Consider the following 55,488-nt stretch of genomic DNA (forward strand, 5'->3'; position numbering starts at 1 on the left):
GATCCACGGCATGTTGGCTTCGTCGATGGTGTCGAACAGGCGCACCATCAGGCTGTCGATGGCGACCACTTCAATGCGCAGCTTCATGCCCGCTCCAGCGCATCGAGGGCTTGGCGGATCTGCCGCACCGCCGCCACTGAACTGTCGTTGTCGCCGTGCACGCACAGGGTGCTGGCCTGCAGGTGCAGCGCACTGCCATCGTCCGCCACCAGCGCTTCGCCACGGGCCAGGCGCAGCGCCTGCTCGACCACCAGCGCCGGGTCGTGATGCACGGCGCCAGGCAGGCGCCGCGACACCAGGTGGCCGCTGGCGGTGTAGGCCCGGTCGGCAAAGGCCTCGAACCACAGCGGCACGCCAATTTCGTCGCCCAGGGCCTGGGCTGCACGGTTATCGGCGGTGGCCATGAGCATCAGCGGCAGGCTGCTGTCGTAGGCCGCCACGGCTTCGAGCACGGCGCGCAGCTTGAGCGGGTCGGCCATCATGTCGTTGTACAGCGCACCATGGGGTTTGACGTAGGCCACCCGGCCGCCGAGCACCTTGCAGATGCCGTCCAGCGCACCGATCTGGTAGTGCAACAGGTCGCGGATTTCGTCCTGGCTACAGGCCATGGCGCGGCGGCCGAAGCCAACCAGGTCCGGGTAGGCCGGATGCGCGCCGATGGTCACCCCATGCGCCAGGGCCATTTCCACCGTGCGGCGCATGATGCCGGGGTCACCGGCATGGTAGCCGCAGGCGATGTTGGCGCAATCGATATACGGCATCACCTCGGCGTCCAGGCCCATGCGCCAACTGCCGAAACTTTCGCCCATGTCGCAATTGAGAAGCAGGCGTTCCACCACACGGACTCCCTTGTCGATGTTCATAGGCCTACCTTACCGTGACTGGAGTTGTTTGCCGCGTGTTTCCGGCAGGCTGAGCGCTGCCAGAATGACCACGCCATACGACACCGCAGAGAACACGCCAATACCCAGCCCCAGCGGCACCTTCTCGCCGAGCATGCCGATCAGCAACGGGAACAGCGCAGCGATGACCTTGCCGATGTTGTAGCAAAAGCCCTGCCCCGAGCCGCGGATGCGCGTGGGGAACAATTCGGTCAGGAAGGCCCCCATGCCGCTGAAAATGCCCGAGGCAAAGAAACCCAGCGGGAAGCCCAGCCACAGCATCACGCCATCGCTGACCGGCATCTGCGTGTACAGCAGCACGATGACGAACGAGCCCACGGCGAACAGGATGAAGTTTTTCTTGCGCCCCAGCAGGTCAGACAAATAAGCGCTGACCACATAGCCGATGTAAGACCCCACGATCACCATCGCCAGGTAGCCACCAGTGCCCAGCACGCTCAGGCCACGTTCGTTCTTGAGAAAGGTCGGCAGCCACGAGGTGATCGCGTAGTAGCCGCCCAGCGCACCGGTGGTCAGCAAAGAAGCGCGTACGGTGGTCCAGAGCATGCCAGGGGCGAAAATTTCGTAGAAGTGCGACGGCGCCTCGGCCTTTTCAGCGGCCTTGGCCTCGCGGTACACCTCGGGGTCCTTGACCAGGCGGCGCACGAAGATCACGAACACGGCCGGCACGATGCCCAGCAGGAACAACGCACGCCAGGCCTGCTCGGGTGGCAGGTAGGAGAACAGCAAGGCATAGAGGATCGCCGTCAGGCCCCAGCCGAGCGCCCAGCCCGACTGCACCATGCCCACGGCCTTGCCGCGGTGCTCGGCGCGGATCACTTCACCGATCAGCACCGCACCCGCCGTCCATTCGCCGCCAAAGCCAAAGCCCATCAGGGTACGGGCGATCAACAGTTGCTCGTAGCTTTGCGCAAAGCCGCACAGGAAGGTGAAGAACGCGAACCACAGCACCGTCAGTTGCAGGGTGCGAACACGGCCGATGCGGTCGGAGAGGATGCCGGCGACCCAGCCGCCGACAGCCGAGGCGATCAGGGTGCTGGTGTGGATCAGCCCGGCCTCGGCGGTGCTGATGCCCCAAATCAGGATCAGCGTGGGGATGACGAAGCTGAGCATCTGCGTGTCCATGCCGTCCAGGCCATAGCCGATCTTGCAGCTCCAGAAAGTACGCCGTTGCTGTTTGTCGATGTCGCGATACCAGGCGAAGGGCCCGGTCGAAGGAGGTGTAGCGACCTGCTGCTGCACGCCGGTGGGGTTCATGCTTGCCTCGGCTTGTTGGTATTGTTTTATGGGGCGACCAGATGCGTCGCGGCCTGGGCAACATTGTTCAGAGGCCGCGCGGCTTGCGTCCAACGAGAAAAACCCCCGGTCTGGAACAAGAAAAACTGATCATGAACCTTCGCTTTCTCGAAACCTTCGTCTGGGTCGCCCGGCTCAAGAGCTTCCGTCTGACGGCAGAAAAGCTGTTCACCACCCAGGCCTCGGTCTCCAGCCGCATCGCCGCGCTGGAGGCTGACCTGGGCGTCAAACTGCTGCTGCGCGATTCACGCGGCGTCAGCCTGACCCCAGAGGGCAGCAAGGTGCTGGAGTACGCCGAGCGTATGCTCGACACCGCCAAGGCCATGAAGCAGTCGCTGGACAGCGACCGGGCCAAGGTCGGGCGTATCCGCATCGGCGTGATGGACACGGTGATCCACACCTGGATGAGCGCGCTGGTGGCCGCGTTGACCGAACGCTACCCGCAGGTTGAGATCGAGCTGGTGGCCGATACCGCGCTGAACCTGCGCGAGCAGCTGCAAAAAGGCTTTCTCGATGTGATCCTGCAGACCGACCTGTTGCGCGAACAGTCGATCCGCAGCCTGGACCTGGCGCGCTACCCGATGGGCTGGATCGTCGCTGCAGGCTCGCTCCAGCAGCGCGATTATGCCTCGCTGGCCGAGCTTGGCCGCGAGCGCATTGTGACCTTTTCGAAGAACTCGCGGCCGCATCAGGAGGTACTCAGCCTGCTGCAGGGCGCCGGGGTGCAAACACCGCGCTTGAATTGCGTGAACTCGGTGGCGGCGATTACCCGGCTACTGCGTGATGGCTTCGCGATCGGTGCGCTGCCACCGGCGCTGGTGGATACGGAGCTGGGCCTTGGTGAGTTGGTGCTGCTGGAGGGCTTGCAACCCCCCCGAGCCTGGAACTGGTGGTGGCCTGGCAGACCGGCGTGGCATTGGTGGATGAGGTGGTAGGGGTTTGCCGGCAGGTGCTGGACCAGTATGCGCGGGATGTGGGGGCTCAGAGAATTGTGCTGGTTGCACCTTAGGTGCTTGCCATTGGTTATGCTGTGTCCATGAGGCCCCAAGCAACCGCCAGAGCCCGGTGCAACCTCAGCGCCAGCTTTCCTTCACCACCCTGCGCCGCCCGCCCATGATTACCCAGCCAATGGCAAGCAACAGGCTCTCGACCACGAAGGCCAGCACAAACCCGGCACCAAGGCCCCAGCCAATCGCTTCCGGCACCAGCAGTATCTGGTAGCTGTAGCCCTTCAGCGTTTCTTCACGCATTTGCGGGTCTGGCTGCACCAGCACATGCCAGGTGCGGCTGGCCCACGAACCCTGCAACGCCTGCCATTCGTTTTCCAGCAGTTCATTGCGGATCATCAGGCTTTCGATGCTGTTGGCATCACTGTTGAACACCGGGTCGTCACTGCTGCGGTAATGCCGCAGCAATGCCTGCAGGTCGCCATTGAAGAAGCGTTCGGCAGTCTGCTTGAAGCCATCAAGCGCCTGGCGCGACTCGAACAGGTGCGCCTCGACCCGCTGGCTGTAGTCGTTGATCAGCCCCGGAACCTGGATACCGGCCAGCAGGCCGAACGTGAACAGCAACAACCGCAGGTAACTTCTGAACATGCAGCGTCCTTAGCTCTGGCCTTGCGCAACGCACTCTCCGTGCCGCCACAGTGCCCATTGACCCGGCGCGTAACGCTGCCAGGTCTCGTTCTCGGTCAGGGCCTCGGTGGCAATCACCGTGACCACGTCATTGGGGGTCGTTTCGGTGTGAAAATCGACGATCAGGTCGACATCCTTCAACCTTGCAGCGCCAAAGGGTGCGCGACGGGTGATGTGCACCAGCTTGGTCGAGCAGAAGCAGAACAGCCAGTCGCCATCGCTGAGCATGCAGTTGAACACGCCCTTGCCACGGTAGCCGGCACAGGCTTCGACCAGCACCGGCAGCAGCTGTTCCACGGCGACCGGCTCTGGGAACGCTGCACGAATGCGGTTGAGCAGGTCGCAGAAGGCCGCTTCGCTGTCGGTGTCACCCACAGGCCGGTAGAAGGTGGCTTCACCCTTGAACTCACCCAATTGGCCGTTATGCGCAAAGCACCAGTTGCGGCCCCACATTTCGCGCACGAACGGGTGGGTGTTGGACAGGCAAACCCTGCCGACATTGGCCTGGCGGATATGGCCGATGACCACTTCGCTCTTGATCGGGTACCGCTGCACCAGGTTGGCCACTTCCGACTCGCTGCTCGCCGCCGGGTCCTGGAACAGGCGCAGGCCGCGCCCCTCATAGAAGCCGATGCCCCAGCCATCACGGTGCGGGCCGGTGCGGCCACCGCGCTGCATCAGGCCGGTGAAACTGAAAACGATGTCGGTGGGGACGTTGGCACTCATGCCCAGCAGTTCGCACATGCGCGTGTCTCCGGTTACAGACGAGGCTCGACCCGGCCGCCGCCAGCAGGTGCGGCAGGGGGATCGTTGCGGTAACGGTCGCGGCGTTCGGCCGACAAGGGGGCCTGGGCCGTGACGTCGGCATCCTCGACGGCCTGGCGCTTGGCGGCTGCCTCGGCTTGCTCGCGACGCTCACGGGCGCGCTTTTCCAGCGGCCAGCGCAACAGCACGAAGAGCAGGTAGAGGGCAAAGGCGATCATGCCGTACATGGCAAAGTCGGAAACCGCGCGCCAGGCGTTGTTGCCCACCTTGAAGGCAACGTCCAGGGCGGTGATGGCAATCGCCGGGGCAAAGCTGTCCTTGACCGGGTCGACGACGGTCGGGGTCAGCAGCAGCACCGCCAGGATCACCCGCAGCGGTTCGCGCAGCCAGCGCCACATCCATCCGGTGAGCTTGAAGCCCACCAGCAGGCAGCCCAGGGCGGCAAGGGCGTACAGGCCCCAGGCGAGGGTATAGTCGTTCTCGGTCATGGTGTTCGTGCAAGCCAGGCAAAGAGTTGCCTATGATAAACACTTTTCAGGGCGCAGGCGCCCCTCCGCTGTTCGGAGGCCCGCGCCGACCTCCCAGCCAAGAGAATGCAGATGCCCACCCAGCCCCAGCCCCCCATTGCCCGCGCAGACCAGTCCAGTGACCCGTATGCCTGGCTGCAGCAGCGTGACACCCCCGAGGTGCTCGACTACCTGCAGGCCGAAAACAGCTACCAGGAGGCCTGCCTGGCCCATCAGGCGCCATTGCGCGAACAACTGTTCGAGGAAATCAAGGGCCGCATCCTCGAGACCGACCTGTCGCTGCCCTCGCCCTGGGGCCCGTACCTGTACTACACCCGCACCACCGCCGGCGACGAGTACCCACGCCATTACCGCTGCCCGCGCCCGGCCGACGACTCCAACACGGTGGATGAAAGCCGCGAGCAACTGCTGCTCGACCCCAATGCCCTGGCCAACGGCGGCTTCCTGTCGCTGGGTGCCTTCAACGTCAGCCCCGACCATCGCCTGCTGGCCTACAGCCTCGACACCAGCGGCGATGAGGTCTACACCCTGTACGTCAAGGACCTGGGCAACGACCGTGTCACCGCCCTGCCCTTCGAGGACTGCGACGGCAGCCTGACCTGGGCCAATGACAGCCAGACGCTGTTTTTCGCCGAACTCGACGACACCCACCGCCCCTGGCGCCTGCGCCGTCACACCTTGGGCGGCAGCGACGCGCCGACCGTGTTCGAAGAGCCCGATGGCCGCTTCTTCCTGCATTGCTACCGCACAAGCTCCGAACGCCAGCTGGTGCTGTTGCTCAACAGCAAGACCACCAGCGAGGCCTGGGTACTCGATGCCCAAACCCCGCAGTTGCCGTTCACCTGCCTGGCGCCGCGGGTGGAGGGCCATGAGTACTTCCCCGACCACGGCCAGCTCGATGGCCAGTGGCAGTGGTTCGTGCGCAGCAACCAGGACGGCATCAACTTCGCCCTTTACCACGCCCAGGCCGACCAGGTCCCGACCCGTGATCGCTGGCAACTGCTGGTGCCGCACAACGACAAGGTCATGCTCGAAGGCCTGAGCCTCAACGCGGGGGCGCTGACCCTGAGCCTGCGCGAAGGTGGCCTGCCGATCATCGAAGTGCGCCCGCAGGGCCTGCCTGCCTATCGCGTCGAATTGCCGGATGCGGCCTACAGCCTTTACGTGCAAGACAGCCTGGAATTCGCCAGCAGCCGCGTGCGCCTGCGTTACGAAGCGCTCAACCGCCCGGCCCAGGTGCGCCAGCTGGAGCTGGCCAGCGGTGCGCAGGTGGTGCTCAAGCAAACCCCGGTGCTGGGTGTGTTCGATGCCGACGACTATGTCAGCCAGCGCCTGTGGGCCACCGCCCAGGACGGCACCCAGGTACCGATCAGCCTGGTGCGTCGCCGCGAAGACCTGGGCAAGACCGTGCCGCTGTACCTGTATGGTTACGGCGCCTATGGCGAAAGCCTCGACCCGTGGTTCTCGCATGCGCGCCTGAGCCTGCTGCAGCGCGGCGTGGCCTTCGCCATTGCCCATGTGCGCGGTGGCGGCGAACTGGGTGAGGCCTGGTACCGGGCCGGCAAACAGGAACACAAGCAGAACAGCTTCACCGACTTCATCGCCTGTGCCGAGCACCTGATCGCCGAAGGCGTGACCTCGCCCGAGCGCCTGGCGATCAGTGGTGGTAGCGCCGGCGGGCTGCTGATGGGGGCGGTGCTCAACCTGCGCCCTGAGCTGTTCCGCTGCGCGATCGCCGAAGTGCCCTTCGTCGACGTGCTCAACACCATGCTCGACCCCGACCTGCCGCTGACCGTCACCGAGTACGACGAATGGGGCAACCCGCAGGAGCCTGAGGTGTATGAGCGCATCAAGGCCTACGCCCCGTACGAGAACGTCAAGGCCCAGGCCTACCCGGCCATGCTGGTGGTGGCTGGCTACAACGACAGCCGCGTGCAGTACTGGGAGGCGGCCAAGTGGGTGGCCCGCCTGCGCACACGCAAGACCGATGACAACCTGCTGCTGCTCAAGACCGAAATGGGCGCCGGGCATGGCGGCATGAGTGGGCGGTACCAGGGGCTCAAGGATGTGGCGCTGGAGTATGCGTTTGTGTTTGGCGAGCTGGGTGTGAACTGACCAATATTGGGGCGCTCTGCGCCCCTTTCACAAACCCTCAGTCCTCCTCCACCGGCACTTTGGCCGGCTCTGGCCGTAACCCCGGCAAAGGCTGGTCTTTAGGCGGCCCCGGCACCGGCATCGGTGGCAACAGCGGCGCGCCAGGCTGGCTGTCGTATGCCTTGGGCGGCGAACTTGGGGTGATCTGCGGGTAAGGCGTGGGCGTAGGCGTGCCAGGTGCACCGGGCACGGGTGTATTGAGCCTGGGTGGCGTGCTGGCCGCTTCGGCCATGGGCAAGCCAGCCAGCAACAACGCGGCGAGGATCGCATGCAACATCAGCAACCTCCTGTCGGGAACCTTTCTACAGGCTACGCCTAAATGACAGCTTTCGCCTGTCCGCCTGGCCTGCAAGCGCGCTAGACTCAGTGGCATAACCGTCATTTGCCTGATCAGAACAAAGGAAACACCATGAGCTCGGCCTCTACTTCCGCCGCCACCGCGCGCCTCGACCGCATCCTCGCCGATGCCAAGCGCGACAAAGAAATGGGCTACCGCGACAAGGCCCTGAAGATGTACCCGCATGTGTGTGGCCGCTGCGCCCGCGAGTTCGCCGGCAAGCGCCTGAGCGAGCTGACGGTGCACCACCGTGACCACAACCACGACAACAACCCGCAGGACGGTTCGAACTGGGAGTTGCTGTGCCTGTACTGCCACGACAACGAACACTCGCGCTATACCGACCAGCAGTATTTCAGCGAAGGCTCGACCAGCACCCCGAGCATCGCCAAGGCCACCCACAACCCGTTTGCCGGGCTGGCGGGTCTGCTGAAGAAAGACTGAATATCGATTCGCCCCCCGCTGCTACCGGCGAGCCCGTATAATCGCGCTTTTTACGCGAAGGGCCCCGGTACGTGGCAAACAAACGATACAGCTGCATCGGCCTGTTCAACCCCAAGTCGGCAGAAAACGTCGGCTCGGTGATGCGCGCAGCAGGTTGCTACGGCGTCAATTCGGTGTTCTACACCGGCAAGCGCTATGAACGCGCCCGCGACTTCGTCACCGACACCAAGCGTGTGCACTACGACATCCCCCTGATTGGCATCGACGACCTGCAGCGCATCATCCCGCTGGGTTGCACGCCTGTGGCAGTGGAGCTGGTCGAAGGCGCACGGCCGCTGCCCGAATACACCCACCCGGATCGCGCCATCTACATCTTCGGGCCGGAAGACGGCAGCCTCGATGCCAGCGTGCGAGCGTGGTGTGAAGAAACCATCTACATCCCGACCGAAGGTTGCATGAACCTGGCGGCGACGGTGAATGTGGTGCTGTATGACCGGTTGGCCAAAGGCTTGAATACCCGTTCCGGGCCCAAGTTCAAATAAAAAGCCACTTCTGATGGTGCTCATGCCGGCCCCGCGAAGAGGCCAGCACAGACAAAACCAGAAGCGGCCAGGTGCTGAGCTCCGTCAGAACAGCACCGTCCTGCAATCAGCTCACGCAGCGTTGATCCAGATGGTCTTCAACTCCGTGTACTGGTCATGGGCCCAGATGGACTTGTCACGCCCACCAAAGCCGGACTCTTTGTAGCCACCGAACGGCGTCGACGCATCGCCCTCGCCAAAGCAGTTCACCGTCACCACCCCCGCGCGGATTTCCCGCGACAGGCGCAAGGCATTGCGCAGGCTGCCGGTGTAGGCCGAAGCGGCCAGGCCGTAGATAGTGTCGTTGGCCAGCTCGATCGCTTCATCAATGGTCTCGAACGACGTTACGCTCAACACTGGGCCGAAGATTTCCTCGACGAACAACCGGTTATCAGGCGTAACCCCGTCGACGATGGTCGGCTGCACGAACACGCCCTGCTCGGTCTCACCGCCCTGCACCACGTTGAGGTTCTGCTCGGCGGCATATTCCAGATAAGACTTCACCTTCTCGAAGTGCGATTTGCTGACCATCGCGCCCAGGCGGTTTTCCGGGTCGAGCGGGTCGCCCAGCTTCCAGTCCTTCAAGTGCTTGCCAATCAGGGTCAGCAGTTCGTCCTTGACGTCCTTGTGCACGATCAGGCGCGAAGAGGCCGAGCAATTCTCGCCCATGTTCCAGAACGCACCGGCGGTGACGAACTGGGCCACTTCGTCCAGGTCCTCGCAGTCATTCATGACCACGGCCGGGTTCTTGCCCCCCAGCTCCAGGACGATACGCTTGAGGTTGGACTCGGCGGCGTATTTCAGGAACAGGCGGCCGGTGTCGGTGGAGCCTGTGAAGCTGACCATCGGGATGTCCATGTGGCGGCCGATGGCTTCGCCCACTTCACGGCCACCGCCAGGCACCAGGTTGAACACACCTGCCGGTACACCGGCCTGGTGGGCCAGCTCTGCCACGCGCAGGGCGCTGAGGGTGGTTTCCTTGGCCGGCTTGACCACGATCGAGCACCCGGCGGCCAGCGACGGGGCGATCTTCCAGGCCAGCATCAGCAGCGGGAAGTTCCAGGGCAGCACCAGGCCGACCACACCGATGGCTTCACGCACAACCATGGTCACGGCAGCGTTGCCGGTCGGGGCGGTGCTGTCGTAGATCTTGTCGATCAGCTCGGCGTGCCAGCGGATGGTGTGGATGGTTTCCGGTACGTCGACGTTCTGGCATTCACTGACCGGCTTGCCGCTGTCCAGCGCTTCCAGTACCGCCAGCTCATGGCTGTGGTCTTCCAGCAACTGGGCGAACTTCAGCAGGATGTGCTTGCGCTCACCCGGTTGCAGCTTGGACCACGAACCGTCTTCGAACACGCGCTTGGCTGCTGCCACGGCAACATCGACATCCTGCACGTCGCAGGCGGCGACTTCGGCCAGTTGCTTGCCGGTGGCCGGGTTGGTGGTGACGAAGGTGCGGCCCGAGACAGCATCGCGGAATTCACCGTCGATGAACGCCTGGGTACGCAGTTGCAGGTCGGCGGCGATGGCCGCGTACTGTGCCTTGCTCAGTAATTCAGCCATTTTCAGGCACCTCCGGTGATCTGGGCAATGTTGCGCTTGAGTTCAGTGACCACGCGCTCGAGTGCCTGCTTCTCGGCAGCGTCCAGCTCGGACAGCGGCTTGCGCACGCCACCGGTGCTCAGGCCGTTCAGGGCCACGCCGTACTTGATCGACTGGACGAACTTGCCACCTTCCAGGAAGTCCATCAGCGGCATCATGGCGCTCATGATGCGGCGGCCTTTGTCGAAGTCTTTCTCGACCACGCAGGCCTCGAACAGGGCCACGTGCTCCCGCGGGATGAAGTTGGAGCCGGCGCACACCCAGCTTTGGGCGCCCCAGGCGAAGAACTCCAGGGCCTGGTCGTCCCAGCCGCACGACAGCTGGATATTCGGGCGCTGGATGGCCAGGCGGTGCAGTTGGGCCATGTCGCCGGAGCTTTCCTTGATGGCGACGATGTTTTTCACCTCGGCGACCGCATCGAAGAACGCTTCGCCCATGCTCACGCTCATGCGGCCTGGGTAGTTGTAGAGCATGATCGGCAGGCCGGCGGCAGCGTCGACCGCTTTGACGTGCAGGGCGATTTCCTGCTGGGTCGGCAGCGCGTACGGCGGGGTGCCCACCAGCAGCGCATCGGCTTTGATTTCCTTGGCGTGCTTGGCGAACGCCACCGAGTCTTCGGTGCGGATCGCGCCGGTGCCGATGATCAGCGGCAGGCGGCCGTTGAGCACGTCCTTGGCCTGGGCGGCCAGTTCGATGCGCTCTTGCGCGGTGTGGGCGTAGTACTCGCCGGTGGAGCCACCGATGATCACGCCGTGGATTTTCGATTCGACCAGGTAATCGAGCACTTCGGCGAACGCCGCCTTGTCGATCGAGCCGTCCGCAGCCAGCGGAGTGATTGCCGGGGTGTAGATGCCTTCGAATTTCACGGTAGGTTCTCCAGTGCGTTGATCAGTGTTGTAGAGGCCGCAGCGGTGCGACGCTGCGGCCGGTAGTCATGGGTTCAGGTCAGCGAAGCTGCTTGCTGCAGGTTCAGCGAACGGGTTTCCGGGGCGAGGGCGACGGAGAAGCCCAGGCCGACAAAGGTGACGGCGGCAGCGGCATACATGGTTGCGCCGATGCCATAGTTGTCGAGGGCGATGGGGACCAGCCAGGTGCCGACCGCAGCACCGATCCGCGACATGGAGGTGCCCACGCCAACGGCGCCAGCGCGGATTTCGGTAGGGAACAGCTCGTTGGGGTAGACCAGCTGCAGTACCTGGGCACCGCCAATGAACAATGCATAGGCCCCGAACAGCACCAGGATGAGCATCTCGTTGCCGTTGCTGAACGCCGCCAGGCCCAGCAGGGCCAGCCCCGACCAGAAGAAGCTGTGCAGCAGCGTGGTGCGCCGGCCAATGGTGTTCAGCAAGCGGGTGCCGACGATGCAACCGACCACGAACAGGCAGGTGATGGCGACCGAACCGATCGATGCCCAGTCACCCTTCAGGTTCAGTGCACCCAGCACTTTCGGGGCGAAGGCGTACACGGCGAACACCGGGATCACCGAGCAGGTCCAGAACATGGTGACGAACAGCATGCGTTTGCCGTAGCCGGAGTGCAGCAGGCTGAAGAACGACAGCTTGCGGGCCTTGGGCTCTTCCGGCAGGTTGCACAGCGAGAAGCCCTCGCCATAGACGCGCTTGATCACCTGCTCGGCCTCGGACGAACGGCCTTTGCTGATCAACCAGCGCGGCGACTCCGGGGTGCCCAGGCGAATGACGAACAGCAGCGCGCCGATCACCGCCGCACTGGCCAGCACCAGGCGCCAGGCATCCTCGCCTCCGTTGCGCAGCAGCGCTTCACCGACCATGTAGGCGGTAGCGGCACCGGCGAACCACAGCACGGTCAAGGTAGCCAGGCGAGGGCCGCGGTTCTTCTTCGGCAAGAACTCCACCAGCAGCGAAGTGGCCACCGGGTACTCGATGCCCACTGCGATGCCGATGGCAAACCGCAGCAGGAACAACACCAGCGCCGACTCCACCCAGAATTGCGCAAGCGAGGCCAGGATGAACAGGGTCGGGCCGACGAAGAACACCCGCTTGCGGCCAAAGCGGTCAGTCAACCAACCGCCGAAGAAGCCGCCGAAGAAAATGCCGATCAGCGCCGAGGCGGCGATCATGCCCTGCCAGAAGCTGTTCAGGCCAAGGCCTGCAGACATTTGCACCATGGCCACGCCAATGATGCTCAACACATAGCCATCGACGAACGATCCGCCACCCGAGCGCAGGGTCAGCAACTGGTGGAAGCGGTTGATCGGTACATCTTCAATCGAAATATTCGGACTTGTCATTATTGTTCCTACCACTTCATCTGCATGCACATATTCAAGGCGAGCGCGGCCGCGAAACTGAAAACACGGTTCAGCCCCGGGTGACCGGACAGCGCATCTCGATCATCAAATTCGGGCAAAGCGCGCCCGTGCCGGCTAACTCACACCCGGCGTTAAATGTTCAATGGCCTAACTCAGATAAGGATCAGCTTTCTTTGCCAGCGCGCAGTTGCCCCCACATCAAGTTTGCGTTCAAGCCCAGGGATACCAAGGGCTGCGGTGGATTTGCGCAAGGCCCGGGGGCATTGAGCAGAAACTCGATAAGTTCGTTTTTGTCGCCGGCCAGCCAGTCGGCCAGCAATGCGCCGGTGACGGTGCCACGGGTAACGCCCAAGCCATTGCAGCACAGGGCACCTACTACATTGGGCGCCAACTGGCCGAAGAACCCCATGTGATTGCGCGACAACGCCAGGGCACCGCCCCAGGTGTATTCGAAGTTCACCTCGGGCAGCATCGGGAAGCGCCGGGCAAACGACTCGCGGTGACGCTGGACAAAGCGTTCCAGGTACTTGCGGTTGCTGCGCCCGTCCGGGTTGTAGCTGAAACTGTTGCGGATCAGCAGGCGATTGTCGACGGTGCGCCGCATCGTGGTGCCGAACGGGTCGGCCGGGATCACGCCCCAGTAGGGCTTGCCCCCCAGGCGCGCCTGTTCCTCATCGGTCAACGAGCGGGTGATGCTGCCATAGGTGAAGACAGGCAGCATGCGGCCCTTGAGAAAGCCGAAACTCATGCCGAAGGCGTTGGTGGTGAGCACCAGCTTGTCGGCCGTGATCGAGCCGTTGGCATGACGCAGTACCACCTTCGCACCATATTCGACGTCGGTAATCGGGGTGTTTTCATACAACGAGACGTTGCTCGGCAGGCTGTCGGCCAGGCCTTTGACCAGCGCCGAGGGCTGCAGCAAGGCAGTGCCGGGGGTAAACAGGCCCTTGCGGTAGAAGTTGGTGCCGATATGCTCCGGCATGTCGCGGCCTTCAATCACTTCATACGGCTGGCCCAGTTTGTCCAGGCCACGGCGATAAGCATCCAGCACCGCGATGCCGCGATCTTCGACGGCCGCCTGGTATTTGCCGCAGTGACGGAACTGGCAGTCGATGCCGTAGCGTTCGATCAGCGCTTTGAGATAGGACTGGCCGCCCAGGTTGAGCTTGAGCACCGTCTTGGCGATATCGATGTCGCCGATGTAATCCTCGGCACCAATGTCATGGGGCAAGTCGATGGCAAAACCGGCGTTGCGCCCGGAGGTGCCGAAACCGACTTCCTGGGCCTCGACCAACACGATTTCGTCGTCCGGGAAGTTCGTTGCCAGCTGGCGTGCAGCAGCCAGGCCGGTGAAACCAGCACCGACCACCACCCAACGCGCCTGGCTGTGGCCACTGTGGGCCGGCCGGGGCTTACGGGGCTTGCTCAAGTGATACCAACCACAGGTGGCATCATCGGCAGGTAACGAACTTATTCTTGTCATGTCACTAACCTGGATCTTGCTGTTGACGAGCGGTCAGCGCCAGCGGCGAGACCTGGGAATCTCATAGCTGAATGGGTACATCCAGCCCTTGCGGCGCTGCGTATTCGGCCATGCGCCGGCGCGACAGCTCGAAGTGCTCACGCACCAGTTGCCCGGCGCGCGCAGGGTCGCGGTGTTCGATGGCGTGGATCATCTGGTCATGCTGATCGCAGGCGACTTCAAGGTCCTGCTGCATGTCATCGGTGGTCGGGTGGCGATAGAAAATCTTGCCCAGGCGGGCATGGTCGATAAGCAGGCGGCGCAGGCTCGGCATCAGGTAGTCGTTGTGCGCCATCTTGCCGATTTCCAGGTGGAAGGCATCGTTGTAGACCACCCGGTTTTCCACATCACGCGCCTCGATGGCCTGGCGAAACAGCACCTGGATAGCCTTGAGCGCCTCGATTTCCGCTGCGCTGGCGTTGGTGGCTGCCAACTGGGTGGTGGCGATATAGATGAGCGGCGCGGCGACGAAGAAGCTGTGCAGCGAATCATGGTTCATCGCGGCAACCCGTGGCGCACGGTTGGCTTCGAGCTCGATATAGCCTTCAGCCGCAATCTGGCGCAGCAGTTCACGCACTGGTGGGCGCGACAGGCCGAACTCGTCACACAGCGCCAGCTCGTCCACCACAGCCCCTGGGGCCAGTTCCATGCTGAGGATCCGGCGGCGCAGCGCTTCGGCGAGGACGGCCTTGCGGTCCTGCGGCGCTTCAGCGCCTGCGGGCGCACTGATGGCTTGAACGGTGGCTTTCATGGCGGCCTTCTTTGTTGTCATGGCGCTGTGTCTACTATTTGTATAACGACTATAGGGCACTGTTAGACAATGTGTCTACAGCATTTTCGATGAGCGGTTGAATCTCTCAAAGCCCCTGGTTCAAAGGGCTTGAGGGGTTACCTGGGGTGAGATTAAACACCGTTGGCGCTGCATTTCCAAACCGGACAAAATGTTATCCAGACCGGACACATTGCCGATTATTTGCGACCTCTCCCCCTCCACTTTGCGCACTCATCCCGCATGCCGTTGAGCAACACGAATGAACGGCTGCAAGCAGCCTGCGGTCAGCTACTTACACTTCACACGGAGGGCTTGCCATGCTCGATATCCATACCGCTGCGGCGTCGCCGGAGCACAATGTTCAGGGCCTGGAAAGGGTCGGCTCGCTGGCCGGCGGGGCGCTGATGTTCAGCAAGGGGCTGCGCCATGGCGGCCTGGTCGGCCTGCTGCAGATGGTAGTGGGCGGCCTGGCGGTGGCGCGTGGGGTCAGCGGGCACTGCTCGACCAAGGCCTGGTGGCAACGGCACCGTCAGGAATACAACCGGTTGCGCTCGGACATCGAACGCAGCGCGGAACAGTTGCAGGCATTGAAGGCGAGCGCCAAGGCAGCTACGCGCGGGGTGACGGTGACAGGGAAGGATCCGTTGACCGGCCTTTGATGTTACTTGGCCTGTGCCAGCCGGTTCGCGGGCACAGGCTACAGAGGTCTTTAGCGCAACGCCTTGCTCTGCAACACCTCGGACCGGCGCCCCAGTACGCTCTCGCTGATCTGCACGAACTCTTCGGTGCTTACGCTCGGCAAACGCATCAGCGCCCGCGCCACATCATCCAGCGAACGCTTGGCCTGGGTGTGGATGCGGATCTCCTTGTCCAGTGCCTGCAAGAGTATCACCCCACGGGCAACCTGAGCCGGGCTGGCCTGCTCGCCCTTGAGCTGCGTGACCTTGGCGCCTTGCTTGCTCAAGCGCGCCTGCCAGGCCTGGTAGCGGTCATCGCTTACCCCACCCGCCCTGCGTAGCAATTCGCTGGCGTAGTAGTCGGTCAGGCTCTCGACAAGCCAGTCATTGCCATCACGCCCATGGATCTGCGCAAACAGTTGCACCAGTTCGCGCAACAACGGGCTGCTGCCATTCTCGCTGATCATCGGCCGGGCACTGTGCAGATACAGCGACCCCTGCGCCGCCATCGCGCCGCGCCACATGCCGTCACGGGCACCGACCAGCAGCAACTTCGGCGGGTTACGGGGGAACACCGCCTGCAACTGCGGCCAGACAAAGGTCAGCAAGGTCAGGCTGTCCATGCGCCGCATGCCCTGCCCGACCGGCGCGGCAACGGTGACTTCGGTTTCGCCCAGGCGTGCACGGCGGCTGCCCAGGTCACCGGCTAACATCCAGCCGGTGGGGCGGTCGAACAGACGTGAAACGTTGTCGATGCGAAACTTGTCCTTGCCGACACGCGGCCAGGACGTTTCGATGCTCTTCCAGCCTTCGGGCAGGTCGAACCACAGGCGCGCCACCAGCTCGGTACCGTCCTGCTGGTCGAGGTGCGCAGGCGGCACCAACTGGTCACCGAGGAACAACGCCCAATGAGGCGTGATGCGCGACGAGTAGGCGCCGCTGCGCAGCTGCTGGTCCAGCTGCACGCGGTAGCTGAGGCTGGTCTTGCCCGGCGCCGGGTGCCACACCCCGCGCGCGCCCTGGTCTACCTCCTGCCATTGGCCGTCGGCCTGAAAGCCGCTGTAGGTGCCGCCCTTGCCCAGGTCGAAATCCAGGCTGCGCACACTGCTGCCCTCAGCCAGGGTCAGGCGCACTTCAGCCTGGCCATTGGCGGGCAACAGACGCACGTGATAATCCAGGTCGACTTTCTTCGCCCAGGCCGGCGAACAGGCCACCAGGCTTAACAGCAGCAACAGCGGGCAACGCATACAGAAACTCCTTGTTTCCCAGAGGCGACGGGGCGCGCCGGTCAGCTGGCGCGAAAAATCAGATGGTCTTCCCAATCGTCCTCGTCGACATCATGCTCACTGAGCATACGCCCTGACTGGGAAATGCGCTGTTCATGGACCTGCTGGCGATCGCCGCAGATCAGGTGGTGCCAGTCCGGCAAGTCCTTGCCTTCGCTGACCAGGCGGTAACCGCAGGTGCTTGGCAGCCACTTGAACTGGTCGGCCTTGCCCGGGGTGAGCTGGATGCAGTCGGGCACCTGGGCAAAGCGGTTGGGGTAATCGCTGCACTGGCAGGTGTTCAGGTCCAGCAGTTTGCAGGCGATGCGCGTGTAATAGATGCTGTTGTCGTCCTCGTCCTCAAGCTTTTGCAGGCAGCACAAACCGCAACCGTCGCAGAGCGATTCCCACTCTTGCGGGTTGAGTTGTTCGAGGGTCTTGCGCCGCCAGAACGGCGCGCTGTCAGCGATCATCACACGGGTTTCCTGCATTCATCTTCAATGGGCGGCGCGCGGCGGCGCCAGTCTAGAGCCTGGCCTTCGGCAAAGCCAGACCGCTTGTCAGTGACGACGGGACGCAGTAGCGTGCGGTTTTCCCCATCCTCTTGCAGGAGCAGCCATGAGCGCCACACCCCGTATTGCCGATTACGCGATCGACGAGCAGTTCATCAACCGCTGGTCGCCGCGCGCCTTCACGGCCGAGCCGATCAGCGAAGAGACCCTGCTGAGCTTCCTCGAAGCCGCGCGCTGGGCGCCGTCGGCGTACAACTCGCAGCCTTGGCGCTTCCTCTATGCCCGTCGCGATACGCCGAACTGGGAGCGCTACCTGAACCTGCTGGTGCCCTTCAACCGCAGCTGGGCGCAACAGGCTTCGGCGCTGCTGCTGATCATTTCCAAGACCACCTTCGCAGCGCCGGGCGCCGCGGAAGAGAGCCCGGCCCTGTGGCACACCTTCGATACCGGTTCCGCCTGGGGGCACCTGGCCCTGCAGGCCAGCATCAGTGGATGGCACACCCACGGCATGGCCGGTTTCGACAAGGCACTGGCGCGTACCGAACTCAAAGTGCCTGAAGGTTACGAGCTGCATGCCATGATCGCGATCGGCAAGCTGGGCGACAAGGCGACCCTGGCCGAGGCACTGCAGGCGCGTGAGGTGCCAAGCCCACGCCGGCCGCTGAGCGAGCTGGCGGCTGAGGGTGATTTCAGCCTGTAAGCGCTTTATTGGCTGTACTGGCCTCTTCGCGGGGCAAGCCCGCTCCCACAGGCACTGAGCAAGTTGCAGAACTGCTCAGTACCTGCGGGCTTGCCCCGCGAAGAGGCCAGTAAAGCCACTGCACATCAGTAACCCCGGGTGAAATCCACTTCCCCGCGCAAGCCCTGCTCCGCCTCATATGCCCGCACATTCTCGACAAACAGCCGCACCATCGCCGCCGGCGAGGTGGGCGCCGAGCTGTGCCCGGTCAGCAGCAAGCCCAAGGCGGTCCAGAACGGGTGACGCTGGGGCAGCGGCTCTTGGCGGCACACATCGATTACCGCGCCCGCCAGGTGGCCTTGCTTCAGTGCTTCGACCAGGTCGCCATCGACCACCGCCACCCCGCGCCCGGCATTGATGAACAACGCACTGGGCTTGAAACGCTGGAACAGCGCCGCATCGTACAGATCATGGGTAGCCGGCGTGTCCGGCAGCAGGTTGATCACGTAATCGGCCCGCTCGACCCTGCTCGGCAGGTCCGCCAGCGCGGCCACTTCGGCGAACGGCGCCTGCTCACGGGCGCTGCTGGCAATACCGTACAGGGTTACCCCAAACGGCTGGAGAAACTCGGCTACCCGCTGACCAATATCGCCGGTGCCGACGATCAACACCTGGCGCCCCTCAAGCGTGCCGCCCGGGCGGTCGTCCCAGCGCCGCTCCACCTGGCTCAGCAGGCGCGGCAGCACTTCGCGTTCATGGCCAAGCATGTAGGTGAGCATGTATTCCGCCATCACCTGACCAAAAATGCCCACCGCACGCGTCAAGCGATAATCCCGTGGCAAGCCGTCGGCCAGCAGCGGGGTAATGCCCGCCCAGGTCGACTGCATCCAGGCCGGCTTGTGGCCCTGGCGCAGCAGGCTCGCCAGCAAGTCAGGCTGACCCAGCCACACCGGGCACTGCGACGCCTGCAGCGCCAGTTCGGCAGAGTCGCTGCTGGTCAGGATTTCCAGGTCAGGGGCCGCCTGGCCCAACAACTGGGCGTAATGGGCATGATCCTGTTCGGCAATCAGAACGCGCATTCGTGAAAACAACCTTGGCAGACAACCAAAGCGGCCCGACGCGCGGGCCACTTGGCGAAAGAGGGGAACCTGGCCTGGGTCAGACCGGGTCGTTACGGCGCAGCAGCTCTTCGGGCAGGTGCTCGATGTACTCGTCTTCGACCGGCGGCATCTGCAGGTGATAGCCCTGGTTGTCGAGGTTTTCCAGCACCTTGGCGATGTCCTCGCGGGCCAGCTTGCGCTCGGGGGTCAGCACCAGGTCGAAAGCATGCACGGGGGCGCCGAAGAACGGCAGCAGGGCCTCGGGCACGCGCTCCAGGCCTTCGGCCTTGAGCACATACAGGTACATTTCGTTCTTGCGGGGGCTCTTGTAGATCGAGCAGATACGTTTCATCGGGTTTCTCCGGCACCTGCCAGGTTGTCCAGCAGGGCCTGGCCCATACGCTCACGGCGCCAGCCGCGCAGCGAATCGGGCAGTTGATAGGGGCCGTTGGGGTAGCCGCTCTTGAGCAGGGCTTCCAGGGTTTTCTTGCGCAGCATCAGCTCGGGGGCTATGCCCAAGCGCTCGCCTTCGGCCTGGCCGATCGCGCGCAGCTGCTTGAGGATACCGGCAGCCTCGATCGGCAAGGGCTCGGGCAGGACCTGCGGCCACTGCTCGGCAGGCAGGCTGGCAGCCCGCTTGATCAGCTGAACGAGGAACTCACCGTCCTGACGGATGGTACGCGGGTGCATCTCGTCGATCTTGGCCAGCGCCGACAGGTTGGACGGCTGGGACTTGGCCATCGGCCACAGCGAGTGCTCCTTGAGGATGCGATTGCGCGGCACGTCGCGGTGGCGTGCCTCGCGCTCGCGCCAGGCACACAGCTCGCGCAACACCGCCAACTGCTGGGGCGCAAGCTTCCAGGCCAGCTTGACGTCGCGGTACAAGCTCTCGGGTTCGACCTCGCGGCGCAGTTGGGCAACCAGCTCGGCGCCGTCCTCCAGCACCCAGGCGTACTTGTCGTCGGACAGGCGCGGGCGCAGGGCGGTGAACAGCTCGGCCAGGTGCACGGCATCCTCGGCGGCGTAGCTGATCTGGGTTTCGGAAAGCGGGCGCTGCAACCAGTCGGAGCGGGTTTCACCCTTGGGCAGCTCGAGCCCCAGCACTTCCTGGACCAGACGCGAATAACCCATGGAGAAGCCCAGGTTCAGGTAGCCGGCGGCCAACTGCGTGTCGAACAGCGGCTGTGGCAGCTTGCCGGTCAGGCGCAGCAATACTTCGAGGTCTTCGCTGCAGGCGTGCAGCACCTTGACCACGCCGCTGTCTTCCAGCAACTCGGCCAGGGGCTGCCAGTCCTTGATCAGCAGCGGGTCGATCAGAAAGGCGCGTTGGCCGTCGCCGATCTGGATAAGCCCCGCCTTGGGGTAGAAGGTGTCTACCCGCATGAATTCGGTGTCGAGCGCTACGAAGGGCAGTTCGCGCCAGCTTCGGCAGAGTTCGGCCAGGGTCTGGTCGTCACGGATCCAGTGTATTTCGATGGCCACGAGGCTCTCCCACTAACATTGGCGCGCAGTATATACGGCGCGGGCACTGCGGGTGAAACCTGCGCCATCCCTGGAATAGATAAACGGTGGTATGCAGGCCATTGGCAGTCAACGCTTGGCTGCCAACCAAGGCCGGCAGCTGGCGAACATGTCCAGCGACTGCTGGTAGACCTCGGTGCGCACCTGCAACAGGCCAAGCATCGAGTGGAACAGGTTGTCCTGGGACAGCGGCGCGTCGCTGAGCTTGGCCAGGCAGGCGGTGTCCAGGCCGAAATCTTCGCGGTAGCTGTCCGAAAACCAGGTCAGCAACGGCACGTGTTTCTGTTGCTCAGGCGCCAGCATGTAGGGGGTGCCATGCAGGAACAGGTTGTATTCGCCCAGCGATTCGCCATGGTCGGACAGGTAGATCATGGCGGTATCGACCTTGTCCTGCTTGCTGCGCAGGGTATCGATCAACATGGCCAGCACCTTGTCGGTGTAGGCCAGGGTGTTGTCGTAGCCGTTGACGATCTCCTGCTGGCTGCACTGGTTCAGGGCATTGCTGTGGCACACCGGAGTGAACCGCTCGGTTTGCGCCGGGTAACGCTTGAAGTACTCAGGGCCATGGCTGCCCATCTGGTGCAGCACCAGCACGGTGTCCTTGTCGAGGTTGTCGAGCAGCTCGGCCAAGCCCTGCAACAGAATCTCGTCATGGCATTCGCCATTGGCACACAGGGCCGGGTCGGTGAGGTTGCTGACATCGATGAACTGCACCCGATCACAGGTCCCCTTGCAGCCCGATTGGTTGTCGCGCCACTGCACGGCCAGGCCTGCGCGCTGGAGGATGTCGAGCAGCCCTTCACGGTTCTTGGCGACGCGCGCGTCGTATTCCTTGCGGCCCATGCCCGAGAACATGCACGGCACCGACACTGCCGTCTCGGTACCGCACGAATGCACATCGGAAAACGCCAGCAGGCCCTGCTCCTTGGCAAGGTTTGGCGTGGTGTCGCGGGCATAGCCGAGCACACCAAAGTTCTCTGCCCGCGCGCTTTCCCCGACCACCAGCACTGTCAACGACTTGCGGGCGTGCTGCTGCCAGGCTGCATCGCGCCGGGCATCCTCACCGTAAGGCTGGAATGGCCGGGCGGCCGTGCCCACACGTTCACTGACATAACCCATGGAGGCGCCGACGATATTGCTCGGCGTCAGCATCAGGCGCAGTTCGTGGTGATTGCGAAACAGCGAAGACAACCCCTGATAGTTGACCAGCGCCACCGACCCCAAGGCCACCACGCAGGCGCCGCTTACCACCAGCTTGCCCAGCAGTTCGCGGTGCCAGGCGCGGTAGGCAATCGGCGCCTTCCACAAAAGCACCGAAGGCAAAACACCCAACCCCAGGATATACAAAGCAAACTTCAGCGAGAGCAAGTCGCGCACTTCCGTGACATTGGTTTCGGCGATATTACGGAACATACCGGCATCTATAAGTACACCGTACTGATTCATGAAGTAAGCGACACCTGCACCACTCATGAACAAGAGGATCAGCACCGGTTTCAACACATACCGGAAGGCAAACAAGGTCAAGATCAAATTAAACGCGAACAGTATCAGCACGGCAAACGCCAGGCTCAGCCAAAGCCCCGGCAGCCCTGGCGGAACCACCTGTTCCAGGTGTTGCCAGAGAACGACATTGAAGCCGATCAGCAGGTACAGGCTGGCCAGCAGCGTGACCCATTCAGTCCGCAGGGATTTGACGTTGAGCATCAGGGTTCGCAATCAAGAGTGAGTATCAGCCCGTGGGCCTGTGCGGCACCGGGGGAACGTTGGCTGAACTCTAGAAAGCGCACCCTCAATATTTCGTGAAAAAGACGCCAACAAAACAGTGAGCGGGCATCTTTATCACATTAAATGAAGTTCATTCAGCCGCCATTCAGCCAGCCGGCGAAGCTTGGCGTACGGCTACGGGGGGATGCGACAGCCTACCCCAGCCCCCCAACGGCGCAAAGGCGACTATCCTCAAAAGTCAGGACCATTCGCCAACCCCCAAGAGAGGTGAAGAAATGCCCGTTCCGCACGATCTGCTCGCTGACCTGAACATCACTGCCGACGACTTCCAGGCGCGCATTGACAAGGACCATGACCTGCACAAACTGCACAAGGAGTACAACGCCAAGGACAAGGAAGTGCTGGCCGCCGAGGGCAACGCCAGCACCGATGACACCGTCACCCGTTTGCGCAAGGAGCGGCTGTTGATCAAGGACAAGATCGAACGCATTGTTCATCCGCCCAAAGCCTGACTCACACAACCTGAATTTGAATGCGCCGGCCTGTTCGCAGGCAAACCCGCGAACCAGGCCGGCAACCCTCACACCGTTGCCGACGCCCGCAGCGCGCAGTCCAGGTCCTCGATCAGGTCGCGGTAGTCTTCGATCCCCACCGACAACCGCAGCAGGTTCTCACCGATCCCCATCTCGCCTTTCTGCTCCGGGCTCAGCGAGTTGTGCGACATGCTCCAGGAGTGGTTGATCATGCTCTCCACCCCGCCCAGCGAGTCGGCCAGCACAAAGATCTGCAAGGCCTCTACCAGGCGATTGAGCGCGGCCCGGTCGCCGCCCTTGACCTTCATTGCCACCACGGCCCCGCCCGCGCGCATCTGGCGCTTGCACAGGTCATGCTGCGGGTGGCTTTCAAGCCCCGGGTAATAGACCTGTTCGATTTGTGGGTGGCTTTCGAGAAAACGCGCCACCTGCAGGGCATTGGCGCACTGGCGCTCCATGCGCACATCCAGGGTCTTCAGGCCGCGCAGCGCCAGGTAGCAGTCGAACGGCCCCTGGATGGCCCCGACCGCCATGCTGATCTTGCGCAAACGCGCCAGCAGTGCGTCATTGGCCGCTACCACCACACCGCCGGTGAGGTCGGAGTGGCCGCCGATGTATTTGCTTGCCGAGTGCATCACCAGGTCCACGCCCAGGGTGATCGGCCGCTGGTTCCAGGGCGAGCAGAAGGTGTTGTCGATGCAGGTGAGGATACCGCGCGCGCGGGCCAGGTCGCAGACCGCCTTGATATCGACCAGGTGCAGCAGCGGGTTGGTCGGTGATTCGATCCAGATCAGCTGGGTTTGCGGGCGTATCGCCGCTGCCACGGCCTGCAGGTCGTTGAGGTCGACGTAGGTGGTGGTCAGCCCCGACGTATGGCTGCGGTAGTCCTCCAGGATACGGAAGGTGCCGCCATAGACACCGTTCATCACCACCACGTGGGCATCCTTGGGCAACAGTTCGAGCACCGTCGCGGTGGCGTTCACGCCAGAGGCACAAGCCACCGCGCCAACGCCTTCTTCCAGCGCCGCCACACAGCTCTCGTAGGCATGCCGGGTCGGGTTGCCGACACGGCTGTAGGCATACTCGGGGTTATCGTCGAGGCTGCGCTTGATGTAGGAACTGGCGGTATAGATGGGCGGGAAGATCGCGTTGTCGGCAACGCTATGCTGTTCGCCGGCGTGGATGGTGCGGGTGGCGAAATTACGCGGCTTGTCGGACATGATCCGGTCCATTGACTGAATAGAGCCTGCAACTATCGCACAACCGCCGCGCTCGGCAAGGGCGCGCAGCTAGGGGGATCAATTTCCTGCATTCTGGCGTAATCTGGAGAAGAATTTTCTACAGCCAGCCTTCTATCGATATGGACAGTTTCGACCAGCACATCCTCACCCTGCTCCAACGCGACGCGTCGGTTTCCCTCAAGGACCTGGCCGAGGCGGTCAACCTGTCGACCACGCCCTGCTGGAAGCGGGTCAAGCGCCTGGAAGAAGACGGCTACATCGTCGGCCGTGTCGCGTTGCTCGACCCCACGCGCCTGGGGCTGGGCCTGACCGTGTTCGTCCAGCTCAAGACCCAGCGCCACGACAGCGCCTGGCTGGAGCAATTCGCCGCCACCGTGGCCCGTTTCGAAGAGGTGATGGAGTTCTACCGCATGTCCGGGGACTGGGACTACATGCTGCGGGTGGTGGTGGGTGATATCGCCGCCTATGACCGGTTCTACAAGAAGCTGATCACCCGCACGGATGGGCTTTCCAACATCACCTCGAGTTTTGCCATGGAGCAGATGAAGTACACCACGGCGTACCCCGTGCACCGCCCCTGACGCGATGCTGGAGGCCCTTCCAGGCCACCGATCAATCCGCCGCCAACACCGCCTCGATCCGGTTCCCGGCCTTGGCCTTCTCTAGCTTGATGGCCACAAACTTCGACGTCGGCGTATACGTCCCCTCGCCATAACTCTCCAGCGGCACCAACGGATTGGTCTCCGGGTAATAGGCCGCCGCCTGCCCCTCGGGCACGTCATACGCCACCAGGCGGAACCCCGACACCCGCCGCTCGCGACCATCCTCCCACAGCGATACGAGGTCAACATGCTCGCCGGGCTCAAAGCCCAGGCGGCGAATGTCGGCCTCATTGACGAAGACCACCTCGCGCAGGCCGAACACCCCGCGGTAACGGTCGTCCAGGCCATACAGCGTGGTGTTGTACTGGTCGTGCGAACGCAAGGTCTGCAGGATCAGGTCCGGTTTGTCGCCACGGGCCAGCACCTGGGCATTGACCAGTTGCTCCGGCAACTGGCTGGCACTGAAACGCGCCTTGCCGGTCGCGGTGCGCCAGTTGCGATCCGCCGCGTTGTTGCCCAGGTGGAACCCACCCGGGTGCTGCAGGCGCGCATTGAAGTCGGCAAAACCCGGGATCACGTCAGCGATCATGCTGCGGATGCGGCCGTAGTCGGCAATGGCGTATTCCCAGTCGATCGGCTTCTTGCCCAAGGTCGCCTGGGCCATGCCGGCAACGATCGCCGGCTCCGAACGCAGGTGCGGCGAACGTGGCCGCAACTGGCCGTGGGAGATGTGCACCATGCTGAAGGTGTCCTCCACGGTGACACCCTGCGGCCCGCTGGCCTGCAGGTCGATTTCGGTACGGCCCAGGCACGGCAGAATCAGCGCATCGCGGCCGGTGACCAGGTGCGAGCGGTTGAGCTTGGTGGAAATCTGCACGGTCAGTGCGCAATTGCGCAGGGCCGCATGAGTGCGCGGGGTGTCCGGCGTGGCCTGGGCGAAGTTGCCGCCCAGGGCGATGAAGACCTTGGCCTGCCCTTCTTCCATGGCTTTGATCGCCAGCACCGCGTTATGCCCGTGGGCACGTGGCACACGGAACTGGAAGCGTTTTTCCAGGGCGTCGAGCAAGCCGGCCTTGGGCTTCTCGTCGATGCCCATGGTGCGGTCGCCCTGCACGTTGCTATGGCCACGCACCGGCGACAGGCCGGCACCCGGTTTGCCCACGTTGCCGCGCAGCAGCTGCAGGTTGACGATTTCCTGCACGGTGGCCACCGAATGGCGGTGCTGGGTGATGCCCATGGCCCAGCACATGATGACCCGTTCGGCCTTGCGGTACATGCGCGCGGCCAACTCGATCTCGGCCTGGGTCAGCCCCGACTGCTCGACGATATGCGCCCAGGCGGTGGCATCCACCGCCGCCAGGTAGGCATCGACGCCACTGGTGTGCTCGGCGATGAAGGCATGGTCGAACACGGCCGCCTCACCCTTGGCCTGGGCCTCGCGCTCCCACTGCAGCAGGTACTTGGCGATGCCGCGCATGGCCGCCATGTCGCCGCCCAGGGCCGGGCGGAAGTAAGCGGTGTTGGTCGGCTCGGAGCCGTTGCTGAGCATCTCGAATGGGTGCTGCGGGTGCTGGAACCGTTCCAGGCCACGCTCTTTCAGCGGGTTGAAGCAGACCACCTGGGCGCCCCGCTTGACCGCCTCGCGCAGCGGTTCGAGCATGCGCGGGTGGTTGGTGCCGGGGTTCTGGCCGATGACGAAGATCGCGTCGGCCAGCTCCAGGTCATGGAACACCACCGTGCCCTTGCCCACGCCGAGGGTTTCCGACATGCCCACCCCGCTGGCCTCGTGGCACATGTTCGAGCAGTCGGGGAAGTTGTTGGTGCCGTAGGCGCGGACGAACAGCTGGTACAGGAACGCCGCTTCGTTGCTGGCCCGCCCCGAGGTGTAGAACTCGGCCTGATCGGGCGAGTCCAGTGCCTGCAGGTGCTGGGCGACCAGGGCGAAGGCGTCTTCCCAGGAGGTTTCGACGTAGTGGTCGGTGGCCGCGTCGTAGCGCATCGGGTGGGTCAGGCGGCCTTGGAATTCGAGCCAGTAGTCGGTCTGCTCGGCCAGCGCGCTGACGCTGTATTTGGCGAAGAATGCCGGGTCTACCGAGCGGCCGGTAGCCTCCCAGTTGACCGCCTTGGCGCCGTTCTCGCAGAACTTGACCATGTCGTTTTCCGGCGACTCGCCCCAGGCGCAGCCTGGGCAGTCGAAGCCGCCGTTCTGGTTGGTCTTGAGCATGGCCCGCAGGTTCTTGAAGGCGTTTTCGCTGCCCAGCCAGCTTTTGGTCACGCTCTTGAGCGCACCCCAGCCGGCGGCGGCGCCTTTGTAGTCCCTGATGTGTTCGTCCTGGCTCATGCGGTGAATCCTCACGCTCGGTGTTTTTTCCAGACTATTGAGCGTGGGGTGGGAGCGTCCAATCGAAAGATCTTACGGCGTGATAAGCCGTTTCGATCATGGGGGCTGGCCCAGCAGCCGTGATAGAGCATATTGATCATTCGGTCGGGGAAAGCAATTTGACGGGGGTGCACCCAGGTTATAGCTTGGAGATGAGTCCAACCCATTCGAGCACAATCGTGGAACAGAACAGCCGGGCCCTGATCGACGGCTTCAACCGGAAAATCGACTACCTGCGTATGTCGGTCACCGACCGCTGCGACTTCCGCTGCGTCTACTGCATGGCCGAAGACATGCAGTTTCTGCCACGCCAGCAGATCCTCAGCCTCGAAGAACTGTTCCAGGTGGCCGAGCGCTTCGTCGCCCTGGGCACCCGCAAAATCCGCCTGACCGGGGGCGAGCCGCTGGTACGCCAGGGCATCGTCGAGCTGTGTGGGCGCATCGCCGCCCTGCCCGGCCTGCGCGAACTGTGCCTGACCAGCAACGGCTCGCAGCTCGGGCGCCTGGCCCAGCCGCTGTTCGACGCCGGCGTATCGCGCCTGAACATCAGCCTCGACAGCCTGGACGCCGGGCGCTTCAAGCAGCTGACCCGCACCGGCGACCTCAACCAGGTCATCGCCGGCATCGACGCCGCACGCAAGGCAGGCTTTGAAAAGACCAAACTCAACTGCGTGGTGCTCAAAGGCCGCAACGATGACGAGCTGGTCGACCTGGTGCGCTTTGCCATCGACCGCGAACTGGACATCACCTTCATCGAAGAAATGCCCCTGGGTGAAATCAGCGAACACCAGCGCGGTGAGTCGTTCTACTCCAGCGACCAGGTGCGTGACCGCCTGGCCGAGCAGTTCACCCTGATCGAGTCCACCGAGTCGTCCCAAGGCCCGGCCCGTTACTGGCGCCTGGCCGAAGCGGCACACACCCGGGTGGGCTTCATTTCGCCGCACAGCCACAACTTCTGCGCCACCTGCAACCGCGTGCGCCTGACCGTCGAAGGCCGCCTGCTGCTGTGCCTGGGCAACGAGCATTCGGTGGACCTGAAACAGGTCCTGCGTGCCCACCCTGGCGATGCCGCGCGGCTGGAAAAAGCCATCCGCGACTCGCTGCACCTCAAGCCCTACCGCCATCACTTCGAAGTGGGCGGTGAGGTGCAGATTCTGCGCTTCATGAACATGACCGGCGGCTGATTGGCTGCCTCTGGATTTCCATGATCGTCCACCCCCGCCCCGATGTGCTGCGCGTGCTGTTCACCCTCAAGGGTTCGATCGTCAAGCGCATTGCCCTGCGCTGCCTGATGGTCACCGTGCTGGCCGCGCTGATCGTGCTGGTCGAGCGGCATTTCCCGGCGTTCTTCTACCCGGTCAGCGCCACGCCGTTCACCTTGCTCGGCCTGTCGCTGTCGATTTTCATGAGTTTTCGCAACAACGCCTGCTACGACCGCTGGTGGGAGGGCCGCAAGGCCTGGGGCAAGCTGATCATCGAGACCCGTTCATTCGTGCGCGAGAGTGTGGTGATCGCCGACCCGGCGCTGCGTGCCGAGCTGCTGCGCAACCTGTGCGGCTTTGCCCATGCGCTCAATGCCCGGCTGCGCAACGAGGATGACCTGGCGGCTGCCCGACCTTGGCTGGCCAGCCCGGCTGCAATCAGCCCGCACAATGTGTGCAACAGCATCCTGAGCGAGATTGGCGGGCACTGTTCGCGGCTGGCCGAGCAACAACAGATCAGCGATTGGCGCTACAGCGTGCTGGAGCAGCGCCTGGTGGGCCTGTCGGAGGTACAGGCCACCTGCGAACGCATCAAGGGCACGCCGCTGCCGTTCCCCTACACCCTGTTGCTGCATCGCACCATCTACATCTTCTGCCTGCTGCTGCCGTTCGCCCTGGCCGAACCACTGGGCTGGCTGGCGCCATTGTTCACCACCATCGTCGGGTACACGTTTTTCGGGCTGGATGCGATTGGCAATGAGCTGGAAGACCCGTTCGGGCGGGATGAAAACGACCTGCCCACCGATGCGCTGGTGCGTACCGTGGAGCGCGATGTGCTGGCGGGGTTGGGGGTAACGCCACTGCCACCGGCTTTGGAGCCGGTGGGGTATGTATTGAGCTGAGGGTTTTCTGCTTTCTGTGCTGGCCGTTACCCTCGGCTGGCACAAGCCTCGACGGGCTTCAGGTGCGGCACGAAATTGCACGGCCGGTGCCGCGCATCCAGCTGCTCCGCCAGGATCCCTTCCCATGCCGTGCGGCACGCACCGGTGGAACCCGGCAGGCAGCACACCAGGGTACCGTTGGCCAATCCGGCCAAAGCCCGGCTCTGAACGGTCGAGGTGCCGATATCGAGAATCGACAACGCCCGGAACAGTTCGCCAAAGCCATCGATACGTTTGTCCAGCAGGCATTCAACCGCTTCCGGCGTACTGTCACGCCCGGTGAAGCCGGTGCCGCCGGTGATCAGCACCACCTGCACCTGCTCGTCGGCAATCCAGGTAGCGACCTGGGCGCGGATCTTGTACAGGTCGTCCTTGAGCAACGCCCGTGCCACCAGGCGGTGGCCGATCTCCACCGAGCGGCTGGCCAGCAGCTCGCCGGAGGTGTCGTTGTCGTAAGTGCGGGTGTCGCTGACGGTCAGCACGGCGATATTGAGCGGTACGAAGACCGCGTCGGGTTTGACGCTCACGTGGGCTACTCCTGAAAGGGCATTGTCACCACGCTAGAGGCATGGCCTGGGGGCGTCCAATCGATATGGCGTACCGGGTGATCAATGACATCTATCGCTGACTTGGTTAAGGTCAGCACAACCAGACGCCAGGCACTCCCATGGACATCAAGCAACTCAAGTTCCTCATCGCGCTCGACCAGACCCGCCACTTCGGCCAGGCCGCAGCGCTGTGCCACATCACCCAGCCGACGCTGTCGATGCGCCTGCGCAACCTGGAAGACGAACTGGACCTGGTGCTGGTCAAGCGCGGCCAGCGCTTCGAAGGGTTTACCGAGGCCGGCGAACGCATCCTGGCCTGGGCTCGCACCCTGCTGGCCGCCCACGACGGCCTGCAGGCCGAAGCCGCCAGTTGCCGTGGCCAGGTGGTCGGTAGCCTGCGCCTGGGCACGGTGCCGCTGGCCAGCTTCAACCCGATGCAATTGCTGCTGCCGCTGCGCGAAAAATACCCCGAGCTGCAGTTTCAGCTCAGCTCGCACAGCACCGAACAGATCATGGATGGCCTGAGCCGCAACCAGCTCGACCTGGGCATCTGCTACCTGGACCAGGTCAACGCCAGTTTCTTCGAAGTGATCGAGCTGGGCACCACCACCATGGGCCTGCTGCACGACACCCGGCACTTCCAGTTCGAGGCCGACAGCCTGCGCTGGGAGGAACTCGGCGAGATCCCCCTGGGCCTGCTGAGCAAAGGCATGCACTACCGTCAGTCGCTGGACCTGAGTTTTCGCAGCCGCAGCCTGGAGCCCAACGCCGTGCTGGAAAGCGACTCAAGCTTCCAGCTGATCCAGGCCATCAACACCGGCGTGTGCTGCGCGATCATGCCACTCGATTGCGGGCTGGAGGACTTGAGCGACCACATGCGCATCCTGCCCATCGTCGATGCCAGCATCCACAGCCCGGTGGGCCTGCTGCTGCGCCGCAGCGAGCCACGTTCGGCAATTGCCGAGCAGTGCTTCGACGAGGCCCGTGCCCTGTTTCAAGCCCCCTGAGCCGCCGTCGCCTGGCGGTACTGGCGCGGGGTGAAGCCGGTCAGTTGCTTGAACTGCCGGCTGAAGGCGCTGTGGTCGGTGTAGCCGCAGCGCATCGCCACGTCGGTGATCGGCAGGTCCGAATGCAGCAAGCGATGGGCATGCTCCAGGCGCGCCTTGTGGATCATCTGCCGCGGCGTGAGGTGGAACACCCGCTTGCAATAGCGCTCCAGTTGCGCCACGGAAATACCCGCGATGCGGGTCAGTTCACCCATGCTGATCGGCTGGTGAAAGTGCTGGCGAATATGCTCATCCACGGCGGCCAGGCGCTGGTAAGCGGGATGGGTGTCGGCGGCTGACTGCAGGTCAACCGAGATGCCCACCAAGCCGATGATGGCGCCTTGCGGGTTGTACAGCGGCCGCTTGTGGGTTAGGCACCAACCGGGCTCGCGGCTGCCGTACAGGTGCAGTTCGAGCTGGTCTTGCAGCACCAGGCCATCCTTGAGTACGCGGCGGTCCTGCTCGGTATAGCCGGGGCCCAGTTGCGCCGGGAAGACTTCGGCGCTGGTCTTGCCCAGCAACGGCTGCAGGCGCTTGAGGCCACAGCGCTGGACCAAGGTGTCGTTGGCTAGCACGTAGCGGGCGTCGGGGTCCTTGATGAAGATCGCGGCGTTGGGGATGGCGTCGAGGATCGGCAGCAGCAGGGAGACCCCGGCGAGCAGCGCCTCCAGGGTGGCGGGGCGGTGCTGGTCGAAGCACTGATACAAGGTTGCCAGGGAGTGATCTGTCATCTCGCTTCTCGGGGGCGACGCTATTGACCACCTGTGGGAGCGGGCTTGCCCCGCGAAGGCGCCAGAAGCGTCACTGCTCCTCGCCAGCCCACAGCCGGTATGGCTTCCAGCCTATCCGCCCGCCCCCGCCAGCCGCCAGCTTTTTCTGCAACTGTGCCGATTTCGTCATCCCCCTTGCAGAAAACCATCAAGAACCGACGCCCCGATCGGTCCACTCTATGCCCCACGCAAGCCGCCCAAGACCTACAAGAGCGCGGCCCAGAAGCCGCATCTCGTGACATCAGACCTGCCTATCCAAAACCTACAAAAAGGCGCACCCATGTCAGGTAAATTCAAAAAACAGCTGTCATTGCTGGACCTCACCTTCATCGGCCTAGGCGCCATCTTTGGCTCCGGCTGGCTGTTCGCTGCCAGCCACGTCTCGGCCATCGCCGGCCCCGCCGGTATCCTCTCCTGGTTCCTCGGCGGTTTCGCCGTGCTGTTGCTGGGCATCGTCTACTGCGAGCTCGGCGCCGCCCTGCCCCGCGCCGGTGGCGTGGTGCGTTACCCGGTGTACTCCCACGGCCCGCTGCTCGGCTACCTGATGGGCTTCATCACCCTGATCGCTTTCTCCAGCCTGATCGCCATCGAAGTGGTCGCTTCGCGCCAATACGCCGCTGCCTGGTTCCCCGAACTGACCAAGGCCGGCTCCAGTGACCCGAGCGTGCTCGGCTGGCTGGTGCAGTTCGCGCTGCTGGGGCTGTTCTTCGTGCTCAATTACCGCAGCGTGAAGACCTTTGCCAAAGCCAACAACCTGGTCAGCGTGTTCAAGTTCATCGTGCCCTTGCTGGTGATCGGCGTGCTGTTCACCTTCTTCAAGCCGGCAAACTTCGAAGTCCAGGGTTTTGCGCCCTATGGCCTGTCCGGTGTGGAAATGGCCGTGTCGGCCGGCGGCATCATCTTCGCCTACCTGGGGCTGACGCCGATCATTTCGGTGGCCAGTGAAGTGAAGAACCCGCAGCGCACCATCCCGATCGCGCTGATTCTGTCGGTGCTGCTGTCCACTGCGATCTACGCCTTGCTGCAACTGGCGTTTCTCGGCAGCGTGCCGACCGAAATGCTGGCCAACGGCTGGGCCGGGGTGACCAAGGAACTCGCCCTGCCCTACCGTGACATCGCCCTGGCCCTGGGCGTGGGCTGGCTGGCCTACCTGGTGGTGGCCGACGCGGTGATCTCGCCCAGCGGCTGCGGCAACATCTACATGAATGCCACCCCGCGGGTGATCTATGGCTGGGCGCAGACCGGCACCTTCTTCAAGTTCTTCACCCGCATCGACGAGCAGTCCGGCATCCCCCGCCCGGCCCTGTGGCTGACCTTCGCCCTGTCGGTGTTCTGGACCCTGCCGTTCCCCTCCTGGGAAGCGCTGATCAACGTGGTGTCGGCGGCACTGGTGCTGAGCTATGCCGTGGCCCCGGTCACCGTCGCCGCGCTGCGCCGCAACGCTCCTGACATGCCGCGCCCGTTCCGGGTCAAGGGCATGAGCGTGCTCGGCCCGCTGTCGTTCATCATCGCCGCGCTGATCGTCTACTGGTCTGGCTGGAACACCGTGTCGTGGCTGCTGGCCCTGCAAATCGTGATGTTCGTGCTGTACCTGCTGTGCGCCCGCTTCGTGCCCACCCAGCACCTGTCCCTTGGCCAGCAAGTGCGCTCGTCGGCCTGGCTGATCGGCTTCTATGCCGTGACCATCCTGCTGTCCTGGCTGGGCAGCTTCGGTGGCCTGGGCGTGATTGGCCATCCACTCGACACCGTGGCCGTCGCGGCCTGCGCCCTGGGCATCTACTACTGGGGAGCGGCCACCGGCGTGCCGGCCCATCTGGTGCGCCTGGATGGCGAAGATGAAAGCGAAGCCAGCGCCGACACCCACCTGGGCCACCGCCCTGCCGCCGTCGCCTCCTGACCTCGGCCTCAACCAAGGGACATGCCCATGAAACACATTCACGTCATCGACTCGCATACCGGCGGCGAACCGACCCGCCTGGTGATGAAAGGCTTCCCGCAGCTCAATGGCCACACCATGGCCGAACAGCGCGACGAACTGCGCGAGCTGCACGACCCCTGGCGCCGCGCCTGCCTGCTGGAGCCACGCGGCAACGATGTACTGGTGGGCGCGCTGTACTGCCCACCGGTGTCGGAGGGCGCCACCTGCGGGGTGATCTTCTTCAACAACGCCGGCTACCTGAACATGTGCGGCCACGGCACCATCGGCCTGATCGCCTCGCTGCAGCACCTGGGGCTGATCGCACCGGGCGTGCACAAGATCGACACGCCGGTCGGCCAGGTCAGCGCCACCCTGCATGAAGACGGCGCGGTCACCGTAGGCAACGTGCCGGCCTACCGCTATCGCCAGCAGGTGCCGGTCGAGGTACCGGGCCATGGCGTGGTGCACGGCGATATCGCCTGGGGCGGCAACTGGTTCTTCCTGGTGTCCGAGCACGGCCAGCGCATTGCGATGGACAACGTCGAGGCGCTCACCGATTACACCTGGGCAATGCTCAAAGCCCTGGAGGCCCAGGGCATCACCGGCGAGCACGGCCAACCGATCGACCATGTCGAGCTGTTTGCCGATGACCCCGACGCCGACAGCCGCAACTTCGTCATGTGCCCCGGCAAGGCCTACGACCGCTCCCCCTGCGGCACCGGCACCAGCGCCAAGCTGGCCTGCCTGGCCGCCGACGGCAAGCTCGACGAGGGCCAGACCTGGGTCCAGGCGAGCATCACCGGCAGCCAGTTCCAGGGCCGCTACGAACGCGAAGGCGAGCGTATTCGTCCGTTCATCACCGGCCGCGCCTACATGACCGCCGACAGCACCTTGCTGATCGACGAACAGGACCCTTTCGCCTGGGGCATCTGACCCGCCCAGGCCTTTTATTCGCACCCCCTACTGAATACTGCAAGGAGTGACACCCATGAGCGACAACATCTTCACCGGCTGCATGCCTGCCCTGATGACCCCTTGCACCGCCGAGCGCAAACCAGACTTCGACGCCCTGGTGCGCAAAGGCCGCGAGCTGATCGAAGCCGGCATGAGCGCCGTGGTGTACTGCGGCTCGATGGGCGACTGGCCGCTGCTGACCGAGGCCGAGCGCCAGGAAGGCGTGGCGCGCCTGGTGGCGGCCGGCATCCCGACCATCGTCGGCACCGGCGCGGTGAACACCCGCGAGGCCGTCGCCCACGCCGCCCATGCCGCCGAAGTCGGCGCCGCCGGCCTGATGGTAATCCCGCGGGTGTTGTCCCGCGGTGCCTCGCTGATCGCCCAGAAGCACCACTTCTCGGCCATTCTGGCGGCTGCGCCGAAGCTGCCGGCGGTGATCTACAACAGCCCGTACTACGGCTTCGCCACCCGCGCCGACCTGTTCTTCGAACTGCGCCGCGAATACCCGAACCTGATCGGCTTCAAGGAATTCGGCGGCGGTGCCGACCTGCGCTACGCCGCCGAACACATCACCTCCAAGGACGACGACGTGACCCTGATGGTCGGCGTCGACACCCAGGTGGTGCATGGCTTCGTCAACTGCAACGCCACCGGCGCCATCACCGGTATCGGCAACGCCCTGCCGCGTGAGGTGCTGCAACTGGTGAGCCTGAGCAAACAGGCCGCCAAGGGCGACGCCAAGGCCCGGCGCCTGGCCCGCGAACTGGAAGCGGCGCTGGCAGTGCTGTCGTCGTTCGATGAAGGCTGCGACCTGGTGCTGTACTACAAGCACCTGATGGTGCTGAACGGCGACCGCGAATACAGCCTGCACTTCAACGAGACCGACGCCCTGACCGACGCCCAGCGCAACTACGCCGAACAGCAGTACGCGTTGTTCCGCCAGTGGTACGCCAACTGGTCGGCCGAGCAGAACGTCGCCTGATAACTCTGGGAGCAACGGTCTTGCTCAAGCGTGACCCCTGTGGGAGCGGGCTTGCCCCGCGAACACGGGCTATGCCCGTGCCATCCTCCGCGGTGCCTGCTTCGCGGGGCAAGCCCGCTCCCACAATGAATGCCCTTGTTCTCTGTGCGAAGGCGCAGCCCGAAAGGGTTGGGCGCTTTCCCGCAGGGTAAGCCGAATCTGACTCCAAAGGAGGCTCCATGACCCTGACTGGCAACCTGCTGATCGGCCAGCGCGCCGTGACCGGCAGCCGCGAGGCGATCCGCGCCATCGACCCGGCCACCGACCAAGCCCTTGAGCCCGCCTATGCCGGCGGCACCGGCGAGCACGTGGCCCAAGCTTGCGCACTGGCCTGGGCGGCGTTCGATGAATACCGCGAAACCTCGCTGGAACAGCGGGCCCACTTCCTCGAAACCATCGCCGAACAGATCGAGGCCCTGGGTGATGCGCTGATCGACCGCGCCGTCGCCGAAACCGGGCTGCCCAAGGCGCGCATCCAGGGCGAACGCGGCCGCACCTGCACGCAACTGCGCACCTTCGCCCGCGTGGTACGTGCCGGCGAGTGGCTGGACGTGCGCGTCGACAACGCCCTGCCCGAGCGCCAGCCCTTGCCGCGCCCCGACCTGCGCCAACGCCAGGTGGCCCTGGGCCCGGTGGCGGTGTTTGGTGCCAGCAACTTCCCCCTGGCCTTCTCGGTGGCCGGCGGCGACACCGCTTCGGCACTGGCCGCTGGCTGCCCGGTGGTGGTCAAGGCCCACGGCGCCCACCCAGGCACCAGCGAGCTGGTCGGCCGGGCACTGGCACAGGCCGTGAAACGCTGCGGCCTGCCCGAAGGTGTGTTCTCGCTGTTGTACGGCGCGGGCCGTGAAGTGGGCATCGCGCTGGTCAGCGACCCGCGCATCAAGGCGGTCGGCTTTACCGGCTCGCGCAGCGGTGGCATCGCCCTGTGCCAGGCCGCCCAGGCACGCCCGGAGCCCATCCCGGTGTACGCCGAGATGAGTTCGATCAACCCGGTGTTCCTGTTTGATGCCGCCCTGCACAACCGTGGCGAGGCGCTGGCGCAAGGCTTCGTCGCTTCGCTGACCCAGGGTGCCGGGCAGTTCTGCACCAACCCTGGCCTGGTGATCGCGCGCCAAGGGCCGGCGCTGCAACGCTTTGTCGCCGCCGCCAGCGAACAGGTGCAACGCGCGGGGGCACAGACCATGCTCACCCCCGGTATTTTCAGCGCCTATGCAACGGGCGTCGGCGCCTTGGCCGAAAACAGCAATGCCGAGGTCGCGGCCAGCGGCCAGCCACCGCAGGGCCCCAACCAGTGCCAGGCCCATTTGTTCGTGACCCAGGCCAGCGCGTTTCTGGCCGACCCGGCGCTGCAGGCCGAAGTCTTTGGCGCCGCCTCGTTGGTGGTGGCATGCGATAGCGACGCGCAGATCCGCCAGGTCGCCGAGCACCTGGAAGGCCAACTGACCGCCACCCTGCAGCTGGACGAGGCCGACCTCGACAGCGCCCGCGCGCTGCTGCCAACCCTGGAGCGCAAAGCCGGGCGCATCCTGGTCAACGGCTGGCCTACCGGGGTCGAGGTGTGCGATGCGATGGTCCACGGCGGGCCGTTCCCTGCCACCTCCGATGCCCGCACCACCTCGGTGGGGACGGCGGCGATCCTGCGCTTCCTGCGCCCGGTGTGCTACCAGGACTTCCCTGACGGCCTGCTGCCAGAGGCCTTGCGCCACGGCAACCCGCTGCAACTGCGCTGGCTGCTCGACGGCAAGCGGGAAGGCTAGGCCATGGGCGAGCCACTCAACGCTGCCGACACCGATATCGCCGTGGTCGGCGCCGGCATCGTCGGCGTCGCCTGCGCCCTGCAACTGGCCCGGCAGGGCCGCCAGGTGCTGCTGATCGACCGCGAGCAACCCGGCCATGGCGCCTCCTACGGCAATGCCGGGCACCTGGCCACCGAGCAGGTATTCCCGATCGCTGACCTGTCGATCCTCAAGCGCCTGCCGAGCATGCTGATGGACCCGATGGGCCCGCTGCGCCTGGACTGGAAGTACCTGCCCAAGGCCATGCCCTGGTTCACCCGCCTGCTGCTCAACCTGCGCCCGGCGCCGTTCCAGCGCAGCGTAGCCGGTATCCGTGCATTGAACGAAGGCAGCCTGGCGGCGTGGCAGCAGTTGCTCGGCTCCATTGGGCGCAGCGACCTGTTCAAGGAAGAGGGGTCGTTGCTGGTGTTCGAACGCAGTGAGTCGCGCCAAGCCCTAGCGGCGTTGCAGGCGCGCATGCAGCAGCAGGCCGTACCGGTCGACTTCTGGTCGGCCGATGCCGTGCAGGCAGCGGCGCCCCAGTTGAGCCCAGCGCTTTTGGGTGGGCTGTTTTTCCCCGCTACCGGGCATTTCATCGACCCGTACCGCGTGGTCTACGCACTGTTCGAAGCGGCCAGGGCCAGTGGGGTGCGCTTCGTCCGGGCGCAGGTCGAAGGTGGGCAGTTGCACGGCGGCGGGGTCAGCCTGGTCAGCGACCAGGGCACGTTCAACGCCCGCCAGGTGCTGATCAGTTGCGGCGCGCACTCGGCAACACTTACCGCAGCCCTCACCGGCAAGCGGGTGCCGCTGGATACCGAGCGCGGCTACCACCTGATGTTGCCTGGCGAGCAGCAACGGCTGCCGTTCGCCGTGACCTCACTGGAGCGCAAGTTCATCATGACGCCGATGGCCGACGGCTTGCGCCTGGCCGGCACGGTAGAATTCGCAGGGCTGGATGCGCCGCCGAGCATGCAGCGGGCATGGCAGTTGCATCGGCTGAGCCAGGGTTTGTTCAAGCAGGACCTGGATGCCGAGGGCGCGACGCCGTGGATGGGCTTCAGGCCATCGTTGCCGGACTCATTGCCGGTGATCGACCGGGTGTGTGATGGGCGGGTGTTGCTGGCATTCGGGCATCAGCACCTGGGGCTGACCCAGGCGGCCGTGACGGCCGAATGGGTGGGGCGGCTTGCCGACCAGGAAAAAGGGCCGCAGATGGAGGCCTATCGGTTGGATCGGTTTTGATCAGGGCCGGCCTCTTCCCGGGGCAAGCCCGCTCCCACAGGTAACTGCCAACCTCAAGGCCAGCGGAGTAGCTGTGGGAGCGGGCTTGCCCCGGGAAGAGGCCGGCCCAGGCTACTGATTAATCAGCAACTCAGCGATAACGCTCAAGCCAGTGCGCATAGGGTGCCGGCAAGGTCCACGAGGCTTTATCCACGCCCAGCTCCTTGGCCGCAAAATACGCCCAATGCGGATCAGCCAAGTGCGCACGCCCTACCGACACCAGGTCGAGCTGATTGGCTTTCAGCGCGCCTTCGGCCAGCTGCGGCGTACCAAAGCCCCACGCCGACGTCACCGGCAGGCCCGCCTCGCGGCGTACACGCTCGGCAATCGGCCCCATGAACGCCGGGCCCCACGGGATGTTGGTGTCAGGGATGGTGAAGCCGACGCTGACACTCAGCAGGTCCAGGCCACCGGCTTTGAACATGCGGGCTAACTCGATGGATTCTTCCAGGGTCTGCTCATCGCGACCGTCATATTCCAGCACGCCGAAACGCGCGGTCAGCGGCAGGTTTTCTGGCCACACCTCACGTACCGCGGCCAGGGTTTCCAGCAGGAAGCGGCTGCGGTTCTCGAAGCTGCCACCGTAGGCGTCAGTGCGCTGGTTGGTGTGTTCGGAGAAGAAGCTTTGGCCCAGGTAACCGTGGGCAAAGTGCAGTTCGATCCATTCAAAACCCGCATCCCGCGCACGGCGTGCAGCGTCGACGAAGTCTTGCTTGACCCGGGCGATGTCGCCCAGGGTCATTTCGCGCGGCACTTTCGGCAGGTGAGCACCGAAGGCAATGGCCGACGGGGCGATGGTGTCCCAGCCACGGGCGTCGTCGGCAGCGATGTGGTCGTCACCTTCCCAGGGGCGGTTGGCGCTGGCCTTGCGCCCGGCGTGGGCGATCTGGATGCCGGGCACCGAGCCTGCGGCCTTGATCGCCTGCACCACCGGCACGAAGGCTTGGGCGTGGGCGTCACTCCAGATACCGGCACAACCGGGGGTGATACGCCCTTCCGGCGCCACGGCGGTGGCTTCGACCACCAGCAGGCCGGCACCACCTCGGGCCAGGCTGGCCAGGTGCACGTGGTGCCAGTCGTTGATCATGCCGTCCTCGGCCATGTACTGGCACATCGGCGGAATGGCGATGCGGTTGCGCAGGGTGACGTCCTTGAGGGTGTAGGGTTCGAACAATGCGGACATGGAGAAGCTCCCGGGTTATCTGAATACGATAGTTCGATCATAATCGAACTATGGCAATAATTGAAAGGCCCGTTATCATGTCGACCATGCGAGCCTACAAACATCCCAACCCTGAAGACCTGATTCTCGAGCGCCTGCTTTACGCCCTGAGCGACCCCGTGCGCCTGGAGATTGTGCGCCACCTGGCGGGCGTGGCGGAGGCCAGCTGCGGCGAGCTTGACGGCGGGCGGCCGAAGTCGAGCATGTCCCACCATTTTCGCGTCTTGCGCGATGCGGGGCTGGTGCACACGCGCAACGTCGGCACTACCCACATGAATTCGCTGCGCAGCGAAATGCTCGACGAACGGTTCCCTGGGTTGCTGGAGTGCATTCTGCGTCAGCGGTAGTCCCGTGCTGGCCAAAAAAAAAGCCACGAGGTCACCCCCGTGGCTTTCGATTACAACAATGGGGCTTACAGCGCCATGTCGTTCTCAGGCTTGCTTTCTACCGGCTCGCTTGGCGCGTTGCCGAAATCAACGCTGGCGTCGATCACTGGCGGCTTCTCCAACTGCAGCACTTCAGCGGTGTAGTTCCACTCTTTCTGCGTGGCCGCAGCCGAATCATTCAGCTTGGTACCGTAGCTTGGCACGATCTCTTTGATCTTGGCCTGCCACTCTGGCGTCGCCACTTTCTCTTTGAACACGGTCTCAAGCACATTCAGCATGATCGGGGCCGCGGTCGAAGCACCTGGCGAGGCACCCAGCAGGCCGGCGATGGTGCGGTCTTCGGAAGCCACCACTTCGGTGCCCAGCTTCAGCACGCCACCCTTCTCGGCATCACGCTTGATGATCTGCACGCGCTGACCGGCCTGCCACAGGCGCCAGTCTTCTTTCTTGGCGTTAGGGAAGTAGGTGCGCAGCGCTTCGAAGCGGTCGTCGTCAGACAGCATCAGCTGGCCAGCGAGGTACTCGACCAGCGGGTACTGTTCGATACCGACCTTGGTCATCGGCCACACGTTGTGCAGCGTGGTGCTGCCCAACAGGTCGAGGTACGAGCCGTTTTTCAGGAACTTGGTCGAGAACGTGGCGAATGGCCCGAACAGGATCACGCGCTTGCCGTCCAGCACGCGGGTATCCAGGTGCGGTACCGACATGGGCGGCGCGCCGGTCGAGGCAATGCCGTAGGCCTTGGCCATGTGCTGCATGGCAACGGTCGGGTTCTCGGTCACCAGGAACGAACCACCCACCGGGAAGCCGGCGTATTCCTTGGCCTCCGGGATACCCGACTTCTGCAGCAGCTTCAGCGCGCCGCCGCCGGCACCGATGAACAGGAACTTGGCGTCGGTGGCCGACTCGGTACCGTCCTTCAGGTTCTTGTACTCGACGTGCCAGGAGCCGTCCTTGTTACGGGTGATGTCCTGCACTTCGCTGGACAGCTTCAGGTCGAACTTGTCCTGGGTCTTCAGGTGGCCAACGAACTGGCGGGTGATCTCGCCGAAGTTGACGTCGGTGCCGATCGGCGTCCAGGTCACGGCCAGCTTCTGGTTAGGGTCGCGCCCTTCCATCATCAGCGGGACCCACTTGGCGATCTGCGCGTGGTCCTCGGAGTACTGCATCGGGCGGAACAACGGGCTGGCCTGCAGCGCGTCGTAACGCTTCTTGAGGAACTTGATGTTGTCATCGCCCCAGACGAAGCTCATGTGCGGGGTGCTGTTGATGAACGAATGCGGGTTCTTCAATACACCCTGGCGGACCTGCCACGACCAGAACTGGCGGGAGATCTGGAAGGCTTCGTTGATTTCGATGGCCTTGGTGATGTTGACGTTGCCGTCTTTGTCTTCCGGGGTGTAGTTCAGCTCGGCCAGCGCGGAGTGGCCGGTACCGGCATTGTTCCAGCCGTTGGAGCTTTCTTCGGCGACGCCGTCCAGGCGCTCGACCATTTCCATCGACCAGCTCGGCTCCAGCTCGTGCAGCCAGACAGCCAGGGTGGAACTCATGATGCCGCCGCCGACCAGCAGCACGTCGACTTTCTTGGTTTCTGCCGCGTGCGCTTGCATGACGCTCGCCGCGACAGCCAGACCCAGCAAGGTCTTGCCAGCTTTCTTGAACATTGATTGATTCCAATGGTTAGCACGTAAGGAAGGCCTAGGCGGGGCCTTGTATTTCTCTGTCCTTCAGCGCGCGCTTGTTATTGGTCATTGGAGTCAGCAGCCAAGAGAAACAGTGAACGCTCAGCCGTTGGTCGAATTGACCGGCCATCGCTGAAACGTTTTTCCGATTGTAACCCAATTGCCAGCACAAACAAATTGAGGGGGTTCGCGTCAAGGCGGCAGGTTGTCCCAGGTGCACGGGGAAGAACGACACCGATTGCAGTATTGTTCCGCCGCCCCTACTATTGCGATCATTTCTCATTCGCACCAGTACGCGCTCGCGCCGGATGCCGCCGTGGTTTCGATACCTGAGTTGAACACCTCGATCCATACCCTGTACCACAGCCATTCGCGCTGGTTGCTTGGCTTTTTGTACCGGCGCCTGGGCAGCCGTTGCGATGCCGCTGACCTGGTGCAGGACACCTTCCTGCGCATCCTCAACCGCCCCCGCCAGTTCGACGGTGAGCGTGGTGAACGCTCGTACCTCGCCACCATCGCCCGTGGCCTGTGCGTGGATCACTGGCGGCGACAGAAGCTGGAGCAGGCCTGGTTGCAACAGCTGGCGTTGCAGCCGGAAGCATTGCAGCCCTCCCCCGAGCAGCGGGCGATCATCGTCGAGACCCTGCACGAGGTCGACGCCATGCTGTTGCGCCTGCCCGGCAAAGTGCGCCAGGCGTTTCTGCTGGCGCAGATCGATGGCCTGACCTACCGCGATATTGCCGCGCACCTGGGCGTTGGCGAGCGCATGGTCAAGAAGTACCTGGCGCAGGCGTTTTTGCATTGCGCCATCCTTGAAGCCGAACTCGACGGCGTGCTGGTGGAATGACGCCATGAGTACACCCGCGCAGAAACTCAGCCACGCCAGCCTGCAGGAAGCCGCGCACTGGTATGTGCAACTGCAGGACGAAGCCGCCGACCCGCAGGTGCGCCACCAGTGGCAGCGCTGGCTGGACCAGCACGGCGACCACCAGGCGGCCTGGCATTATGTGCAACGCGTCGGTCAACGCTTCGCCCCCTTGCAGGCCGAAGGCGCTGCGGCGGGCCGCGCCCTGCGCGAGCACGACCCGCGCCGCTTCAGCCGGCGCACGGGGCTCAAGACGTTGCTGGTGCTCGGCGCCAGCTCGCTGCTGGGCTGGCAGGCTTGGCGGGGGGCGCCGCTGTCGAGCTGGAGCGCCGACCTTGCCACCGGCATTGGCGAAACCCGGGTAACGCGCCTGGCCGACGGCAGCCAGTTGTGGCTGGGTGCACAAAGTGCGGTGGACCTGGAATTTTCGGCGCTGAGCCGAGTGTTGAAGCTGCGCTTTGGCGAAATACTGGTGGAGACCGCCGCCGACCCGCGCCGGCCGTTTTTCGTCGACACCGCGCAAGGGCGCATGCAGGCGCTGGGTACACGGTTTGCGGTCTGCCAACTGGGCGACAGCACGCGGTTGAACGTGTATGCCGGTGCGGTCGAGGTTTGTACTGCGCTGCGGGGTGAGCGCCTTATCGTCCAGGCCGGGCAGCAGGTGGATTTCAGTGCCCAGGGCATCAGCACAGCGCGCCCGGCGCAGAGTGCGGGCGAGTCGTGGATTCAGCAGCGATTGAATGCCGAGGACATGCCTCTGGCGCAGTTGCTGCAGATGCTGGGGCGCTATCGCCATGGGCACCTGGGGTGGCATCCGGCGGTGGCGCAGTTGTCGGTGATGGGGGCTTTTCCGCTTGATGATACCGACCGCGCGCTTGAGCTGTTGCAGGCGGCGCTGCCGGTGCGGGTGCAGCGGGTGACGCCATGGTGGGTGAGTGTCGAGCCCGCGTGAGGGTCTGTGGAGGTGACAGGTGCATGCCGATAGGTTTGCAGCGCCCATGAGATCGAGCGCCGCCCGCGCGGCGCATCGCGACGCAAGGCCGCTCCTACATCTGTTTCGGGCCAGTCATGTCTGTGCCAGCGCGCGCGAGCCCTTGTTTGTACGGCGCGAAATGAAGGCGGGCGCCAAGGGGCCGCGCGCCAATGCTTCAGGCGTAACTGGCCCGAAACAGATGTAGGAGCGGCCTTGCGTCGCGATGCGCCGCGCGGGCGGCGCTCGATCTCAAGGGCAATACAAAAACAACGGCATGCACCCAAAAGCCCAAAACCCCCAAAAAAACCCCACCGCCCAGTTCCCTTTTCCCAATCTCGTTCGGTTACCCCCTCACAACCCCTTCAACTCACCGTATCCACCCCAGGGACCAGCATGCCGACGCCCTTCCACCCCGCCCTTCGCCTGGCGCTTGCCGCCCCACTGTCTCTATGCGCCGCCGCCCCCCTCATGCTGCCGGCAACGCTGGCCCATGCCGAACAAGCCGCCAGCGCCGAGACCACCTTCAACATCGCCCCCGGCTCGCTGGCCGGCGCCCTCAACCAGTTCAGCAGCCAGGCCGGCATCTACCTGGCCGGCAGCAATGCATTGGCCGCCGGCAAGACCAGCCCGGGCCTGCAAGGCCGCTACAGCGTCGCCCAAGGCCTGGCCCGCCTGCTGCAAGGCAGTGGCCTGCAAGCCGTACCGCAAGGCAGCGCCGGCTATGTGCTGCAACCGGTCGCCGACGGCAATGCCTTGCAACTCGATGCCACCGCCATCAACGCCGCAACCCTGGTCGCCAGCAATGGCCAGGGCGACAGTGGCTACCGCGCGGTAGCCAGCGCCACCGCCAGCAAGACCAGCAGCGCCCTGGCCGACACGCCGCGCTCGGTCTCGGTGGTAACCCGCCAGCGCATGGACGACCAGCAATCACAAACCCTCACCGAGGTACTCGGCTATGTGCCGGGCATCTTCTCCCCACCGTTTGCCGGCGGTGATGGCCAGGCGGGCGACCTGTTCTTCATCCGTGGCTTCAACGCCACCGACTATGGCTACGGCCTGCTGCGCGACGGCCTGCGGGTACAAGGCAACCGCTACGACACCAGCAGCGAACCTTATGGCCTGGAGCGCGTGGAAGTATTCCGCGGCCCGACCTCTATCCTTTATGGCGAGAATGCCCCAGGTGGCGTGGTCAACCTGGTCAGCAAGCGGCCGACCGCCGAACCCCGTGGCGAAGTGCAGCTGAGCTACGGCTCGCACAACCGCCGCCAACTGGGCGTCGACGTGTCCGGCCCACTGAACGAAGAAGGCAACGTGCTGGGCCGCCTGGTGATGATGGGCCGCAACTCCGATACCCAGGTCGATCACCAGCCCGATGACCGCCTCTACATCGCCCCCTCGCTGACCCTGAACTTCGACGACTTCAACAGCCTCACCCTGCTGGCCACCTACCAGCGCGACCGCACGCTGATGGAGCTCGGCTACCCGGCCGCCGGCACCTTGCTGCACAACCCCAATGGCAAGATCGACAAGGACCAGTTGTCCGGCAACCCGGACTGGGACAACTTCGAACGCGAAACCTGGAGCCTGGGCTACGAGTTCAGCCACCGCTTCAACGATACCTGGCAGTTCCGCCAGAACTCGCGTTACCTGCAGTCGCGCATCGACCGCCAGGAGACCTGGCCAGGCAGCCTCAACAATGGCGGCTTCGGCACCACCCTGAGCAACCAGGCCTACGACCGCTACAACAAGTCCATCGCCTACTCGCTGGACAACCAGTTCGAAGGCCACTTCAACAGCGGCGCGTTCGAGCACACCCTGCTGTTGGGGGCGAGCCTTGACCGCACCTCGTTCAACCAGGACTGGGACGCCGGTAACGGCGGCACCATCAACGTGTTCGACCCGGTGTGGAACGGCAAGCCAAGCACGCCACTGCACGTGCAGAACGCCTTGCTCGAACAGACCATGTACGGGCTCTACAGCCAGTTGCAGACCAAGGTCGACAATTGGGTGCTGCTGCTCGGCGGGCGCCTGGACCGGGTCAACAGCCAGTTCCGCAACAAGGCTGGCACGCTCAACGTTCCAGCGGACATGGACAGCTGGGACAGCGACTTCACCTGGCAGACCGGCGTGATGTACCAGTTCGAAAACGGCCTGTCGCCCTACTTCAGCTACTCCACTGCCTTCGCCCCGACCCAGCAGACCGAGAGCAAGAGCGGCCCGCTGGACCCGACCACCAGCGAACAGTACGAAGTGGGTATCAAGTACGAACCCAAAGGCTGGAACACCGCCTTCACCGCGTCGGTGTACGACCTGCGCAAGAAGGACGATGTGCTGTTCGACTCAAGCGTCGGTGACTACCGCCAGATCGGCGCCAGCCGCGCCAAGGGCGTGGAGCTGGAGCTCAACAGCGACCTGAGCGAAAACCTCAACCTCACGGCGGCGTATACCTACACCGATTCGCGCATTACCAAAGACGTGGCCGGCTCGCTGTATGAAGACCATCAGATGACCGGGGTACCGCGCAACCAGGCGTCGGTGTGGAGCACCTACCGTTTTCGTGATGGGCTGTTGAAGGGCTTGCAGATTGGCGGCGGCGTGCGTCATTTCGACAGCACATTCGCTTATACCCCAGCCAGCCTGTACGGCAAGCTCGATACCGGCGATGTCACGCTGGTGGACGCCAAGGTGGGTTACACCCTCGACGACAACTGGTCGGTCGAGGTCAACGCCCGCAACCTGTTCGACAAAGAGTACGTGGCCGGTTGCAACAACGCCGGGCGTTGCTACTGGGGTGAGGAGCGCACCTTGCTGGGCACGGTGTCGCTGCGCTGGTGAGCCGTTAAACAAAAGACCCCGGCCACTTGCATGGCCGGGGTCTTTGGATCACGTCGCAAGCGGCGCGATCAGGGTATCGCCAAGATTACTGCGGCTGAGGCAGTTTATCGATTGGGCCGCAGCCACCGATGACCTTGGAGATGGAAACCGAAGGGTGGAACAGGTAGTCGTACGAGCAGTTCTTCTGCTGGTTGTAGACTTGGCCAGTGCAGCCGGACAGCAGGGCAACGCCCGAAACGACAGCAACAGCAACAGTGGCTTTCAACAGCTTTTTCATACAAAGTCCTTTAAATGAATCGTCGGCCATCGTGCTGATGGCGCCCGGATCATACAGAACCAAGGCATTGGATCCAAGTCGTGCGGGCCGCGATGTAACAATACGTCGCGTTATCGCAGCATTAACCGACAGTTGAAAAGTAGGCCGCCACGGAAGATAGTCTGTCGTTCTGCCTCGCACCTGCACGCTTACAGGAGTTTCCCCATGCTCGGTGTTACCGACTACGGCGCGTTCGTCATCGCCTTCATCATCGTCCTGGCCATCCCCGGCCCGGGCAACTTTGCCTTGATCACGGCGACCGGCAAAGGCGGTATCAAGGCTGGCATGGCGGCGACCTGCGGGGTGATCCTGGGTGACCAGGTGCTGTTGTGGCTGGCCGTGGCCGGCGTTGCCACCCTGCTGGCCGCCTACCCTGCCGCGTTCCATGTGGTGCAGTGGGCGGGCGCTGCGTACCTGGCCTACCTGGGGCTGCGCATGTTGCTGAGCAAACCCGGCGGCGCCCCACGTGCAAGCCGCATGGACAACGGCCACTACTTGCGCCAGACCATGATGATCACCTTGCTCAACCCCAAGGCGATCATGTTCTACATGGCGTTTTTCCCGCTGTTCGTCGACCCGGTGAAGCACCAGGGGCTGGTGACCTTTGGCTTCCTGGCAGCGACCGTGGCGGTGGTGACGTTGCTGTATGGGCTGATTGCGGTGGTGTTGACCCACAAGCTGGCTGAACGCATGCGCGCGAATCCGCGGATTACCAACCTGTTCGAGCGGTTGGCGGGGGTGTGCCTGGTCGGGTTCGGGATCAAGCTGGCGGCGATGCGCTGAGGGTTTTCCTACAAGGCTTGCGCTGCCCTGTAGGAGCTGGCTTGCCCTGCGATGGGCCGCAAAGCGGCCCCAGGATCTATCCAGCAAACCATAACCAACAGGTCAGCCCAGTATTCATTCCCTGAACGATAAAAGACGGCAACTTAGCCTTCCGCCCTACAGCTAACCTTCAGTTTTTTCCCCTATCTTGTAGTCCATTTCCCAAACATACTCCCAACCCGCTCAAACTGTTGCTAGTGCTTGGGTCGCGCTCTAGTCTCGCCGTGTCGTTGCCACTGTAGCGACCGGCTTTGACAGGCCGTCCCGACTTAAGAACTCACTTGCAGCGCTTAATGGCAGCTGTACATGGGGCACACTCGTGTGCGCCGGGTTCCTTGGGTCACCGGTCTGTCAACCCATGTATAGCTGCCTCCATTCGTTTGACAGCGTTAGCAGGCAGCTCCACCTGACTCAAGGAGCTGTATATGCGCAAGATAGTCCCCGATCCGCCCTACTCCCTCGATGCCTCGCAAATCCTGCAGGACACCCTGATCCAATCCACAGAGTACGTCCTCTGCGCCCTGTCCGTAGCCCGTCAGTCCGTGCAACTCAAACCCACCTCGCCCAGCTCGATCGTGATGCAGGCGGTCATCCACGAGATGGAAGCCGTACAAAGCCTGGTGGAGTCCGCCTTGATGCAACTGCAGATGCAGCCGCATGCTCCGGCAGAGCCGCGCACCCTGCACTGAACCATTGAAGTGATGCATCGCCTGGGCGTGCCTTGCGCGGGTAAAACCGCGAACCGGCACGCCCAGGCACTGAACAACCCAGAGAGTTCAAATGACGACTACAGACACCCCCAAGCCGCCCACTACAGCCGGCAAAACCACGTTCTACCAAGGCGAAAACCAAACCCACCCACTCTTTCGCATTGAGCCCGGCCCGCGTAGCCCAGCAGCAGATGCAGGTCCGCCCATTAAGGCAACACTATGCGAGTCCTCGATCTGAATTTGAGCAACACCAAACCGTTCGAAGCCTCGCGCTTTCTCGACAATGCCGAAGTAATCCGCCACCGCCGTAGCGGTGCCTCCCAATCAAGCCCTAGCTCTGTACGAAAAGAGATGTCGCAAACACCGCATGGAACAAGCCAGTGGAACCATGGCGGCGTAGCTTTTCGCCAGTTTGTCGAAGCGCGTTACGATCCGGCGGTTCTCTTTCAGCCAGCCAAACATGCGCTCGATGATGTTGCGCTGACGGTACTTGGGCCGATCAAAGAGTCTGGGTAATCCTGGTTTAGGCTTGCGCTTCATCGAGCGCAGAGGGATGACGGGTTGCATTCGATATTTGTCGCAGTCGCGGCGTAGCGCTTCGGCGTCGTAGCCCTTGTCAGCAAGCAGCCATTTACAGCGTTTGCGCGGGCGGCCACGTTGGGTTGATGGAATGCTGACTTCCTCCAGCAGTGGCTGGGCGTAACTGATGTCCTGGCTTGACCGCCAGAGAGTAGGAAGCGCAACGGTGTCCCGTTGGCGTCGCAGAGCATGTGGATTTTGGCTGTCAGACCGCCGCGACTGCGGCCTAGAGATTGGTGTCCTGGGATTCTGCCAAATCAGGAAGTCTTTTTCCGATTTCCTGAAGAACAGGAAAGGTCTAATTTCTGACCACTCCAACGTTTGAACCTCAACCCAAGAGGGCATCAAAAGTCGGATAGATACTTTAGACCTTCCCTAATCTTCGAGACTACAAATCTATCGTAATTATATCTAACAAGTCCTGAAGGGTGTCCAGTTCGCTCCAGTGTAGCTCGGTATCTGGAGCTAACGCTTGCACTAAATGATCAAGATCGGATGGTGTAAGGTAGAGGGATAGCTCTTCACTTAACGATACCTCTGAAAGATCTTCGCCAAGCTCATCTTTGATAAATTTAACTAATGAAGCAAGATCCTAACTCATATCACACCTCGTTGACTTAAATTTGTACAGGAGTAACTTAGCCTAGGCTCTGTATGAAAAGTCTTGAGACGAAGGTCAGGCAAGGCGAAACAGCCGAGAAAGCGGAGTTTACGGGTTGTAAATGAGCATTCCGAGGCTGTTTTCAACGCAGCACCACCGAGTATCAAGGCTTTTCGTACAGAGCCTAGGTGCCTAGGCCCTTGAGTGTTCGGGTATTAATCACTGTCTATATCGCACCGTTATTTTGAGCTGAAAAAAGAAGTTGTCACCTGGCAAAAATACTAGGCCCTGTACGATAAGAGATGTCGCAAACACCGCATGGAACAAGCCAGTGAGACCATGGCGGCGTAGCTTTTCGCGAGTTTTTCGAAGCGCGTTACGATCCGGCGGTTCACTTTCAGCCAGCCAAACATGCGCTCGATGATGTTGGGCTGACAGTACTTGGGCCGATCAAATAGTCTGGGTAAACCGGGCTTAGGCTTGCGCTTCATCGAGCGCAGAGGGATGACGGATTGCATTCGATATTTGTCGCAGTCGCGGCGTAGCGCTTCGGCGTTGTAGCCCTTGTCAGCAAGCAGCCATTTACAGCGTTTGCGCGGGCGGCCACGTTGGGTTGACGGAATGCTGACTTCCTCCTGCAGTGGCTGGGCGTAACTGATGTCACTGGCTTGACCGCCAGAGAGTAGGAAGCGTAACGGTGTCTCGTTGGCGTCGCAGAGCATGTGGATTTTGGTTGTCAGACCGCCGCGACTGCGGCCTAGAGCGTGATCGGCAGGCTCGTCAGGCCCCCTTTTTTCCCGGCGCCAGATGAGGTTCGGTTTCCACGTACTGCGGTTGAGTCGATCATCCAGGTTTGCAGATCGATCAAGCCTTGCTCATTCAATCCCAGGTGCAGGCGTTTGAGCATCTGATCGAACGTTCCCTGATTCCGCCAGCCCCGAAACCGTTGATACACCGTAAACCCAATCGACGCCCCTAGGACGCTGAGATTTTGCTGAACTGCCCCTCTCCAAACTCAGTTTCATCCAGATACACAAACATGGAGCCTGCCTTCCCTTATGGCCACATCACCAGTGTCGAATCATACTCAGACTCAGCCCTAAACCGGAGCCGTCACCATGGCCAGAGCCGGCCCAGCGCGGTCTCCAAGGTAGAGAATATGCCCTAAAAATGCCCTAACTTTGATCCCTGAAACGACGAAGCCCCCGAAAACATCAACGTTTTCGGGGGCTTCGGCTACTTCGCGTATGGCGGAGAGATAGGGATTTGAACCCTAGGTACTGTTGCCAGTACAACGGATTTCGAATCCGTCCCGTTCGACCACTCCGGCATCTCTCCAATGCCGCGCATCATACCAGCGAATTCTGAAAACGCAAACCTTTATTTTCAAAAAAATCGCGTGGTATCAGGCGCTTGCGTGAACAGGCCGCTTACAGCGGCACGCCCAGGCGCTTGGCAACTTCTTCGTAGGCTTCGATCACGTCGCCCAGGCCCTGGCGGAAGCGGTCCTTGTCCATCTTCTTGCGGGTTTCTTTGTCCCACAGGCGGCAGCCGTCGGGGCTGAATTCGTCGCCCAGGACGATCTGGCCGTGGAACACGCCGAACTCCAGCTTGAAGTCGACCAGCAACAGGCCTGCGTCATCGAACAGCTTGTTCAGCACTTCGTTGACTTTCAGCGACAGCTTTTTCATCTCTGCCAACTGCTCGGCGGTGCCCCAGCCGAACGCGACAACGTGGGATTCGTTGATGAAGGGGTCGCCCTTCTCGTCGTTTTTCAGGAACAGTTCGAAGGTGGACGGCTCCAGCTTGATGCCCTCCTCCACGCCCAGACGCTTGACCAGGCTGCCCGCCGCGTAGTTACGCACCACGCACTCGACCGGGATCATGTCGAGCTTCTTCACCAGGCACTCGTTGTCGCCCAGCAGCTTGTCGAACTGGGTCGGCACGCCGGCTTCTTCGAGCTTTTGCATGATGAAGGCGTTGAACTTGTTGTTCACCATGCCTTTGCGGTCGAGCTGTTCGATACGCTTGCCGTCGAACGCCGAGGTGTCGTTGCGGAACAGCAGGATCAAGCGGTCGGCGTCGTCGGTCTTGTAAACCGATTTGGCCTTGCCGCGGTAAAGTTCTTCGCGTTTTTCCATGATGGGCTCCGCTTGCTTGAGTAGTTGGGCTAGGCGATTTCGCGCCAGTCGAGCCCGTGTTCCTGATTCGCCACCTGAAGCCAGTCTGGGTCGCACCCAAGGGTGTCGACGAAGCACTGGCGGGCCAGTTGTGGCAGGTTGTTCTTGCTGCTGAGGTGGGCCAGCACCAGGTGTTGCAGGTTGCTCCAGCCCAACTCGTCCACCAGGCGCGCGGCCTGGTGATTGTTCAAATGCCCTTGCATGCCACCTACCCGCTGCTTCAGGAACGACGGGTAGTGACCGCGTGCCAGCATGTCGCGGCAGTGATTGGCTTCGATCAACAGGGCATCCAGGCCCTGGTAGCGCTCCAGCAACAAGGCATCGTACGAGCCCAGGTCGGTGAGCATGCCGAAACGCCGCCGGCCGTCGCTGAGCACGTACTGCAACGGCTCGTAGGCGTCGTGCTCGACGCGCGCTGCCGTCACCTCCAGGCCACCGATGCGCAGGCTGTCGCCACAAGCGAGAAAACCGGCCACCTCCACCGGCTTGCGCAGGCCGCGCAAAGTCCCTTGGCTGAGGTAGACCGGTACATTGTAGCGCCGCGACAGCAACCCCACCCCATGCACATGGTCGGCATGTTCGTGGGTAACCAGCACCGCGCTCAGCTGTGCCGCCGAGACCCCGAGCAGCGCCAGGCGCCGCTCGGTCTCACGCAGGGAGAACCCGCAATCGACCAGGATGAACGTGTCACCACTGGCGATCAGCGTGCCGTTTCCCTGGCTGCCGCTTCCGAGTACCGCGAAGCGCACTTAACCCAGGTGGTCCTGAATGGCGCTCAGCACACGGCGGGCGACATCGGCCGGAGCCACGGTGTTGATGTTTTTCTCGACGGTGACCTGCACGCTCTCGCCGACCTTGCTCAGGCGTACCTGGTAGCGCTCGGCACGGGCTTCACGCTCTTCCTTGGTCGGTGCACTGCCGAACATGCGGCTGAAGAAGCCCGGCTCGTTCTGCTTGTCGTCAGGCTTTTCGGACAGGTTGATGTAGTACAGGCCCAGGCTGCGGTTGATGTCTTCGACACGCCACTCGCCACCTTGCTCCAGGGCACGGCCCACGCTGGACCAGGCGCGATCCAGGTCGGCGCCCAGGAACAGTACCGGGTTGCCGCTGCCGTCTTCGCTCAGGCTGACGCGGCTTGGCGCATCGAAATCGCGCGCGGCCAGCAGCGAGACAGACCCGCCCTTCTCGGCGCTGCGGTTCATGCTGGCGAGCATCTCGTCAACCAGCAGGGCATCGGCGCCGGTGTTGCTGGAGGTGGACGGGAAACCAGGCTCGGCGGTGCTGCCAGCCGGGCGCTCGACGCTGACGATGTACACCTCGGAGGTGTTGCGCTGCACGCCGGGCTCCATGCGTACACGCACGCGCACTTCGCTGTCGCCGCTGCTGGCGGTGCTCGCCAGGCGCTGGCCGAGCGAGGCCGAGAGTTCATCGAAACGCTGCCAGCTGGTATTGAATTCGCCGGTTTGCGGGCGCTCTTCGGCAATGCGGAAGCCATTGTCTTCAAAGAACTGACGGGCCGCAGGCCAGACTTCGGCTGGCGAGCGCTGGGCCAGCACCCAACGGCTGTTGCCGCTGCGTTGCAAGCTGAAGTCGCTGACTTCGGCACCGGCCGTCAGCGGTTGCGGACGCGGCACTTCGAACTCGCCGGTGGCGCTGTCATCGGCAACGTTACGCGGAATAGGCAACAGCGGGTCGAGGCGCTTGACGTTGCTGGCGTCCGGCGGCAGCTGCATCGGCGCGGTCGGGTGCGCCTGCAGGTAATCGCTGCCGCGGTCGCGGAAATAACCCTCGTCGCCCCACAGCCAGCCGCAACCGCTGGTGCTGGAAATGATCAGGGCAAGGGCGGAAAGACCAGCCAGTCGCTTCATGCGGTGTACTTCCTCGATTAAACCAGTACGCCGGACTGGCGCAAGGCAGTACGGACTTTTTCGTGACAGCCTTCGCTCAACCAGGTCAGCGGCAGGCGAATGCCTTTGTGCATCAGGCCCATTTCGACGAGCGCCCATTTCACCGGAATCGGGTTGGCTTCGCAGAACAGGTCTTTGTGCAGCGGCATGAGTGTTTCGTTGATTGCGCGGGCCTTCTCGGCATTGCCCTCAAGGGCGGCCTCGCACAAGTCGGCCATTTCGCGCGGGGCGACGTTGGCCGTCACGGAGATGTTGCCCTTGCCGCCCAGCAGGATCAGCTCGACAGCCGTCGGGTCGTCGCCGGACATGACGATGAAGTCTTTGCTGACGCCATCGAGGATGGCCTTGGCACGGGCCAGGTCGCCGGTGGCTTCCTTGATGCCGATGATGTTCGGCACGGTCGACAGGCGGATCACGGTCTCGGCCTGCATGTCGCAGGAGGTGCGGCCGGGTACGTTGTAGAGGATCTGCGGGATGTCGACGGCTTCGGCGATGTGCTTGAAGTGCTGGTACAAGCCTTCCTGGGTCGGCTTGTTGTAGTACGGCACGACCAGCAGGCAGGCGTCGGCGCCGGCGTTTTTGGCGTTCTGGGTCAGGTGCACGGCTTCCGAGGTGGAGTTGGCGCCAGTGCCCGCGATGACCGGGATGCGGCCAGCGACACGCTTGACCACGAATTCGATGACCTCGATGTGCTCTTCGACGGTCAGGGTGGCCGACTCGCCGGTAGTACCGACGGCGACGATGGCGTGAGTGCCGTTTTCCAGGTGGAAGTCTACAAGTTTGCCGAGGCTGTCCCAGTCAAGACGCCCTTGTGCATCCATGGGAGTGACCAATGCCACCATACTGCCCGCAATCATGTAACTGCTCCTGCCGGAAAAAGAGAGCGGTAATGGTACTGGGGGCATCGGCCTTGCACAAGCGAAGCAGGCGGGCGGAGCATTCCCCTCGGCGGCTTAATTCGCTACCCTTGATCCTTTGATCGGTGCAGCGCGGCCCGCCGGGCCGTCGACCTTGCTCCCCGCCGGCGTCCACGACCTCGCATGCGAGCCCCGGGCACTGCCGACTGGAGGCTTTTGCCTGTCCTGCACCGACCGCTCATCGCTTTAGGAATGCTGCATGTCCACCCCCACCGTCCGCGAACAATTCCTTGTCATCAGTGCCCTGGGCCCAAACCCCATGGAACTGGCCAACGTCCTCAGCCGCGCTGCCGTCGAGAACCGCTGCGCGGTAGTCACCTCGCGCCTGAGCCGCCATGGCGAGACCAGCGCCCTGGTGCTGCAGGTCGGTGGCAGCTGGGACGCCCTGGCGCGTCTTGAAGCCTCCCTGCCTGGCCTGGGCAAAAAGCACGGCCTGACCCTCGATGTGGTGCGCAGCGCCGACCAGGAGGTACGCCCGCAGGCGCTGCCTTACGTGGCCTATGTCAGCGCGGCCTACCGCCCCGACATCATCAACGAGCTGTGCCAGTTCTTCCTCGACCACCGTGTCGAGCTCGAAGCCATGACCTGCGACACCTACCTGGCGCCACAGACCGGCAGCAGCATGCTCAACGCCCAGTTCACCGTGATTTTGCCGGCCGGCACCCAGATCAGCTGGCTGCGTGACCAGTTCCTGGACTTTGCCGACGCCTTGAACCTGGATGCGCTGATCGAGCCTTGGCGCCCACAGAACCCCATGTAAGGAAGCCCCCATGGCCGTAGCACTCGACCAACCCGTTGCCGATTTCCAGGCCCAGGCCACCAGCGGCCAGGCGGTCAGCCTTGCCGAGCTCAAGGGCCGCCAGGTGGTGGTGTACTTCTACCCCAAGGACAGCACCCCGGGCTGCACCACCCAGGGCCAGGGCTTCCGTGACCAGCATGAAGCCTTTGCCGCCGCCAATACCGTGGTGTTCGG

Annotated in this window: 52 protein-coding genes, 1 tRNA gene and 3 pseudogenes (2 of these 56 cut by a window edge); 24 read left to right on the forward strand and 32 right to left on the reverse strand. The window is 63.4% G+C overall.

The features are described from left to right. The 3 genes in view from pxpB to LOY26_RS20080 are tightly spaced (at most 9 nt apart) and all read right to left on the reverse strand, a layout consistent with a single transcriptional unit that may run on beyond the window. Positions 1-87, reverse strand: partial view of a 5-oxoprolinase subunit PxpB gene (gene pxpB, locus LOY26_RS20070; RefSeq protein WP_186658485.1) — the start only. It extends 609 nt beyond the left edge of the window; the window shows 87 of its 696 coding nt (coding positions 1-87); the start codon lies at positions 85-87; the stop codon falls past the left edge of the window. Further along, complete coding sequence (locus LOY26_RS20075) at positions 84-863, reverse strand: 5-oxoprolinase subunit PxpA (protein ID WP_033699740.1); 780 nt, start codon at positions 861-863, stop codon at positions 84-86. The genes pxpB and LOY26_RS20075 overlap by 4 nt, the downstream gene beginning before the upstream one ends. A 9-nt stretch (positions 864-872) precedes the next feature. Next, positions 873-2,159, reverse strand: a complete 1,287-nt coding sequence (locus LOY26_RS20080) for an MFS transporter (protein WP_186658470.1) — start codon at positions 2,157-2,159, stop codon at positions 873-875. A gap of 131 nt (positions 2,160-2,290) precedes the next feature. Between LOY26_RS20080 and LOY26_RS20085 the strand changes: the two are divergent. Beyond that, a pseudogene (locus LOY26_RS20085) lies at positions 2,291-3,207 on the forward strand (LysR family transcriptional regulator). Between the two features lie 64 nt (positions 3,208-3,271). Here LOY26_RS20085 and LOY26_RS20090 read toward each other — a convergent pair. From LOY26_RS20090 to LOY26_RS20100, 3 genes are read right to left on the reverse strand one after another with little or no spacing between them, the layout of a single operon-like run. Next, positions 3,272-3,793 (reverse strand): DUF2937 family protein, encoded by a 522-nt coding sequence (locus tag LOY26_RS20090; RefSeq protein ID WP_258714035.1) that lies wholly within the window; start codon positions 3,791-3,793, stop codon positions 3,272-3,274. Positions 3,794-3,802: 9 nt separating this feature from the next. Further along, complete coding sequence (locus tag LOY26_RS20095; RefSeq protein ID WP_033699748.1) at positions 3,803-4,576, reverse strand: class II glutamine amidotransferase; 774 nt, start codon at positions 4,574-4,576, stop codon at positions 3,803-3,805. A gap of 14 nt (positions 4,577-4,590) precedes the next feature. Continuing rightward, positions 4,591-5,085: a hypothetical protein gene (locus LOY26_RS20100; protein ID WP_033699750.1), complete on the reverse strand. Its 495-nt coding sequence runs from the start codon at positions 5,083-5,085 to the stop codon at positions 4,591-4,593. Between the two features lie 111 nt (positions 5,086-5,196). On the opposite strand from LOY26_RS20100, the gene LOY26_RS20105 reads away from it, so the two are divergent. Further along, entirely contained in the window at positions 5,197-7,239 is a 2,043-nt protein-coding gene (locus LOY26_RS20105) for a S9 family peptidase (protein ID WP_186701761.1), read from the forward strand. Between the two features lie 37 nt (positions 7,240-7,276). Here LOY26_RS20105 and LOY26_RS20110 read toward each other — a convergent pair whose 3' ends face one another. Beyond that, on the reverse strand, positions 7,277-7,555 hold the full coding sequence (locus LOY26_RS20110; RefSeq protein ID WP_186658456.1) for a hypothetical protein: 279 nt from the start codon (positions 7,553-7,555) through the stop codon (positions 7,277-7,279). Between the two features lie 132 nt (positions 7,556-7,687). Between LOY26_RS20110 and LOY26_RS20115 the strand changes: the two genes are divergently transcribed. Both LOY26_RS20115 and LOY26_RS20120 read left to right on the forward strand, forming a co-directional pair. Further along, the gene (locus LOY26_RS20115; protein WP_027594605.1) at positions 7,688-8,059 is read left to right on the forward strand and encodes a YajD family HNH nuclease; all 372 of its coding nucleotides are present in this window, start codon (positions 7,688-7,690) and stop codon (positions 8,057-8,059) included. Positions 8,060-8,130: 71 nt separating this feature from the next. Continuing rightward, positions 8,131-8,601 carry an RNA methyltransferase gene (locus tag LOY26_RS20120; protein ID WP_033699757.1) on the forward strand — a complete coding sequence of 157 codons (471 nt, stop codon included), beginning with the start codon at positions 8,131-8,133 and terminating at the stop codon, positions 8,599-8,601. A 111-nt stretch (positions 8,602-8,712) separates the two neighbouring features. Here the strand turns inward: LOY26_RS20120 and LOY26_RS20125 are convergent, their stop codons facing one another. From LOY26_RS20125 to LOY26_RS20145, 5 genes are all read right to left on the reverse strand, one after another. Further along, on the reverse strand, positions 8,713-10,203 hold the full coding sequence (locus tag LOY26_RS20125) for an aldehyde dehydrogenase (RefSeq protein ID WP_186658453.1): 1,491 nt from the start codon (positions 10,201-10,203) through the stop codon (positions 8,713-8,715). Between the two features lie 2 nt (positions 10,204-10,205). Further along, positions 10,206-11,108 (reverse strand): dihydrodipicolinate synthase family protein, encoded by a 903-nt coding sequence (locus LOY26_RS20130; protein ID WP_186666219.1) that lies wholly within the window; start codon positions 11,106-11,108, stop codon positions 10,206-10,208. Between the two features lie 74 nt (positions 11,109-11,182). Next, a complete protein-coding gene (locus LOY26_RS20135; RefSeq protein ID WP_186658447.1) occupies positions 11,183-12,511 on the reverse strand; it encodes an MFS transporter in 1,329 nt (442 codons plus the stop codon). 184 nt (positions 12,512-12,695) lie between these two features. Continuing rightward, on the reverse strand, positions 12,696-14,015 hold the full coding sequence (locus LOY26_RS20140; RefSeq protein WP_186666221.1) for an FAD-binding oxidoreductase: 1,320 nt from the start codon (positions 14,013-14,015) through the stop codon (positions 12,696-12,698). Between the two features lie 61 nt (positions 14,016-14,076). After that, entirely contained in the window at positions 14,077-14,805 is a 729-nt protein-coding gene (locus tag LOY26_RS20145; RefSeq protein ID WP_186658443.1) for a GntR family transcriptional regulator, read from the reverse strand. A 338-nt stretch (positions 14,806-15,143) separates the two neighbouring features. On the opposite strand from LOY26_RS20145, the gene LOY26_RS20150 reads away from it, so the two are divergent. Then, positions 15,144-15,485 carry a DUF2892 domain-containing protein gene (locus LOY26_RS20150; RefSeq protein WP_033699769.1) on the forward strand — a complete coding sequence of 114 codons (342 nt, stop codon included), beginning with the start codon at positions 15,144-15,146 and terminating at the stop codon, positions 15,483-15,485. A 50-nt stretch (positions 15,486-15,535) separates the two neighbouring features. Here LOY26_RS20150 and LOY26_RS20155 read toward each other — a convergent pair whose 3' ends face one another. Beyond that, positions 15,536-16,750, reverse strand: a complete 1,215-nt coding sequence (locus LOY26_RS20155; RefSeq protein WP_186666223.1) for a hypothetical protein — start codon at positions 16,748-16,750, stop codon at positions 15,536-15,538. Positions 16,751-16,791: 41 nt separating this feature from the next. Then, positions 16,792-17,241: a YcgN family cysteine cluster protein gene (locus tag LOY26_RS20160; RefSeq protein WP_033700206.1), complete on the reverse strand. Its 450-nt coding sequence runs from the start codon at positions 17,239-17,241 to the stop codon at positions 16,792-16,794. Between the two features lie 145 nt (positions 17,242-17,386). Here LOY26_RS20160 and LOY26_RS20165 point away from each other — a divergent pair, with 145 nt between their 5' ends. Further along, a complete protein-coding gene (locus LOY26_RS20165) occupies positions 17,387-17,980 on the forward strand; it encodes a nitroreductase family protein (protein ID WP_258714036.1) in 594 nt (197 codons plus the stop codon). Positions 17,981-18,105: 125 nt separating this feature from the next. Here the strand turns inward: LOY26_RS20165 and LOY26_RS20170 are convergent, their stop codons facing one another. The 4 genes from LOY26_RS20170 to LOY26_RS20185 form a co-directional block, all read right to left on the reverse strand. Next, positions 18,106-19,038 carry a D-2-hydroxyacid dehydrogenase gene (locus tag LOY26_RS20170; protein ID WP_033699772.1) on the reverse strand — a complete coding sequence of 311 codons (933 nt, stop codon included), beginning with the start codon at positions 19,036-19,038 and terminating at the stop codon, positions 18,106-18,108. Between the two features lie 79 nt (positions 19,039-19,117). Next, positions 19,118-19,411 carry a YcgL domain-containing protein gene (locus tag LOY26_RS20175; protein ID WP_033699773.1) on the reverse strand — a complete coding sequence of 98 codons (294 nt, stop codon included), beginning with the start codon at positions 19,409-19,411 and terminating at the stop codon, positions 19,118-19,120. Next, the gene (rnd, locus tag LOY26_RS20180) at positions 19,408-20,541 is read right to left on the reverse strand and encodes a ribonuclease D (protein ID WP_033699775.1); all 1,134 of its coding nucleotides are present in this window, start codon (positions 20,539-20,541) and stop codon (positions 19,408-19,410) included. Before rnd ends, LOY26_RS20175 begins: the two co-directional genes overlap by 4 nt. 108 nt (positions 20,542-20,649) lie before the next feature. After that, positions 20,650-22,287 (reverse strand): phosphoethanolamine transferase, encoded by a 1,638-nt coding sequence (locus LOY26_RS20185; RefSeq protein WP_258714037.1) that lies wholly within the window; start codon positions 22,285-22,287, stop codon positions 20,650-20,652. A 296-nt stretch (positions 22,288-22,583) separates the two neighbouring features. Here LOY26_RS20185 and LOY26_RS20190 point away from each other — a divergent pair, with 296 nt between their 5' ends. Next, complete coding sequence (locus LOY26_RS20190; protein WP_186658421.1) at positions 22,584-22,820, forward strand: YdcH family protein; 237 nt, start codon at positions 22,584-22,586, stop codon at positions 22,818-22,820. A 68-nt stretch (positions 22,821-22,888) separates the two neighbouring features. Here LOY26_RS20190 and LOY26_RS20195 read toward each other — a convergent pair whose 3' ends face one another. Continuing rightward, a complete protein-coding gene (locus tag LOY26_RS20195) occupies positions 22,889-24,073 on the reverse strand; it encodes a PLP-dependent aspartate aminotransferase family protein (protein ID WP_186658414.1) in 1,185 nt (394 codons plus the stop codon). 128 nt (positions 24,074-24,201) lie between these two features. On the opposite strand from LOY26_RS20195, the gene LOY26_RS20200 reads away from it, so the two are divergent. Further along, positions 24,202-24,663: an Lrp/AsnC family transcriptional regulator gene (locus LOY26_RS20200; protein ID WP_186658392.1), complete on the forward strand. Its 462-nt coding sequence runs from the start codon at positions 24,202-24,204 to the stop codon at positions 24,661-24,663. 31 nt (positions 24,664-24,694) lie between these two features. Here the strand turns inward: LOY26_RS20200 and LOY26_RS20205 are convergent, their stop codons facing one another. Then, the gene (locus tag LOY26_RS20205; protein ID WP_258714038.1) at positions 24,695-27,025 is read right to left on the reverse strand and encodes an FdhF/YdeP family oxidoreductase; all 2,331 of its coding nucleotides are present in this window, start codon (positions 27,023-27,025) and stop codon (positions 24,695-24,697) included. A gap of 218 nt (positions 27,026-27,243) precedes the next feature. Between LOY26_RS20205 and moaA the strand changes: the two genes are divergently transcribed. Continuing rightward, complete coding sequence (gene moaA / locus LOY26_RS20210) at positions 27,244-28,248, forward strand: GTP 3',8-cyclase MoaA (protein ID WP_033699783.1); 1,005 nt, start codon at positions 27,244-27,246, stop codon at positions 28,246-28,248. A gap of 20 nt (positions 28,249-28,268) precedes the next feature. Beyond that, complete coding sequence (locus LOY26_RS20215; RefSeq protein ID WP_033699784.1) at positions 28,269-29,168, forward strand: bestrophin family protein; 900 nt, start codon at positions 28,269-28,271, stop codon at positions 29,166-29,168. A gap of 26 nt (positions 29,169-29,194) precedes the next feature. Here LOY26_RS20215 and moaB read toward each other — a convergent pair whose 3' ends face one another. Further along, entirely contained in the window at positions 29,195-29,734 is a 540-nt protein-coding gene (gene moaB, locus LOY26_RS20220) for a molybdenum cofactor biosynthesis protein B (protein ID WP_186658373.1), read from the reverse strand. A gap of 140 nt (positions 29,735-29,874) precedes the next feature. Between moaB and LOY26_RS20225 the strand changes: the two genes are divergently transcribed. After that, entirely contained in the window at positions 29,875-30,762 is an 888-nt protein-coding gene (locus LOY26_RS20225; RefSeq protein ID WP_033699786.1) for a LysR family transcriptional regulator, read from the forward strand. On the opposite strand, the gene LOY26_RS20230 is transcribed toward LOY26_RS20225, so the two are convergent. Beyond that, a complete protein-coding gene (locus tag LOY26_RS20230) occupies positions 30,750-31,532 on the reverse strand; it encodes an AraC family transcriptional regulator (RefSeq protein WP_186658371.1) in 783 nt (260 codons plus the stop codon). The two genes, LOY26_RS20225 and LOY26_RS20230, sit on opposite strands and share 13 nt — an antisense overlap. Before the next feature lie 319 nt (positions 31,533-31,851). Between LOY26_RS20230 and LOY26_RS20235 the strand changes: the two genes are divergently transcribed. From LOY26_RS20235 to LOY26_RS20255, 5 genes are all read left to right on the forward strand, one after another. Further along, positions 31,852-33,468 carry an APC family permease gene (locus LOY26_RS20235; RefSeq protein WP_047583235.1) on the forward strand — a complete coding sequence of 539 codons (1,617 nt, stop codon included), beginning with the start codon at positions 31,852-31,854 and terminating at the stop codon, positions 33,466-33,468. Positions 33,469-33,495: 27 nt separating this feature from the next. Further along, a complete protein-coding gene (locus tag LOY26_RS20240; RefSeq protein ID WP_186658369.1) occupies positions 33,496-34,422 on the forward strand; it encodes a 4-hydroxyproline epimerase in 927 nt (308 codons plus the stop codon). Positions 34,423-34,477: 55 nt separating this feature from the next. Next, entirely contained in the window at positions 34,478-35,425 is a 948-nt protein-coding gene (locus LOY26_RS20245) for a dihydrodipicolinate synthase family protein (protein ID WP_186666243.1), read from the forward strand. 218 nt (positions 35,426-35,643) lie between these two features. Continuing rightward, a complete protein-coding gene (locus LOY26_RS20250) occupies positions 35,644-37,221 on the forward strand; it encodes an aldehyde dehydrogenase (NADP(+)) (RefSeq protein WP_186666245.1) in 1,578 nt (525 codons plus the stop codon). Between the two features lie 3 nt (positions 37,222-37,224). Continuing rightward, positions 37,225-38,481, forward strand: coding sequence for an FAD-binding oxidoreductase (locus LOY26_RS20255; RefSeq protein WP_258714039.1), 1,257 nt, complete (start codon positions 37,225-37,227; stop codon positions 38,479-38,481). A gap of 130 nt (positions 38,482-38,611) precedes the next feature. On the opposite strand, the gene xenA is transcribed toward LOY26_RS20255, so the two are convergent. Further along, positions 38,612-39,703, reverse strand: coding sequence for a xenobiotic reductase XenA (gene xenA / locus LOY26_RS20260; RefSeq protein ID WP_258714040.1), 1,092 nt, complete (start codon positions 39,701-39,703; stop codon positions 38,612-38,614). A gap of 50 nt (positions 39,704-39,753) precedes the next feature. Between xenA and LOY26_RS20265 the strand changes: the two genes are divergently transcribed. After that, on the forward strand, positions 39,754-40,089 hold the full coding sequence (locus LOY26_RS20265; protein ID WP_186658358.1) for a helix-turn-helix transcriptional regulator: 336 nt from the start codon (positions 39,754-39,756) through the stop codon (positions 40,087-40,089). Positions 40,090-40,154: 65 nt separating this feature from the next. Here the strand turns inward: LOY26_RS20265 and mqo are convergent, their stop codons facing one another. Then, entirely contained in the window at positions 40,155-41,792 is a 1,638-nt protein-coding gene (mqo, locus tag LOY26_RS20270; RefSeq protein ID WP_186658356.1) for a malate dehydrogenase (quinone), read from the reverse strand. 334 nt (positions 41,793-42,126) lie between these two features. Here mqo and LOY26_RS20275 point away from each other — a divergent pair, with 334 nt between their 5' ends. The 3 genes from LOY26_RS20275 (at position 42,127) to LOY26_RS20285 (ending at position 46,483) form a co-directional block, all read left to right on the forward strand. Next, positions 42,127-42,657 carry a sigma-70 family RNA polymerase sigma factor gene (locus LOY26_RS20275; RefSeq protein WP_258714041.1) on the forward strand — a complete coding sequence of 177 codons (531 nt, stop codon included), beginning with the start codon at positions 42,127-42,129 and terminating at the stop codon, positions 42,655-42,657. A gap of 4 nt (positions 42,658-42,661) precedes the next feature. Further along, a complete protein-coding gene (locus LOY26_RS20280) occupies positions 42,662-43,627 on the forward strand; it encodes a FecR domain-containing protein (RefSeq protein WP_258714042.1) in 966 nt (321 codons plus the stop codon). A gap of 414 nt (positions 43,628-44,041) precedes the next feature. Beyond that, complete coding sequence (locus LOY26_RS20285; RefSeq protein ID WP_258714043.1) at positions 44,042-46,483, forward strand: TonB-dependent siderophore receptor; 2,442 nt, start codon at positions 44,042-44,044, stop codon at positions 46,481-46,483. Positions 46,484-46,568: 85 nt separating this feature from the next. On the opposite strand, the gene LOY26_RS20290 is transcribed toward LOY26_RS20285, so the two are convergent. Further along, a complete protein-coding gene (locus tag LOY26_RS20290; RefSeq protein ID WP_027594641.1) occupies positions 46,569-46,760 on the reverse strand; it encodes a DUF4223 family protein in 192 nt (63 codons plus the stop codon). Between the two features lie 204 nt (positions 46,761-46,964). Between LOY26_RS20290 and LOY26_RS20295 the strand changes: the two genes are divergently transcribed. Together LOY26_RS20295 and LOY26_RS20300 are read left to right on the forward strand one after the other, a co-directional pair. After that, positions 46,965-47,582 carry a LysE family transporter gene (locus LOY26_RS20295; RefSeq protein ID WP_227696317.1) on the forward strand — a complete coding sequence of 206 codons (618 nt, stop codon included), beginning with the start codon at positions 46,965-46,967 and terminating at the stop codon, positions 47,580-47,582. 464 nt (positions 47,583-48,046) lie between these two features. Continuing rightward, a complete protein-coding gene (locus LOY26_RS20300; protein WP_033699806.1) occupies positions 48,047-48,310 on the forward strand; it encodes a hypothetical protein in 264 nt (87 codons plus the stop codon). A 345-nt stretch (positions 48,311-48,655) separates the two neighbouring features. On the opposite strand, the pseudogene LOY26_RS20305 reads toward LOY26_RS20300, so the two are convergent. The 7 genes and pseudogenes from LOY26_RS20305 to dapA all read right to left on the reverse strand — a co-directional run. Beyond that, positions 48,656-49,155: pseudogene (locus LOY26_RS20305) on the reverse strand (IS5 family transposase); the annotation flags it as partial. 637 nt (positions 49,156-49,792) lie between these two features. After that, positions 49,793-50,469: pseudogene (locus LOY26_RS20310) on the reverse strand (IS5 family transposase); the annotation flags it as partial. Positions 50,470-50,759: 290 nt separating this feature from the next. Further along, positions 50,760-50,849: transfer RNA gene (locus LOY26_RS20315), tRNA-Ser, on the reverse strand. A 92-nt stretch (positions 50,850-50,941) separates the two neighbouring features. Beyond that, the gene (purC, locus tag LOY26_RS20320; protein WP_012315794.1) at positions 50,942-51,652 is read right to left on the reverse strand and encodes a phosphoribosylaminoimidazolesuccinocarboxamide synthase; all 711 of its coding nucleotides are present in this window, start codon (positions 51,650-51,652) and stop codon (positions 50,942-50,944) included. A gap of 29 nt (positions 51,653-51,681) precedes the next feature. After that, positions 51,682-52,440 carry an MBL fold metallo-hydrolase gene (locus tag LOY26_RS20325; RefSeq protein ID WP_033699821.1) on the reverse strand — a complete coding sequence of 253 codons (759 nt, stop codon included), beginning with the start codon at positions 52,438-52,440 and terminating at the stop codon, positions 51,682-51,684. Beyond that, entirely contained in the window at positions 52,441-53,559 is a 1,119-nt protein-coding gene (gene bamC, locus LOY26_RS20330) for an outer membrane protein assembly factor BamC (protein WP_033699823.1), read from the reverse strand. It abuts the gene before it with no gap. A gap of 17 nt (positions 53,560-53,576) precedes the next feature. Then, positions 53,577-54,455, reverse strand: coding sequence for a 4-hydroxy-tetrahydrodipicolinate synthase (gene dapA / locus LOY26_RS20335; protein WP_033699825.1), 879 nt, complete (start codon positions 54,453-54,455; stop codon positions 53,577-53,579). A gap of 259 nt (positions 54,456-54,714) precedes the next feature. On the opposite strand from dapA, the gene LOY26_RS20340 reads away from it, so the two are divergent. Next, positions 54,715-55,275 (forward strand): glycine cleavage system protein R, encoded by a 561-nt coding sequence (locus tag LOY26_RS20340; RefSeq protein ID WP_033699827.1) that lies wholly within the window; start codon positions 54,715-54,717, stop codon positions 55,273-55,275. Positions 55,276-55,285: 10 nt separating this feature from the next. Continuing rightward, a protein-coding gene (locus LOY26_RS20345) for a peroxiredoxin (RefSeq protein ID WP_156311203.1) crosses the window boundary here: on the forward strand, positions 55,286-55,488 show its start. Its footprint extends 271 nt past the window's final position; 203 of the gene's 474 nt are visible here — the first part of the coding sequence; it begins with the start codon at positions 55,286-55,288; the stop codon falls past the right edge of the window.

It is taken from the genome of Pseudomonas sp. B21-047 (genome assembly GCF_024748775.1).
Taxonomy (GTDB): Bacteria; Pseudomonadota; Gammaproteobacteria; order Pseudomonadales; family Pseudomonadaceae; genus Aquipseudomonas; species Aquipseudomonas capeferrum.

What these genes read in the sequence shown, in the direction of transcription:
- LOY26_RS20075 (WP_033699740.1), bottom strand. Translation starts at nt 863, where the DNA reads ATGAACATCGACAAGGGAGTCCGTGTGGTGGAACGCCTGCTTCTCAAT.
- LOY26_RS20080 (WP_186658470.1), bottom strand. Translation starts at nt 2,159, where the DNA reads ATGAACCCCACCGGCGTGCAGCAGCAGGTCGCTACACCTCCTTCGACC.
- LOY26_RS20090 (WP_258714035.1), bottom strand. Translation starts at nt 3,793, where the DNA reads ATGTTCAGAAGTTACCTGCGGTTGTTGCTGTTCACGTTCGGCCTGCTG.
- LOY26_RS20095 (WP_033699748.1), bottom strand. Translation starts at nt 4,576, where the DNA reads ATGTGCGAACTGCTGGGCATGAGTGCCAACGTCCCCACCGACATCGTT.
- LOY26_RS20100 (WP_033699750.1), bottom strand. Translation starts at nt 5,085, where the DNA reads ATGACCGAGAACGACTATACCCTCGCCTGGGGCCTGTACGCCCTTGCC.
- LOY26_RS20105 (WP_186701761.1), top strand. Translation starts at nt 5,197, where the DNA reads ATGCCCACCCAGCCCCAGCCCCCCATTGCCCGCGCAGACCAGTCCAGT.
- LOY26_RS20110 (WP_186658456.1), bottom strand. Translation starts at nt 7,555, where the DNA reads ATGTTGCATGCGATCCTCGCCGCGTTGTTGCTGGCTGGCTTGCCCATG.
- LOY26_RS20115 (WP_027594605.1), top strand. Translation starts at nt 7,688, where the DNA reads ATGAGCTCGGCCTCTACTTCCGCCGCCACCGCGCGCCTCGACCGCATC.
- LOY26_RS20125 (WP_186658453.1), bottom strand. Translation starts at nt 10,203, where the DNA reads ATGGCTGAATTACTGAGCAAGGCACAGTACGCGGCCATCGCCGCCGAC.
- LOY26_RS20135 (WP_186658447.1), bottom strand. Translation starts at nt 12,511, where the DNA reads ATGACAAGTCCGAATATTTCGATTGAAGATGTACCGATCAACCGCTTC.
- LOY26_RS20140 (WP_186666221.1), bottom strand. Translation starts at nt 14,015, where the DNA reads ATGACAAGAATAAGTTCGTTACCTGCCGATGATGCCACCTGTGGTTGG.
- LOY26_RS20145 (WP_186658443.1), bottom strand. Translation starts at nt 14,805, where the DNA reads ATGAAAGCCACCGTTCAAGCCATCAGTGCGCCCGCAGGCGCTGAAGCG.
- LOY26_RS20150 (WP_033699769.1), top strand. Translation starts at nt 15,144, where the DNA reads ATGCTCGATATCCATACCGCTGCGGCGTCGCCGGAGCACAATGTTCAG.
- LOY26_RS20155 (WP_186666223.1), bottom strand. Translation starts at nt 16,750, where the DNA reads ATGCGTTGCCCGCTGTTGCTGCTGTTAAGCCTGGTGGCCTGTTCGCCG.
- LOY26_RS20160 (WP_033700206.1), bottom strand. Translation starts at nt 17,241, where the DNA reads ATGATCGCTGACAGCGCGCCGTTCTGGCGGCGCAAGACCCTCGAACAA.
- LOY26_RS20165 (WP_258714036.1), top strand. Translation starts at nt 17,387, where the DNA reads ATGAGCGCCACACCCCGTATTGCCGATTACGCGATCGACGAGCAGTTC.
- LOY26_RS20170 (WP_033699772.1), bottom strand. Translation starts at nt 19,038, where the DNA reads ATGCGCGTTCTGATTGCCGAACAGGATCATGCCCATTACGCCCAGTTG.
- LOY26_RS20175 (WP_033699773.1), bottom strand. Translation starts at nt 19,411, where the DNA reads ATGAAACGTATCTGCTCGATCTACAAGAGCCCCCGCAAGAACGAAATG.
- LOY26_RS20185 (WP_258714037.1), bottom strand. Translation starts at nt 22,287, where the DNA reads ATGCTCAACGTCAAATCCCTGCGGACTGAATGGGTCACGCTGCTGGCC.
- LOY26_RS20190 (WP_186658421.1), top strand. Translation starts at nt 22,584, where the DNA reads ATGCCCGTTCCGCACGATCTGCTCGCTGACCTGAACATCACTGCCGAC.
- LOY26_RS20195 (WP_186658414.1), bottom strand. Translation starts at nt 24,073, where the DNA reads ATGGACCGGATCATGTCCGACAAGCCGCGTAATTTCGCCACCCGCACC.
- LOY26_RS20200 (WP_186658392.1), top strand. Translation starts at nt 24,202, where the DNA reads ATGGACAGTTTCGACCAGCACATCCTCACCCTGCTCCAACGCGACGCG.
- LOY26_RS20205 (WP_258714038.1), bottom strand. Translation starts at nt 27,025, where the DNA reads ATGAGCCAGGACGAACACATCAGGGACTACAAAGGCGCCGCCGCCGGC.
- LOY26_RS20215 (WP_033699784.1), top strand. Translation starts at nt 28,269, where the DNA reads ATGATCGTCCACCCCCGCCCCGATGTGCTGCGCGTGCTGTTCACCCTC.
- LOY26_RS20225 (WP_033699786.1), top strand. Translation starts at nt 29,875, where the DNA reads ATGGACATCAAGCAACTCAAGTTCCTCATCGCGCTCGACCAGACCCGC.
- LOY26_RS20230 (WP_186658371.1), bottom strand. Translation starts at nt 31,532, where the DNA reads ATGACAGATCACTCCCTGGCAACCTTGTATCAGTGCTTCGACCAGCAC.
- LOY26_RS20235 (WP_047583235.1), top strand. Translation starts at nt 31,852, where the DNA reads ATGTCAGGTAAATTCAAAAAACAGCTGTCATTGCTGGACCTCACCTTC.
- LOY26_RS20240 (WP_186658369.1), top strand. Translation starts at nt 33,496, where the DNA reads ATGAAACACATTCACGTCATCGACTCGCATACCGGCGGCGAACCGACC.
- LOY26_RS20245 (WP_186666243.1), top strand. Translation starts at nt 34,478, where the DNA reads ATGAGCGACAACATCTTCACCGGCTGCATGCCTGCCCTGATGACCCCT.
- LOY26_RS20250 (WP_186666245.1), top strand. Translation starts at nt 35,644, where the DNA reads ATGACCCTGACTGGCAACCTGCTGATCGGCCAGCGCGCCGTGACCGGC.
- LOY26_RS20255 (WP_258714039.1), top strand. Translation starts at nt 37,225, where the DNA reads ATGGGCGAGCCACTCAACGCTGCCGACACCGATATCGCCGTGGTCGGC.
- xenA (WP_258714040.1), bottom strand. Translation starts at nt 39,703, where the DNA reads ATGTCCGCATTGTTCGAACCCTACACCCTCAAGGACGTCACCCTGCGC.
- LOY26_RS20265 (WP_186658358.1), top strand. Translation starts at nt 39,754, where the DNA reads ATGGCAATAATTGAAAGGCCCGTTATCATGTCGACCATGCGAGCCTAC.
- mqo (WP_186658356.1), bottom strand. Translation starts at nt 41,792, where the DNA reads ATGTTCAAGAAAGCTGGCAAGACCTTGCTGGGTCTGGCTGTCGCGGCG.
- LOY26_RS20280 (WP_258714042.1), top strand. Translation starts at nt 42,662, where the DNA reads ATGAGTACACCCGCGCAGAAACTCAGCCACGCCAGCCTGCAGGAAGCC.
- LOY26_RS20285 (WP_258714043.1), top strand. Translation starts at nt 44,042, where the DNA reads ATGCCGACGCCCTTCCACCCCGCCCTTCGCCTGGCGCTTGCCGCCCCA.
- LOY26_RS20290 (WP_027594641.1), bottom strand. Translation starts at nt 46,760, where the DNA reads ATGAAAAAGCTGTTGAAAGCCACTGTTGCTGTTGCTGTCGTTTCGGGC.
- LOY26_RS20295 (WP_227696317.1), top strand. Translation starts at nt 46,965, where the DNA reads ATGCTCGGTGTTACCGACTACGGCGCGTTCGTCATCGCCTTCATCATC.
- LOY26_RS20300 (WP_033699806.1), top strand. Translation starts at nt 48,047, where the DNA reads ATGCGCAAGATAGTCCCCGATCCGCCCTACTCCCTCGATGCCTCGCAA.
- purC (WP_012315794.1), bottom strand. Translation starts at nt 51,652, where the DNA reads ATGGAAAAACGCGAAGAACTTTACCGCGGCAAGGCCAAATCGGTTTAC.
- bamC (WP_033699823.1), bottom strand. Translation starts at nt 53,559, where the DNA reads ATGAAGCGACTGGCTGGTCTTTCCGCCCTTGCCCTGATCATTTCCAGC.
- dapA (WP_033699825.1), bottom strand. Translation starts at nt 54,455, where the DNA reads ATGATTGCGGGCAGTATGGTGGCATTGGTCACTCCCATGGATGCACAA.
- LOY26_RS20340 (WP_033699827.1), top strand. Translation starts at nt 54,715, where the DNA reads ATGTCCACCCCCACCGTCCGCGAACAATTCCTTGTCATCAGTGCCCTG.